Origin of the sequence: Escherichia sp. E14V7 (assembly GCF_004212225.1) — a bacterium.
In the GTDB taxonomy this organism is placed as follows: domain Bacteria; phylum Pseudomonadota; class Gammaproteobacteria; order Enterobacterales; family Enterobacteriaceae; genus Escherichia.
In genome coordinates this window covers 170,168-227,838 of the sequence record NZ_RHJJ01000014.1, presented here as the reverse complement: position 1 = coordinate 227,838, position 57,671 = coordinate 170,168, and the positions used below count along the sequence as shown (strand labels likewise).

Annotated in this window: 52 protein-coding genes and 1 pseudogene (1 of these 53 cut by a window edge); 35 read left to right on the top strand and 18 right to left on the bottom strand. The window is 50.1% G+C overall.

Going from position 1 to position 57,671, the window contains the following annotated elements; genetic code table 11:
* Positions 1 to 294, bottom strand: partial view of an AbrB family transcriptional regulator gene (locus D9741_RS17090; protein ID WP_130215010.1) — the beginning only. The gene continues 753 nt to the left of window position 1, outside the view; only the first 294 of its 1,047 coding nucleotides appear in the window; it begins with the start codon at positions 292 to 294; its stop codon lies beyond the left edge, outside the window.
* Positions 295 to 534: 240 nt separating this feature from the next.
* A complete protein-coding gene (gene tnpA, locus D9741_RS17085) occupies positions 535 to 951 on the bottom strand; it encodes an IS200/IS605 family transposase (protein ID WP_165383460.1) in 417 nt (138 codons plus the stop codon).
* Between the two features lie 22 nt (positions 952 to 973).
* Between tnpA and D9741_RS17080 the strand changes: the two are divergent.
* Positions 974 to 1,785, top strand: a pseudogene (locus D9741_RS17080) (transposase).
* A gap of 39 nt (positions 1,786 to 1,824) precedes the next feature.
* Here the strand turns inward: D9741_RS17080 and D9741_RS17070 are convergent.
* On the bottom strand, positions 1,825 to 2,538 hold the full coding sequence (locus D9741_RS17070; protein ID WP_130209844.1) for a FadR/GntR family transcriptional regulator: 714 nt from the start codon (positions 2,536 to 2,538) through the stop codon (positions 1,825 to 1,827).
* A 262-nt stretch (positions 2,539 to 2,800) separates the two neighbouring features.
* Between D9741_RS17070 and D9741_RS17065 the strand changes: the two genes are divergently transcribed.
* The 8 genes from D9741_RS17065 to D9741_RS17030 are packed head-to-tail and all read left to right on the top strand — an operon-like array spanning position 2,801 to position 9,617.
* Positions 2,801 to 3,487 carry an RraA family protein gene (locus D9741_RS17065; RefSeq protein WP_033546392.1) on the top strand — a complete coding sequence of 229 codons (687 nt, stop codon included), beginning with the start codon at positions 2,801 to 2,803 and terminating at the stop codon, positions 3,485 to 3,487.
* A gap of 12 nt (positions 3,488 to 3,499) precedes the next feature.
* Complete coding sequence (locus D9741_RS17060) at positions 3,500 to 4,513, top strand: zinc-binding alcohol dehydrogenase family protein (protein ID WP_130215006.1); 1,014 nt, start codon at positions 3,500 to 3,502, stop codon at positions 4,511 to 4,513.
* A gap of 11 nt (positions 4,514 to 4,524) precedes the next feature.
* Positions 4,525 to 5,280, top strand: a complete 756-nt coding sequence (locus tag D9741_RS17055) for an SDR family NAD(P)-dependent oxidoreductase (protein ID WP_130215004.1) — start codon at positions 4,525 to 4,527, stop codon at positions 5,278 to 5,280.
* Positions 5,281 to 5,294: 14 nt separating this feature from the next.
* Positions 5,295 to 5,606, top strand: coding sequence for a UxaA family hydrolase (locus tag D9741_RS17050; RefSeq protein ID WP_130215002.1), 312 nt, complete (start codon positions 5,295 to 5,297; stop codon positions 5,604 to 5,606).
* Positions 5,606 to 6,802 (top strand): UxaA family hydrolase, encoded by a 1,197-nt coding sequence (locus D9741_RS17045; protein WP_130215000.1) that lies wholly within the window; start codon positions 5,606 to 5,608, stop codon positions 6,800 to 6,802. Before D9741_RS17050 ends, D9741_RS17045 begins: the two co-directional genes overlap by 1 nt.
* A gap of 27 nt (positions 6,803 to 6,829) precedes the next feature.
* Positions 6,830 to 7,798, top strand: coding sequence for a C4-dicarboxylate TRAP transporter substrate-binding protein (locus tag D9741_RS17040; protein ID WP_130214998.1), 969 nt, complete (start codon positions 6,830 to 6,832; stop codon positions 7,796 to 7,798).
* A 59-nt stretch (positions 7,799 to 7,857) separates the two neighbouring features.
* On the top strand, positions 7,858 to 8,319 hold the full coding sequence (locus D9741_RS17035; RefSeq protein WP_130214996.1) for a TRAP transporter small permease: 462 nt from the start codon (positions 7,858 to 7,860) through the stop codon (positions 8,317 to 8,319).
* The gene (locus tag D9741_RS17030) at positions 8,319 to 9,617 is read left to right on the top strand and encodes a TRAP transporter large permease (protein ID WP_130214994.1); all 1,299 of its coding nucleotides are present in this window, start codon (positions 8,319 to 8,321) and stop codon (positions 9,615 to 9,617) included. The genes D9741_RS17035 and D9741_RS17030 overlap by 1 nt, the downstream gene beginning before the upstream one ends.
* Positions 9,618 to 9,842: 225 nt before the next feature.
* Here D9741_RS17030 and D9741_RS17025 read toward each other — a convergent pair whose 3' ends face one another.
* From D9741_RS17025 to D9741_RS17000, 6 genes are all read right to left on the bottom strand, one after another.
* The gene (locus D9741_RS17025; protein WP_130214992.1) at positions 9,843 to 10,904 is read right to left on the bottom strand and encodes a fimbrial protein; all 1,062 of its coding nucleotides are present in this window, start codon (positions 10,902 to 10,904) and stop codon (positions 9,843 to 9,845) included.
* Positions 10,901 to 11,635 carry a molecular chaperone gene (locus D9741_RS17020; protein ID WP_130214990.1) on the bottom strand — a complete coding sequence of 245 codons (735 nt, stop codon included), beginning with the start codon at positions 11,633 to 11,635 and terminating at the stop codon, positions 10,901 to 10,903. The genes D9741_RS17025 and D9741_RS17020 overlap by 4 nt, the downstream gene beginning before the upstream one ends.
* A 14-nt stretch (positions 11,636 to 11,649) precedes the next feature.
* Positions 11,650 to 14,109 carry a fimbria/pilus outer membrane usher protein gene (locus tag D9741_RS17015; RefSeq protein WP_165383458.1) on the bottom strand — a complete coding sequence of 820 codons (2,460 nt, stop codon included), beginning with the start codon at positions 14,107 to 14,109 and terminating at the stop codon, positions 11,650 to 11,652.
* A gap of 100 nt (positions 14,110 to 14,209) precedes the next feature.
* Complete coding sequence (locus D9741_RS17010) at positions 14,210 to 14,776, bottom strand: fimbrial protein (protein WP_130214986.1); 567 nt, start codon at positions 14,774 to 14,776, stop codon at positions 14,210 to 14,212.
* 389 nt (positions 14,777 to 15,165) lie between these two features.
* Positions 15,166 to 16,449, bottom strand: a complete 1,284-nt coding sequence (gene gltA / locus D9741_RS17005) for a citrate synthase (protein WP_130214984.1) — start codon at positions 16,447 to 16,449, stop codon at positions 15,166 to 15,168.
* 204 nt (positions 16,450 to 16,653) lie between these two features.
* On the bottom strand, positions 16,654 to 16,761 hold the full coding sequence (locus D9741_RS17000; RefSeq protein WP_123057984.1) for a hypothetical protein: 108 nt from the start codon (positions 16,759 to 16,761) through the stop codon (positions 16,654 to 16,656).
* Positions 16,762 to 17,141: 380 nt separating this feature from the next.
* Between D9741_RS17000 and sdhC the strand changes: the two genes are divergently transcribed.
* From sdhC to sucD, 8 genes are all read left to right on the top strand, one after another.
* The gene (sdhC, locus tag D9741_RS16995) at positions 17,142 to 17,546 is read left to right on the top strand and encodes a succinate dehydrogenase cytochrome b556 subunit (protein WP_165383457.1); all 405 of its coding nucleotides are present in this window, start codon (positions 17,142 to 17,144) and stop codon (positions 17,544 to 17,546) included.
* A complete protein-coding gene (gene sdhD / locus D9741_RS16990; RefSeq protein ID WP_064528887.1) occupies positions 17,540 to 17,887 on the top strand; it encodes a succinate dehydrogenase membrane anchor subunit in 348 nt (115 codons plus the stop codon). Before sdhC ends, sdhD begins: the two co-directional genes overlap by 7 nt.
* Positions 17,887 to 19,653: a succinate dehydrogenase flavoprotein subunit gene (gene sdhA / locus D9741_RS16985; RefSeq protein WP_130214982.1), complete on the top strand. Its 1,767-nt coding sequence runs from the start codon at positions 17,887 to 17,889 to the stop codon at positions 19,651 to 19,653. The genes sdhD and sdhA overlap by 1 nt, the downstream gene beginning before the upstream one ends.
* A 15-nt stretch (positions 19,654 to 19,668) precedes the next feature.
* The gene (gene sdhB, locus D9741_RS16980) at positions 19,669 to 20,385 is read left to right on the top strand and encodes a succinate dehydrogenase iron-sulfur subunit SdhB (protein ID WP_064528883.1); all 717 of its coding nucleotides are present in this window, start codon (positions 19,669 to 19,671) and stop codon (positions 20,383 to 20,385) included.
* A 266-nt stretch (positions 20,386 to 20,651) separates the two neighbouring features.
* On the top strand, positions 20,652 to 23,453 hold the full coding sequence (sucA, locus tag D9741_RS16975) for a 2-oxoglutarate dehydrogenase E1 component (protein ID WP_001181473.1): 2,802 nt from the start codon (positions 20,652 to 20,654) through the stop codon (positions 23,451 to 23,453).
* Between the two features lie 14 nt (positions 23,454 to 23,467).
* The gene (gene odhB / locus D9741_RS16970) at positions 23,468 to 24,685 is read left to right on the top strand and encodes a 2-oxoglutarate dehydrogenase complex dihydrolipoyllysine-residue succinyltransferase (protein WP_130214980.1); all 1,218 of its coding nucleotides are present in this window, start codon (positions 23,468 to 23,470) and stop codon (positions 24,683 to 24,685) included.
* A gap of 545 nt (positions 24,686 to 25,230) precedes the next feature.
* Positions 25,231 to 26,397: an ADP-forming succinate--CoA ligase subunit beta gene (gene sucC, locus D9741_RS16965; protein WP_001048602.1), complete on the top strand. Its 1,167-nt coding sequence runs from the start codon at positions 25,231 to 25,233 to the stop codon at positions 26,395 to 26,397.
* Positions 26,397 to 27,266 carry a succinate--CoA ligase subunit alpha gene (gene sucD / locus D9741_RS16960; protein WP_000025458.1) on the top strand — a complete coding sequence of 290 codons (870 nt, stop codon included), beginning with the start codon at positions 26,397 to 26,399 and terminating at the stop codon, positions 27,264 to 27,266. The genes sucC and sucD overlap by 1 nt, the downstream gene beginning before the upstream one ends.
* A gap of 97 nt (positions 27,267 to 27,363) precedes the next feature.
* Here the strand turns inward: sucD and D9741_RS16955 are convergent, their stop codons facing one another.
* Entirely contained in the window at positions 27,364 to 28,761 is a 1,398-nt protein-coding gene (locus D9741_RS16955) for an RtcB family protein (RefSeq protein WP_130214978.1), read from the bottom strand.
* A 763-nt stretch (positions 28,762 to 29,524) separates the two neighbouring features.
* On the opposite strand from D9741_RS16955, the gene hutU reads away from it, so the two are divergent.
* From hutU to D9741_RS16915, 7 genes are all read left to right on the top strand, one after another.
* Positions 29,525 to 31,222, top strand: coding sequence for a urocanate hydratase (hutU, locus tag D9741_RS16945; protein ID WP_130214975.1), 1,698 nt, complete (start codon positions 29,525 to 29,527; stop codon positions 31,220 to 31,222).
* 163 nt (positions 31,223 to 31,385) lie between these two features.
* On the top strand, positions 31,386 to 32,795 hold the full coding sequence (locus D9741_RS16940) for a cytosine permease (protein WP_130214974.1): 1,410 nt from the start codon (positions 31,386 to 31,388) through the stop codon (positions 32,793 to 32,795).
* Between the two features lie 10 nt (positions 32,796 to 32,805).
* Positions 32,806 to 33,387, top strand: coding sequence for a HutD family protein (locus tag D9741_RS16935; protein WP_240725554.1), 582 nt, complete (start codon positions 32,806 to 32,808; stop codon positions 33,385 to 33,387).
* Positions 33,384 to 34,595 carry an imidazolonepropionase gene (gene hutI / locus D9741_RS16930; RefSeq protein WP_130214970.1) on the top strand — a complete coding sequence of 404 codons (1,212 nt, stop codon included), beginning with the start codon at positions 33,384 to 33,386 and terminating at the stop codon, positions 34,593 to 34,595. Before D9741_RS16935 ends, hutI begins: the two co-directional genes overlap by 4 nt.
* On the top strand, positions 34,595 to 35,545 hold the full coding sequence (gene hutG, locus D9741_RS16925) for a formimidoylglutamase (protein WP_130214968.1): 951 nt from the start codon (positions 34,595 to 34,597) through the stop codon (positions 35,543 to 35,545). The genes hutI and hutG overlap by 1 nt, the downstream gene beginning before the upstream one ends.
* A 50-nt stretch (positions 35,546 to 35,595) precedes the next feature.
* On the top strand, positions 35,596 to 37,266 hold the full coding sequence (locus tag D9741_RS16920; RefSeq protein WP_130214966.1) for an aromatic amino acid ammonia-lyase: 1,671 nt from the start codon (positions 35,596 to 35,598) through the stop codon (positions 37,264 to 37,266).
* Between the two features lie 270 nt (positions 37,267 to 37,536).
* On the top strand, positions 37,537 to 38,442 hold the full coding sequence (locus D9741_RS16915) for a LysR family transcriptional regulator (RefSeq protein WP_130209888.1): 906 nt from the start codon (positions 37,537 to 37,539) through the stop codon (positions 38,440 to 38,442).
* Positions 38,443 to 38,475: 33 nt separating this feature from the next.
* Here the strand turns inward: D9741_RS16915 and cobO are convergent, their stop codons facing one another.
* The 8 genes from cobO to glmS all read right to left on the bottom strand — a co-directional run bounded on the left by cobO (position 38,476) and on the right by glmS (position 47,240).
* Positions 38,476 to 39,078: a cob(I)yrinic acid a,c-diamide adenosyltransferase gene (cobO, locus tag D9741_RS16910; RefSeq protein WP_130214964.1), complete on the bottom strand. Its 603-nt coding sequence runs from the start codon at positions 39,076 to 39,078 to the stop codon at positions 38,476 to 38,478.
* Positions 39,079 to 39,087: 9 nt separating this feature from the next.
* Positions 39,088 to 40,740: a class I fumarate hydratase gene (locus D9741_RS16905; RefSeq protein WP_130214962.1), complete on the bottom strand. Its 1,653-nt coding sequence runs from the start codon at positions 40,738 to 40,740 to the stop codon at positions 39,088 to 39,090.
* Positions 40,741 to 41,009: 269 nt separating this feature from the next.
* Entirely contained in the window at positions 41,010 to 41,327 is a 318-nt protein-coding gene (locus D9741_RS16900; RefSeq protein WP_130214960.1) for a DUF4387 domain-containing protein, read from the bottom strand.
* Positions 41,324 to 42,694 carry an acyclic terpene utilization AtuA family protein gene (locus tag D9741_RS16895; protein WP_130214958.1) on the bottom strand — a complete coding sequence of 457 codons (1,371 nt, stop codon included), beginning with the start codon at positions 42,692 to 42,694 and terminating at the stop codon, positions 41,324 to 41,326. Before D9741_RS16895 ends, D9741_RS16900 begins: the two co-directional genes overlap by 4 nt.
* A 3-nt stretch (positions 42,695 to 42,697) precedes the next feature.
* Positions 42,698 to 43,939: a methylaspartate ammonia-lyase gene (locus D9741_RS16890; protein ID WP_130209898.1), complete on the bottom strand. Its 1,242-nt coding sequence runs from the start codon at positions 43,937 to 43,939 to the stop codon at positions 42,698 to 42,700.
* The gene (locus D9741_RS16885) at positions 43,939 to 45,384 is read right to left on the bottom strand and encodes a methylaspartate mutase subunit E (protein WP_130214956.1); all 1,446 of its coding nucleotides are present in this window, start codon (positions 45,382 to 45,384) and stop codon (positions 43,939 to 43,941) included. The genes D9741_RS16890 and D9741_RS16885 overlap by 1 nt, the downstream gene beginning before the upstream one ends.
* A gap of 18 nt (positions 45,385 to 45,402) precedes the next feature.
* Entirely contained in the window at positions 45,403 to 46,791 is a 1,389-nt protein-coding gene (glmL, locus tag D9741_RS16880) for a methylaspartate mutase accessory protein GlmL (protein ID WP_130214954.1), read from the bottom strand.
* Positions 46,791 to 47,240, bottom strand: a complete 450-nt coding sequence (gene glmS, locus D9741_RS16875) for a methylaspartate mutase subunit S (protein ID WP_130214952.1) — start codon at positions 47,238 to 47,240, stop codon at positions 46,791 to 46,793. The genes glmL and glmS overlap by 1 nt, the downstream gene beginning before the upstream one ends.
* Positions 47,241 to 48,620: 1,380 nt before the next feature.
* On the opposite strand from glmS, the gene cydA reads away from it, so the two are divergent.
* From cydA to cpoB, 11 genes are all read left to right on the top strand, one after another.
* Entirely contained in the window at positions 48,621 to 50,189 is a 1,569-nt protein-coding gene (gene cydA, locus D9741_RS16870; RefSeq protein ID WP_010331061.1) for a cytochrome ubiquinol oxidase subunit I, read from the top strand.
* 15 nt (positions 50,190 to 50,204) lie between these two features.
* Positions 50,205 to 51,344: a cytochrome d ubiquinol oxidase subunit II gene (gene cydB, locus D9741_RS16865; RefSeq protein ID WP_000568264.1), complete on the top strand. Its 1,140-nt coding sequence runs from the start codon at positions 50,205 to 50,207 to the stop codon at positions 51,342 to 51,344.
* Between the two features lie 14 nt (positions 51,345 to 51,358).
* Positions 51,359 to 51,472, top strand: a complete 114-nt coding sequence (cydX, locus tag D9741_RS16860; protein ID WP_000270283.1) for a cytochrome bd-I oxidase subunit CydX — start codon at positions 51,359 to 51,361, stop codon at positions 51,470 to 51,472.
* Positions 51,472 to 51,765, top strand: a complete 294-nt coding sequence (gene ybgE, locus D9741_RS16855; protein WP_063096546.1) for a cyd operon protein YbgE — start codon at positions 51,472 to 51,474, stop codon at positions 51,763 to 51,765. Before cydX ends, ybgE begins: the two co-directional genes overlap by 1 nt.
* 149 nt (positions 51,766 to 51,914) lie before the next feature.
* Positions 51,915 to 52,319 carry a tol-pal system-associated acyl-CoA thioesterase gene (gene ybgC / locus D9741_RS16850; protein WP_001098372.1) on the top strand — a complete coding sequence of 135 codons (405 nt, stop codon included), beginning with the start codon at positions 51,915 to 51,917 and terminating at the stop codon, positions 52,317 to 52,319.
* Complete coding sequence (gene tolQ / locus D9741_RS16845) at positions 52,316 to 53,008, top strand: Tol-Pal system protein TolQ (protein ID WP_000131310.1); 693 nt, start codon at positions 52,316 to 52,318, stop codon at positions 53,006 to 53,008. The genes ybgC and tolQ overlap by 4 nt, the downstream gene beginning before the upstream one ends.
* 3 nt (positions 53,009 to 53,011) lie before the next feature.
* Positions 53,012 to 53,440: a colicin uptake protein TolR gene (tolR, locus tag D9741_RS16840; protein ID WP_130214950.1), complete on the top strand. Its 429-nt coding sequence runs from the start codon at positions 53,012 to 53,014 to the stop codon at positions 53,438 to 53,440.
* A 63-nt stretch (positions 53,441 to 53,503) separates the two neighbouring features.
* The gene (tolA, locus tag D9741_RS16835; protein WP_130214948.1) at positions 53,504 to 54,796 is read left to right on the top strand and encodes a cell envelope integrity protein TolA; all 1,293 of its coding nucleotides are present in this window, start codon (positions 53,504 to 53,506) and stop codon (positions 54,794 to 54,796) included.
* 132 nt (positions 54,797 to 54,928) lie between these two features.
* Positions 54,929 to 56,221 carry a Tol-Pal system beta propeller repeat protein TolB gene (tolB, locus tag D9741_RS16830; RefSeq protein WP_010352214.1) on the top strand — a complete coding sequence of 431 codons (1,293 nt, stop codon included), beginning with the start codon at positions 54,929 to 54,931 and terminating at the stop codon, positions 56,219 to 56,221.
* A gap of 34 nt (positions 56,222 to 56,255) precedes the next feature.
* On the top strand, positions 56,256 to 56,777 hold the full coding sequence (pal, locus tag D9741_RS16825; protein WP_001295306.1) for a peptidoglycan-associated lipoprotein Pal: 522 nt from the start codon (positions 56,256 to 56,258) through the stop codon (positions 56,775 to 56,777).
* Positions 56,778 to 56,786: 9 nt separating this feature from the next.
* Positions 56,787 to 57,578, top strand: a complete 792-nt coding sequence (gene cpoB, locus D9741_RS16820) for a cell division protein CpoB (protein WP_130214946.1) — start codon at positions 56,787 to 56,789, stop codon at positions 57,576 to 57,578.
* The last annotated feature ends 93 nt before the right edge of the window (positions 57,579 to 57,671 follow it).

The window sequence follows — 57,671 nt, the reverse complement described above, 5'->3', positions numbered from 1 at the left end:
CACGATAGCACTGGAAAGCAGCGTCACCAGCAAAATAGCTAACACAATCGGCCAGTTAACCGCCAGCGTGGTCAGGATCGAACCGGTCAGGTTTTGCGCAATCATGCAGCCAAGAATGGCCTGCGCAGCGAGAAAAGCGGAGCGGGGGAGTTGCAGGGTAACCCCGCGCATACTGAAGATGATCCCGGCGATCATTGGTCCAAGCAGGAGTGCCGCCGGGAGATGTAAAGCGAGGAAGCCAATAGAAAGGAGAAGTGACAGAACACATAACATTCCCCACTGTAGCACTGGCATCCGTCACTCCCTGTTTAACTTACCTTTGGTGTATCGATACAGCATAAAGAATGCGCCTTAACGAAAAAATAGCGGTAATCAAGAAAAAGACAGATTTTGGCTAAAGGGCGTATTAAGTACCGTTGTCTCCCTCTCGTTTGTAAAAGAGGGAAGAGTAAACGATTGAACTGAAATAAGTCTTATCCAGTGCGCCGTAAAACCCCGTTCTTCAGGGCGGGGATATAAGGCGCGGTTTTCCACCTAACCAGGTGTTTGCTGTTGTTCAATGTATTGGCGGATGACGGATATTGGCGCACCTCCGCAGCTACTGGCAAAATAACTGGGACTCCACAAAACGCCTTTGTGGTAATACCTGACTGCAATATCTGGTCGATCTCGTCGCAGTAATCTACTCGATACGCCTTTGAGGCTGTTTACCAGACTGGATATCGCCAGCTTGGGTGGATAGTTAATTAACAAATGGACGTGATCTTGTTCGCCATCCATTTCAACCAGTTCAGCTTCAAAATCAGCACATACATTTGAAAAGTAAGTGCGTAGTTTTTCTGTCGCGTCATAGTCAAAAATCTGACGTCGGTATTTAGTAACGAAGATCAGGTGAACATGCTTCAGGAAAACACAATGCCTTCCGCGTCGGATATCGGTTTCTTTTTTCATGGGCCAAAGTATGATTTGGCCCATGAAACGACTACAAGCATTCAAATTCCAGTTAAGACCAGGTGGTCAACAGGAGCGTGAAATGAGGTGCTTCGCAGGCGCATGTCGTTTCGTTTTCAATCGTGCTCTGGCACGTCAGAATGAGAATCATGAGGCCGGTAATAAATACATCCCTTACGCGAAAATGGCTTCCTGGCTGGTTGAGTGGAAAAATGCAACTGAAACACAATGGCTTAAAGATGCTCCAGCACAGCCATTGCAACAGTCACTGAAAGACCTTGAGCGAGCCTACAAAAATTTCTTCCAGAAGCGTGCGGCTTTTCCCCGATTCAAAAAGCGGGGACAGAATGATGCATTCCGCTACCCACAGGGCGTTAAGCTCGATCAGGAAAACAGCCGTATTTTTCTGCCGAAACTTGGCTGGATGCGCTACCGGAATAGCCGTCAGGTCACGGGTGTTGTGAAAAATGTCACTGTCAGCCAGTCCTGCGGTAAGTGGTACATCAGTATTCAGACAGAAAGTGAAGTATCCACTCCTGTTCACCCTTCAGTATCAATGGTCGGACTGGATGCTGGCGTGGCGGTCAGATACTGGCTGTTCCGCCAGCGTACACAAGCCAGCGTTGCGCGTGCTGTGGTCATACAGCGAAAGAAAATCGCCTGTCACAAAGTAAATTCAGATGCCAGGTATGTGGATATACAGCGAACGCCGATGTAAACGGCGCTCGTAACATTTTAGCGGCGGGGCACGCCGTTCTTGCCTGTGGAGGGATGGTGCAGTCAGGCCGCCCGTTGAAGCAGGAACCCACCGAAATGATTCAGGCGACAGGCTGAACGTAGCAGGGATCCTCGTCATTCAGGGCGTGGAGGATGTCAAGGCGAGGAATTATTGATCAGTGCACTGACCGGGCTGTCGAAGTGTGATTTCATGGCCTGAGTCGCCGTTTCGACATCTCTGGCACACACAGCGTCGCAGATTTTCTGGTGTAGTGTGATGATGTGATTGCCATACTCTTTTTGATCGCTTTGGGCGTTTAACCCCTCCTGGATGGATTGCCGCAACTGCTGATGTAATGCCTGCAATAACATCATAAAAAGCGGATTTTTTGAGGCAACGGCGAGTAACTGATGGAAGCGGATATCATGGGTGATAAAGCTTTCGACATCATCGAACTGTTCGCGGATTTTTGCCATTTCAGCCCGTAGGTTAGCAAAATCTTCCTCTTCGCCATTACGGGCAGCCGCTTCCACAACGCCCAACTCCAGCCAGCGGCGTACTTGCAAAATTTGCTCTGTTGTCACTTGTTCGGTCGCCAGGGCAAATCCAAACACCACGCGCAGCACTTCATCATCAAATTTTTTGATTCGTGGCACTTTACCGCTGTGCGTTTCCAGAATCCCCAGGGCGGCAAGTGAACGATAGGCCTCACGCACAATACCCCGACTGACACCCAATTTCTGAATCAACTGAACTTCACTGGGAACTGGCATCCCCGGTGTCAATTTTTGTTCGGCGATCAGATTAAGAATATGATTTTTGACCTGTGACGATAACGTTACGCTGGTCAATAACGCACTCTCACTCATTTTCACTCCTGTTGTACTTTTTCCTGGTCGGTAAAATCCAGAATACCGGGACTGTATCCTTCATATTTTCCTCCAGAACCCTTGATTATCAATAGACTACTGCGCCTGTGCGCCCGCCATGCAGTGCGAATCAAAGACATATTGTGTGAAAGAGTGGCGAAGAAATAGTAAATACACAACTTTTTCGTGACGCCCTTCGCAGTATTGTGCGCTTTTTCTTCTTACCCTGTAAACCTGTTAAACAGGCTTACAGGTAAATGTGATGTGGAAGAGTGATAACGAACTTTTTGCGTTGATGAAAACCCGGCTATTTACCGCCGTGGTTGGCGATATTCTCGACACGCTGGGCTATATGCACCAGTTTGTTTCTCCGGCAATCAAGCCGCTGGATGTGAATATGGTGGTGGCAGGCCGGGCAATGCCGGTGCTGGAGTCGGACGTTTACGAAACCAAATCGACGTCGGGTAAGACGGCGATTGGCGAAAAACCGTTTGGCATCATGTTTGAAGCGCTGGATGCCCTCAAAGAGAACGATGTTTACATCACTACGGGCAGCTCTCTGCGCTATGCGTTGTGGGGCGGGTTGATGTCTACCCGAGCCATGCATCTGAAAGCAGCAGGTGCGGTACTCGATGGTTACGCCCGTGACTCTGCTGAAATTCTTGAACTGAAATTTCCCACCTTTTGTCATGGCACTTACGCACAGGATCAAGGTCCGCGCGGCAAGGTCATCGACTTCGGCGTACCCATTGAATTTCACGGTGTGCGGGTGAATCCGGGCGATATCGTGTTTGGCGATCGTGACGGATTACTGATTATTCCCCAGGTCGTTGAGAAAGAAGTTATTACCCAGGCTCTGGAAAAAGTGGCAACTGAAAGTGAAGTGCGCAAAGCCATCAGTGATGGCATGAGCACGGTACAGGCCTTTGAAACCTTCGGCGTAATGTAAGGAGAGCAACGAATGAAGGCATTAACCATTGAGCAGGGAAGTCAGGCGCGATTTGTTGATATCCCCGAACCTGTCTGCGGTAAAGGAGAAGTGCTAATCAATGTTGAGCGTGTCGGACTGTGTGGTTCTGACCTCAATACCTGGCGGGGGCTGAATCCGCTGGTTAATTATCCCTGTATTCCGGGGCATGAAATTGGCGGCACGGTGCTGGCAACTGGCGATATGGCGGGAGCGATCAAGCCGGGTGACCGGGTGGTCGTTCTGCCTTGCACTGAATGTGGTGTGTGCAGCTCCTGTCTGAGCGGTCGTCCTAACGCTTGTAAGAACAACCAGACTCTCGGTGTGCAACGTCAGGGTGGGATGGCGCAACAACTGACGATGCCTGCACATAAAGTCATTGTCTGTAATGCCTTAAGTGTTGATGAGTTAGCGCTGGTAGAACCGCTGGCCGTGGGGCTACATGCGGCCAGACGTGCGCAAATTAATGTGGGTGAATGGGTCGCAGTTATCGGTTGTGGGGTAATTGGCCTTGGCGCTATCGCCGCGGCATCCGCCATGGGCGCACGCGTAATTGCTATCGATATTGATGATCGCAAGCAGAACATTGCCCAGTCGTGCGGTGCGCAACGTTTTCTTAATTCGCAGCAATGTGACGTGGCGGCAGAACTGGCGCTGTTAAATGACAGTCGCGGCCCGGAAGTGGTGATTGAAGCGGTGGGGAATCAACAAACCATTGAACAGGCTACAGGGCTGGTGGCGTTTAGCGGTCGTGTGGTTTATGTCGGTTACGCCAAACAGCCAGTGAGTTATCAGAGTGCGCAGTTCCTGATGAAAGAACTGGATATCCGTGGTTCGCGCAATGCCACCGTGGCGGATTTTCGTGCCGTGCTGGCATTGATGGAGTCCGGGCGTTATCCGGTCAGCAATCTGGTGAGCGCTCACTACCCGCTGGAACAGGCCGATCACGCTTTTAGCGACTGGGTAAGTGATCCCGGCGCGTATACCAAAATCCTCATTGACCTTTAAGGAGACACTTCATGAATGCTTTTTCTTTACATAACAAAACCGCGCTGATTACAGGGGCGGCCAGTGGACTGGGGCTGGCAATGGCCAAATGCATGATAGTCAGCGGGGCGAAGGTCATTATTGCTGACCTGAACGGCGAACTGGCGCAAGCGACCGCCGGAACATTAGGTTCGCAGGCCAGTTGGATACAAATGGATGTCGGGGATACCGCAGCCGCGCAGGAAAAAGTTGATGCGCTTGTTAGCGAACACGGGGCTATCGATATCCTGGTCAATAACGCAGGCAATCACTGCAAAAAACCGATTGAAGAGATGAGCGTCAGTGATTTTGAGTCAGTGCTCGACGTTCACGTGGTCGGTGCATTTGCGTTAACCAAAGCCCTTGTGCCGCATATGAAACAACGCGGTCAAGGTTGTGTGCTGTTTACCGCCTCTATGACCTCATTTCTTGGGCAGCCTCTGGTTACTGGCTACAGCGCTGCGAAGTCAGCCTATCTCGGCATGATTCGCGGTATGACCACGGAGCTTGCCGGACACGGGATTCGCGTCAATGGTATTGCGCCTGGTTGGATCGATACACCAATGTTGCGTAAGGCCATTGAAGGCGATGACGAACGCCGTAACAAAATCCTGGGTCGTACACCGATGAAAAAATTCGGCAAGCCAGAAGATATCGGTTGGGCTGCGGTTTATTTGGCTTCGGACGCAGCGGCGTTTGTCAGTGGTCAGGTGCTGGTGGTCGATGGCGGTGCATTAATCGGCTTCTGATGTACGGAGGAATTATGCGCAAACGTGCGTTAAAGCTTCATGCCAGAGATAACTGCGTGGTCGCGCTGAATGACATCGCCAGTGGCGATGTTGTCTGGTGGGATGGGGGGGAAATGGTGGCCTGTAGTTCCGTCACGCTGGGTCACAAACTGGCCTGCGAAGCGCTGAACAATGGTGATTCGATTCTGAAATACGGCGCCATTATCGGACATGCCACTCGCGATATTGCCATGGGTGAACATGTGCATTCCCATAATCTTGCCAGCAATGCCATCGCCATTTTTCATCATGATGATGCCGGCTATCAGCCAGAGGAAAAAGCATAATGGAAGGTTATGTACGGCAAAATGGCCGACCGGGTATTCGTAATACTGTGCAGGTAATCTTTATGGTGGAGTGTGCCAGCCACGTCGCTAAAAAGATTGCCGAGGGATTTCCTTGTCACGATGTGCAGTATTTTGGTTTTTCAGGTTGTTATCCCAGCGATTACGGCTATCGGCTGGTGAAAAATCTGGCGACGCATAGCAACGTAGGTGGTGTACTGATTATTTCGCTGGGATGCGAGAATTTCGATCGCCGTCGGCTGGAGCAAGAAGTTCGCGAAAGCGGGCGACCGTGTCATACGCTGGTGATTCAGGAAAATAAAGGCACGACCAACACCATTACTCTGGGTAAGCAGTTGGTCGCTGAAATGCTGGAACAGCTTACGGATACACCGCGTTGTATTCTGAACTGGAGCGACCTGGTGGTTGGTACTATCTGCGGTGGTTCCGATGGCACCAGTGGTATCACGGGTAATCCGGCAGTAGGACGCGCCTTTGACCAGTTGCTGGAGAAAGGGGCTACCTGCATTTTTGAAGAAAGCGGTGAGTTGCTTGGTTGTGAGCAGCATATGATGTCGCGTGCGGGTAGCCCGCAGGCACGTGATGCCATCGAAATGGCAATGACAAAAGCAGAGCGTTATTACAGTTTGATGGGGCTGGGGAGTTTTTCTAACGGTAATGCTGAAGGCGGCTTAACCACTCAGGAAGAAAAATCCCTTGGGGCTTATACCAAGTCGGGCGATGCGCTGATTGCTGGCGTTATTTTACCGACGCAACAAACGCCCTTTCCTGGGCTTTGGTTGATGGACGTGGTGCCTGATGGTGAGCCTCGTTTTGGTTATCCGAATATTAACGATTCCTCAGAAGCACTGGAACTTATCGCCTCTGGCTGTCATATGGTGTTATTTACCACAGGTCGCGGTTCAGTTATTGGTTCAGTGATCGCACCCATTATTAAAGTGTGTAATAACCCACAGACGTGGGAGCATTTATCTGACGATATGGACGTTAATGCCGGTCGTGTAATTAGCGAAGGCGCAACGCTCGACGATATTGCAGACGATATTATGCAGGTGATTGAACATGTCGCCAACGGTCAATATTGTGCCGCAGAACGACTGGAACATCAGGAGTTTGTTTTAACGTATAAAGCATTTGATTACAGCAAAAGTGCAGTCTGTCGGGCAGATCCCCGTTAATCGATAAAGCTCTTACAGGTAATAATAATGAAAAAATTACTGACGCCCTTTTTATTTCTTTTCGCTTTATTAAGTCCGATGCTGAATGCCGCGCCGGTCACTATCAAAATCGCCTATGAAAGTAACCCCGGCGAGCCAGCGGATACAGTAGTGAAGCACTGGGCAGAACTTGTGAAGAAAAAAAGCAATGGAGATATTGTTTTCGAACTTTATCCAAGTTCACAATTAGGTTCTAAACAAGATATTACAGAGCAAGCGTTGATGGGGATGAATATTATCACCATCAGTGATGTTGGTTTTTTAACTGACTATGATGCAGACCTGGGAATATTATTTGGGCCTTATTTAACTGAAGATCCGCAGAAACTGTTTGCGATTTATGCCAGCGACTGGTTTAAACAGAAAGAACAAAAGCTGCGGGAAAAAGGTGTGCATATTGTCATGAGCAACTATCTGTACGGTACCCGGCAGATCATTGCTAAAAAACCAATTCGTACACCGGAAGACCTGAAAGGGATGAAGATCCGCGTGCCGAATAACGTCATGCAGATTAAAGCCATTGAAGCAATGGGCGCAACCCCAACGCCAATGCCGCTGGGCGACGTTTATCCGGCGCTGACTCAGGGGATGATCGATGGTGTGGAAAACCCGGTTTCTGTTCTGTATGGGCAAAAACTGCATGAGCAGGCGAAATATCTGTCAATGGTGAACTATCTGACCAATACATCATTATGGTTGGGTGGCGAAGCGTTTTTCAGTACCCTGACACCTGCGCAGTTAGATATTATTCACCAGACAGCGTATGAAGCTGGTTTATATAGCCAGAAAATTACCACCGAGCAGGATGCGGCAATGTTGAAAACCATGCAGGAGCAGGGCGTAGAAATTATCTATCCTGACGTGGCTCCTTTCAAAGAAAAAGCCTTAAAAGTGTACCAACAATTCCCGGAATGGACCCCTGGTTTATATGACACCATTCAGCAACAGCTGAAATAACTTCATGGCATAAGGACAGGTCGGTGTTTCGGCACCGACCGTTAAGAGCAGAGGTGTTTATGCGTCTTTTCGGGAAAGTGATTGAAGTTTCTGCGGTATTAACACTCTTTTTATTGGTAATAATGACCATTGCTGCGGTAATAATGCGTTACTGTTTTAATATGCCATTGCAGTGGACAGAGGAAGTTTCCGGTTTATTAATGGTTTGGGTAGTCATGTTTGGTGCGGTTGTTGCTGAACGAGATAATACCCATTTATCAATTCCATTTTTAGCTGATGCGCTGACACCACGCTGGCAACGTATTTTAACGTTATTTGTCTCTCTGGTATCTATTATTTTACTGATTGTGATGGCCTGGTCAGCATGGAAATTAGCTGCCGGAACAGCATTTAAAACCACGCAAATATTAAAAATATCCTGGTTTTGGATCGATATTGCGGTCACGGTTGGTGCAATCGGTATCGCCTGTTTTACTGCCTTACACCTGATCAAGAAAACGCCACGCAAGGAAGGTGAATAATGACCGCATTGAGTGAATTACTGGCGGGAAGCTGGCTGATGATCATTCCGCTGATGTTCATCTGTTTATTTATCAATATGCCGGTATGGCTGGCGATGTTTTGCGGCATTCTGACCTACTTCCTTTGCTATTCAAACGTGCCGTTAATGGTGGCAATTCAGCGTTTGATTGCCACGACGCAAACCCCTTCGCTGTTAGCTATTCCATTTTTTATCTTATTAGGCACGTTAATGAGCTATACCGGTATTGCCGCACGTATTTTGCAAATTGCCAACGTGTTGATTGGCAGAATGCGCGGTGGTCTGGGTGGGGCTAATATTCTGGTCAGTACCATGATGGGCGGCGTCAGCGCCTCAAACCTGGCGGATGCCGCGATGTTATCGCGCATGATGGTGCCGGAAATGGAACAGAAAGGCTATTCCCGTGGCTTTGCGGCGGCGATAACGGCAAGTGGCTCGCTGATTACACCAATCATTCCACCGGGTATTGCGCTGATCCTGTATGGACTGGTGGCGGATGTCTCCATCGGTTCCATGTTTATGGCCGGGATCCTGCCCGGTCTGTTGTGTTCCGCTATGTTGATCGTCACCGTATGGCTGGTGGCTATTCGTCGCGGATTAAAACCTTCCAGCGAACACTGGCCAAAACCGAAAGAAGTGTCAGTGGCGCTGGTGCAGGCCTGGCCTGCACTGTTTTTAATCGTTGCGGTTATCGGCGGCATTCGGGCAAATATCTTCACGCCAACAGAAGCCGGAGCTGTAGCAGTATTATTGGTGATATTTATTGGTTTTGTCATTTATCGCGAACTGAAAATCAGCCATGTATTTACTGCACTCTCTGAGACGGCGCGTTCCACGGCATCGGTCATGTTAATCATTATGGCGAGTGCGGCGCTGGGCTGGATATTTTCCCTTGAGCGGGCCGGTATAACAGTTGCGGAGTTTGTGACCTCTCTGACCGATAATAAATACGTCTTTTTATTGATTATTAATCTATTGCTGCTGGTGCTTGGCATGTTCCTTGAAGGCAGTGCCATCTTGCTGATATTAGTGCCGTTGCTCAAACCAGTAGTGGCGCATTTTGGCATTGATCCGGTGCATTTTGGCATCATTATGATCCTCAACTTATCGTTAGGAACGTTATCACCACCTGTCGGAACGGTGATGCTGCTGGTGTGTAATACCGTACAGGTTTCTGTCGGGCAATTTATGCGAGAAGGGGTGCCACTACTGATCAGTCTTATTTTACTTCTGTTGGTCATTACCTATATTCCGGCAATATCTTTACTGCTGGTTTGAACAATAAATGTAATACCCTTTGATTGAGTATGACCCCCGTGATTTTTTCGGGGGTATTTTACCAGGAGGCTTTTGCATTATTTTTTCTATGGTCAACCGATGGGGTGTTTTTTTAAATAATTTAGAGTATATGCTGGTTAGAAAACGTTCTGACCAGAAGGCCAGAACGTTGATAACAATATAACGACAGTGATACACACAACGTTCTATCCGCGTGAATAGAATTTAGTTGTAGTTAATTTTGAACAGCACCACGGTATCAAAGGGGCCGGGATCAATGGGTGTGCCGCTTATGGATGACAGCTCTGCCGTATAGGTTTTTTCATAGACCAGCATGTCGCTGGTAAAGTCGGCGTATTCAGAATATTTATTGAATGTATAGGGTGAAGAATTTTCATCCAGCACACGCAGTCGTAGCCCATTACCCACGAGCAGCGCCTGATCGCCTTCCACCAGTGTTTCTTCGGTATAAAACGAAGAACTGACTTTGAAGCCATCAGTGCACTCAGCATTTTGGGTTTTGGTCGTTTTGATAGAGAACGTTTTTGTCATATTGTGACGGCGAATATCCAGCACGTTAAATTTACCAAAATCGATGACCTGATTATTGGGGGTAATGGCGAAGTCGACACTGCAGTCAAGAACGCGAATATTTTCCAGCCCATAGATGTGATATTTCAGGTTCTTAGCCGAGGGATCTTCATTGACGCTGCCAGCGCCATCAAATTGTACGACAGTGTAATCGCTAAGGGTGCTTTGATAATCGTGTGGCGGCATTTCGCGTAGTTTGACGTACAGGCGCATACGCGCCATGAACGTTCGCGATTTACGGATATTTGCAGGATCACCAGAGCAAATTTTATTTTGCCATCCCATTGCGATTATTTGCTCTGGCGTATACATGTCAATTTTTTTACTGTCGATACATTGGTTAGTATCGATACGGCTTTTTCCGAGGCTGGCGTCATAATCAGAGCCGTTATAGGTTACACCGAGCTGATAGTAACGATCCTGCATGCCGGGGTAGGGGTTTACCCACGCGTATACATGCTCACTTTCGAAATCACCGTTGGTATTGTTATCACAATAGACGGGGATTTTAATATCATCGGATTCCCAGATTTTATCTCCCGGTTTGGCGTTAGCCGGGACGGCGAATGGCATAATCGTTTCTGATTTTTCCACTGCGCCGCCTGAGGCGCCAAAATAACAGTCCAGCGCCAACGCGTTTTTTAAGGGCAGAAATAACAAGCAGGCAATGAGTAACAGTCCTTTGCTTATACTCATTGTTTATCCTCCACCACGCGCTGCATTTTGCATTGCCCCTGACAGTTGAGCGTCGTCATACGTAACGCGCCATAGTCATCCATATAGCCAAGATAAAACTGGTTGCCGTTATAGTTACCCGTACTGGCGATTGCCGAAGCAAAAGGCGCTATGAGCGTACTTTTAAAGCCGGGCAGAATGCCTTTTTTATCGCGGCCAAGATAGGCGATGGTCAGGTAATAAGGGGTCGGGTTTTTCAGGGTAAGCTGATTATTCTGCTGGCTGACCTGTAACTGTAATTCCACATGCTCGCCCGATTTTTTGCGTAATCCGGCGGGCCGCCAGAACAACTTTATACGGCTCTGGATAGCAACCTGAAGAATGGCATGACCGGTTGCTTTTTCCGGGGCTGGGGGGATCTCGCGCAGATTATAGTAAAACAGCGACTCACGATCGGTCGGCAATTGGCTAGTGGAAGATTGCTTGACAATACGCGCCTGCGATGTCGCTTTCGCTTCCAGACGTTGGATTGGCGGCAAGGCTACGAGGAAATCATCGCTTTTATCCCCTTTGTCATTTTCTATCCATGAGTATGCGAGATAGGGAAGTTTATCGCTGCGATTTTCTATCCGCAGGCTGGTCGCTTTATCATTGGCGTTAAACACGATACGAGTGCGATCGGGCTGTAAGGCGGCATGGCTGCATAAGCTCACGATCAGCAGAATAAGGGGCATTCCTTTAAAAATTGTCATTGTCTTTTCCTTAATTAATGACAGGGGAGAATCAGACGTTTACTCATATCTTCCAGGTGCTGAGGAAGCTGAATTAAACAACGCTGTTTATCACCCCAAAGTATTGTGAATCGCTGACTTTCACCCACACCACTTAACCAGGCGTGGCCATCTTCCCCCACCATTCCGACGCTGATTCCGCTTCCTTCTTGCCGGATATCGGCGCCGAGTGGCGGGAAATGACCGCTGGAGTCGCGGATGATGACGTTGACATCTTTTCCAGAACGTGAAGCCAGCGCTTTATAGCCGATCGCGCCTTCCGTCCAGGTTTCTTTGACCACGTTTTCGGATACCGTGACGCCGTCGGGCAAGTCGTTCATATTGACCGCGACAGTCGAGGGTTGGTAACTGGAGACAAACGGTACGACCGCAATGCCAAAACGGTTGGTGTAGTCGAGATTACCCTGAATCGGAATGTCGGCTACACCGTCTGTACTAACCATAAGACGAGGTTCGTTGGTGGAGCTACGGCGATGAAACGCAGCGCCATAGCGTGTAGCAGTAAAGGAGCCACTCCAGCTGGTGCTGGCAGAGCTGTAATCATTAGCGGCGTACGTGCCAGACAGATCCCACTCGCCCGCAGAACTAAGATGCTGATAATTGCCGCTAACCTGTGCGCCATTGTCAGGTCGGTCAGATTGCAGCCCGGTCGATATTCCCCAACTGTTACGGTCATCCAGGGTATCGTTCCACGACATGCGGTGCGAGGTGCTATTTTTACTGTCCTGCATGTCATAACCAATGCGGCCACCGTTACCAATAGGCAATGAAATGGACAGGTAAATCTGGTTATCACGAGCTTTGTCTTCGTAATGTGTGGTGTTAAATGAGGTTGAGACGGAAATATCTTTCCAGTCACCGATATCAACGTTGAAGCCAGCGGTAATATTGGCGGTGGTGGAGGACTCCGCATTCCACCAGGTTTGACGCAAGACGTTGACGTACAGGTTGAGATTCAGCGGTGTAATGGGTTGCCCGGCGGAAAGGCTGATTGTCTTTTTTTCATCCTGAGCATCAGCGTCATTGTATTTATGATCGATATAATTGGCGTAGCTATGGAAATGGCGATCGGAGAAACGATACGCCGCTATCGAAAGAAGACTGTCGGTGGCATCTATCCGTTTACTGTAGTTGAAGCGATAACTGTAACCTTTCTCGTCCGGTTGATTATCAAAACGACTTTTAGCCCAGGTGACGTCGAAGGAGAGCGCCCCCAGCCACAGCATATTTTGCCCGATACCCAGCGCGCCAGAATGATAATCGTCCCCGGCGAGAATCAACCCGCCATACAGTGAAGTATTGGAGAGCATCCCCCAGGAAACTTCATTACTTAAAAACGTTTCGTTTTCAGTATGATGAGACAAAGAAGGACGCGGACGACCCGCTGCAAGTTTATAACGTACCTGCCCCTGGCGGGTCAGAAAAGGCGTTGATGCTGCGGATACCTGGAAATTATTAACCCGGCCATCTTCCTCCGTCACTTTGACATCCAGTGTGCCTTGAACTGACTGATTCAGGTCATCAATGATAAACGGGCCAGGCGGGACTTTTTTCTGATAAATTACGCGTCCGGTATGACTTATGGTGACGGTGGCGTTAGTTTGCGCCACGCCGCTAATTTGCGGTGCGTATCCGCGTAATTCCCAGGGAAGCATTCGGTCATCGCTGGTCAGGGCTGCACCGGTATACGAAAAACCGTCAAAAATATTGGAGCTGAGATCGGTTTCGCCAAGGGTTAATCTGGAGCTTATTTGTGGTAGCGGGCGAAACAGATAGGTTCGGGAAATAGCCCCGGATCGATCGTGCACATCACCATTGTCGGATTGGTTGAGCTGGTAATCGCTACGCAACCGCCATGCTCCGGCGTTAATACCCGTTGTACCGTAAGCATTCAGATTGGTATTACTGCTCCCTTCCTGCGGGCGATAAGTGCTGGCAAACAGGTTGTAGTCCAGCAAGATACCCGAAACTCCGGCATCCCATGTTTCAGGCGGCGCCCAGTTGTCGGAATGCCATGCCAGCCAGGCTTGTGGAATCGTGATGTTAAGTTGTTGGTTGGTCTGATCAAACGTAAAGTTGATTTCCGGCAGGCTGCTAAAATCAAAACACTGATTAACCTGCGGCAATGTCTGGCGGATTTTTTCTTTAAGGCCAAATTTACTCAACAGGGAATCATTGATACAAGGAATTGTTTTGTCGTTGGCTTTTTGCCAGCGAATAGTTTGCCCGCTGCTGATTTGAATATTATTAACAACGACGCTAACAAAATAATCACCGGGAACGATAGCGCCTTTTTCATTGAGCAGAGAAATATCAACGCTATCGCGCATCGATTTATCAAGGACGTTAAGGTTAAACTCCACTGCCAATGCAGAGGGGATAGCCATCGTCAGGCAGGATAAAACAGAAAGTCGGTAAATATTCACGGCATCCATACCTGATAAATATTTGAAGAAAGGCGGCTAACTTGCCGCCGTAATACGTATAACCACACACGCTGTCATATGTACAGATTAATCAATGACGACGCGGTGATTATTTATAATCCAGCACATAGGTCGCGTTGGCAGTGACTTCACCCGCCGTCACGGGAATACCGTTATCAATCTGCTCCATCCAGGCGAAGAAGTTCAGAGTTTGTTCTGTGGCTGTTGGTTCCAGCCCAATATCTGGACTTTCTGAACCCAGAGTGATGTTGGACTGGTCTTTGTTCATTAAGCGCACGCCAACACCTGTGGCCTCACCAGCACTGGTGTTACTGAGCATCGGGGAGGCTCCCATTGTTTTCGCTGAACTGTCAAAGGTTACCGAGACTTTTGATACTGCGGTACCTGAACCGTTATCGGAACTTGGCAGGTCACAGTTAACTAAATGAATATCGACAGGCGTTAATGCACTGTGATGATCCTGGTTGATGCGGTTCTTGGTCACCTCACCAAGATTTACTTGTTTATCAATGTCTTCTTGCTTAATTTCACAAGGCGCTTCAATAACTTCACCTTTAAAGTGAATTTCACCAGAGCCTTCATTTGCAGCATAAACAGGGGCTGAAATTAACAGAGATACGGCCAGCGCCGCCAGTGTTTTTTGTCCTTTAAACATAACGGAGTCCTTAGAGGAAATAGAAAAAGTATAGCGATACCAGAATAACTTACTTGAATATCAAATGTTTTTAGTTTTATTTAAAAACATTGTTAACTGTATTAAATACAAGGCTAATTAATTGATGCGGTGAATTAATTGTTTAATGAAAAGGATGCGGGTTTATTAGAGATTTCCATCATTTTCATGAAGTTAAAAATGTTGCTGTCTGGAAGGGGTAATAAAAAATCATTAAACTGCTCATAAAATGAGTAGTGTTATTTTTTTTACAATATCTATGTTGGTCCGATAATGGATTTTATCTTTACAAATTTTTGTGTTTAGGCAAATAAAAATAACCCGCCATAGAAAAGACGGGTTAGAAGGATTTACTGTCAGGCAATCAATGGTTAACGCTTGATGTCGCTTTTAAAGTCGCGTTTTTCGTAACCAGTGTAAAGCTGACGCGGACGGGCAATTTTCATTCCTTCGCTGTGCATTTCGCTCCAGTGAGCAATCCAGCCAACGGTACGTGCCATCGCAAAGATGACCGTGAACATGGAAGACGGAATACCCATCGCTTTCAGGATGATACCCGAGTAGAAATCGACGTTCGGGTACAGTTTCTTCTCGATAAAGTACGGGTCGTTCAGAGCGATGTTTTCCAGCTCCATGGCCACTTCCAGCAGGTCATCTTTGGTACCCAGCTCTTTCAGCACTTCATGGCAGGTTTCACGCATGACAGTGGCGCGCGGGTCGTAGTTTTTGTACACACGGTGACCGAAGCCCATCAGACGGAAAGAGTCATTTTTGTCTTTCGCACGACGAACAAATTCCGGAATGTGTTTAACCGAGCTGATTTCTTCCAGCATTTTCAGTGCAGCTTCGTTGGCGCCGCCGTGTGCTGGTCCCCACAGAGAGGCAATACCTGCCGCGATACAAGCAAACGGGTTCGCGCCCGAAGAACCTGCGGTACGTACGGTAGAAGTAGAGGCGTTCTGTTCGTGGTCAGCGTGCAGGATCAGAATGCGGTCCATAGCACGTTCCAGAATTGGATTGACTTCATACGGTTCGCACGGCGTGGAGAACATCATATGCAGGAAGTTACCGGCGTAGGAGAGGTCATTACGCGGGTAAACAAATGGCTGCCCGATGGAATATTTGTAGCACATTGCTGCCATGGTCGGCATTTTCGACAACAGGCGGAACGCGGCGATTTCACGATGGCGCGGGTTATTGACGTCCAGAGAGTCATGATAAAACGCCGCCAGCGCACCGGTAATACCGCACATTACCGCCATCGGATGCGAGTCGCGACGGAAAGCGTGGAACAGACGGGTGATCTGTTCGTGGATCATGGTATGACGAGTTACTGTAGTTTTGAATTCGTCATACTGTTCCTGGGTTGGTTTTTCACCATTCAACAGGATGTAGCAAACTTCCAGGTAGTTAGAATCGGTTGCCAGCTGATCGATCGGGAAGCCACGATGCAGCAAAATACCTTCATCACCATCAATAAAAGTAATTTTAGATTCGCAGGATGCGGTTGAAGTGAAACCAGGGTCAAAGGTGAATACGCCTTTTGAGCCAAGCGTACGGATATCGATAACATCTTGACCTAGCGTGCCTTTCAGCACATCCAGTTCAACAGCTGTGTTCCCATTGAGGGTGAGTTTTGCTTTTGTATCAGCCATTTAAGGTCTCCTTAGCGCCTTATTGCATAAGACTGCCGGAACTTAAATTTGCCTTCGCACATCAACCTGGCTTTACCCGTTTGTTATTTGGCTCGCCGCTCTGTGGGAGAGAGGAAACCTGGGTACAGAGCTCTGGGCGCTTGCAGGTAAAGAATTCATTGATGACGAATAAACGGCGAATCAAGCACTTAGCAATCCGAATTATTAAACCTGTCTATCACTAATAACTGTCTCGAATGTATTGGTCAATACTTCCACACTGTTACATAAGTTAATCTTCGGTGAAATAGTGACCCCATAACTTTTACGCATTATATGCTTTTCCTGGTAATGTTTGTAACAACTTTGTTGAATGATTGTCAAATACGATGGTTAAAAATTAAATAAATGTTGTTATCGTGACCCAGATCACTGTTCTGGATAAAACCAGACAAACTATATGTAGGTTAATTGTAATGATTTTGTGAACAGCCTATACTGCCGCCAGGTCTCCGGAACACCCTGCAATCCCGAGCCACCCAGCGTTGTAACGTGTCGTTTTCGCATCTGGAAGCAGTGTTTTGCATGACGCGCAGTTATAGAAAGGACGCTGTCTGACCCGCAAGCAGACCGGAGGAAGGAAATCCCGACGTCTCCAGGTAACAGAAAGTTATCCTCTGTACCCGTAGTCCCCAGGGAATAATAAGAACAGCATGTGGGCGTTATTCATGATAAGAAATGTGAAAAAACAAAGACCTGTTAATCTGGACCTACAGACCATCCGGTTCCCCATCACGGCGATAGCGTCCATTCTTCATCGCGTTTCCGGTGTGATTACGTTTGTTGCAGTGGTCATCCTGCTGTGGCTTCTGGGTACCAGCCTCTCTTCCCCTGAAGGTTTCGAGCAAGCTTCCGCCATTATGGGCAGCTTCTTCGTGAAATTTATCATGTGGGGCATCCTTACCGCTCTGGCATATCACGTCGTCGTAGGTATTCGCCACATGATGATGGATTTTGGCTATCTGGAAGAAACATTCGAAGCGGGTAAACGCTCTGCCAAAGTCTCTTTTGTCATCACTGTCGTGCTTTCAATTCTTGCAGGAGTCCTCGTATGGTAAGCAACGCTTCCGCATTAGGACGCAATGGCGTACATGATTTCATCCTCGTTCGCGCTACTGCTATCGTCCTGACGCTTTACATCATTTATATGGTCGGTTTTTTTGCTATCAGTGGCGAACTGACATATGACGTCTGGATTGGTTTCTTTGCCTCTGCGTTCACTAAAGTCTTCACTCTGCTGGCACTGTTTTCCATTTTGATCCATGCCTGGATCGGCATGTGGCAGGTGTTGACCGACTACGTTAAACCATTGGCCGTGCGCCTGATTCTGCAACTGGTAATTGTCGTTGCTCTGGTGGTTTACGTGATTTATGGATTCGTTGTGGTGTGGGGTGTGTGATGAAATTGCCAGTCAGAGAATTTGATGCAGTTGTGATTGGTGCCGGCGGCGCAGGTATGCGCGCGGCGCTACAAATTTCCCAGAGCGGCCAGACCTGTGCGCTGCTATCTAAAGTTTTCCCGACCCGTTCCCATACCGTGTCTGCGCAGGGCGGCATTACCGTTGCGCTGGGTAATACCCATGAAGATAACTGGGAATGGCATATGTACGACACCGTAAAAGGGTCGGACTATATCGGTGACCAGGACGCGATTGAATATATGTGTAAAACCGGGCCGGAAGCGATTCTGGAGCTGGAACACATGGGCCTGCCGTTCTCGCGCCTTGATGATGGTCGTATCTATCAACGTCCGTTTGGCGGCCAGTCGAAAAACTTCGGCGGCGAGCAGGCGGCACGTACTGCGGCGGCTGCCGACCGTACCGGTCACGCACTGCTGCACACGCTTTATCAGCAGAACCTGAAAAACCACACCACTATTTTCTCCGAATGGTATGCGCTGGATCTGGTGAAAAACGCCGATGGCGCGGTGGTGGGTTGTACCGCACTGTGCATCGAAACTGGTGAAGTGGTTTACTTTAAAGCTCGCGCGACTGTGCTGGCGACTGGCGGGGCAGGGCGTATTTATCAGTCCACCACCAACGCCCACATTAACACTGGCGACGGTGTCGGCATGGCTATCCGTGCAGGCGTACCGGTACAGGATATGGAAATGTGGCAGTTCCACCCAACCGGTATTGCTGGTGCGGGCGTACTGGTCACCGAAGGTTGCCGTGGTGAAGGCGGTTATCTGCTGAACAAACATGGCGAACGCTTTATGGAGCGTTATGCGCCGAACGCCAAAGACCTGGCGGGCCGTGACGTGGTGGCGCGTTCCATCATGATCGAAATCCGTGAAGGTCGCGGTTGTGATGGTCCGTGGGGGCCACACGCAAAACTGAAACTCGACCACCTGGGTAAAGAAGTTCTTGAATCCCGTCTGCCGGGCATCCTTGAACTCTCCCGCACCTTCGCTCACGTTGATCCGGTGAAAGAGCCGATTCCGGTAATCCCAACCTGTCACTACATGATGGGCGGTATTCCGACCAAAGTGACCGGTCAGGCGCTGACCGTGAACGAGAAAGGCGAAGATGTGGTGATCCCTGGGCTGTTCGCGGTAGGTGAAATTGCCTGCGTATCCGTACACGGCGCAAACCGTCTGGGCGGCAACTCGCTGCTGGACCTGGTGGTATTTGGTCGTGCGGCAGGTCTGCATCTGCAAGAGTCTATTGCCGAGCAGGGCGTACTGCGCGATGCCAGCGAGTCTGATGTTGAAGCTTCTCTCGATCGCCTGAACCGCTGGAACAACAACCGTAACGGTGAAGATCCGGTGGCGATTCGTAAAGCTCTGCAAGAATGTATGCAGCATAACTTCTCGGTCTTCCGTGAAGGTGATGCGATGGCGAAAGGGCTTGAGCAGTTGAAAGTGATCCGCGAGCGTCTGAAAAATGCCCGTCTGGATGACACTTCAAGTGAGTTCAACACCCAGCGCGTTGAGTGCCTGGAATTGGATAACCTGATGGAAACGGCGTATGCAACGGCTGTTTCTGCCAACTTCCGTACCGAAAGCCGTGGCGCGCATAGCCGCTTCGACTTCCCGGATCGCGATGATGAAAACTGGCTGTGCCACTCCCTGTATCTGCCAGAGTCGGAATCCATGACGCGCCGAAGCGTCAACATGGAACCGAAACTGCGCCCGGCATTCCCGCCGAAGATTCGTACTTACTAATGCGGAGACAGGAAAATGAGACTCGAGTTTTCAATTTATCGCTATAACCCGGATGTTGATGATGCTCCGCGTATGCAGGATTACACCCTGGAAGCGGATGAAGGTCGCGACATGATGCTGCTGGATGCGCTTATCCAGTTGAAAGAGAAAGATCCCAGCCTGTCGTTCCGTCGCTCCTGTCGTGAAGGGGTATGTGGTTCCGACGGTCTGAACATGAACGGTAAGAATGGTCTGGCCTGTATTACCCCAATTTCGGCACTCAACCAGCCGGGTAAGAAAATTGTAATTCGCCCGTTACCTGGTTTACCGGTTGTCCGCGATTTGGTGGTAGACATGGGACAATTCTATGCGCAATATGAGAAAATCAAACCTTACCTGTTGAATAATGGGCAAAATCCGCCAGCTCGTGAGCATTTACAGATGCCAGAGCAGCGCGAAAAACTCGACGGGCTGTATGAATGTATTCTCTGCGCATGTTGTTCAACCTCTTGTCCGTCTTTCTGGTGGAATCCCGATAAGTTTATCGGCCCGGCAGGCTTGTTAGCGGCATATCGTTTCCTGATCGATAGCCGTGATACCGAGACTGACGAGCGCCTCGACGGTTTGAGTGATGCATTCAGTGTATTCCGCTGTCACAGCATCATGAACTGCGTCAGTGTATGTCCGAAAGGGCTGAACCCGACGCGCGCCATCGGCCATATCAAGTCGATGTTATTGCAGCGTAATGCATAAACCCCGGGCCTGATAAGACGCGCAAGCGTCGCATCAGGCAACCAGTGCCGGATGCGGCGTGAACGCCTTATCCGGCCTACAAAAGAAATGCAGGAAATCTTTAAAAACTGCCCCTGACACTAAGACAGTTTTTAAAGGTTCCTTAGCGGACGCAGAAAACACGACAAGTCCGCAACAAGTGAACCCCGGCACGCACATCTGATATGAAATGTGCGTGGTAGTATCCACGGCGAAGTAAGCATAAAAAAGATGCTTAAGGGATCACGATGCAGAACAGCGCTTTGAAAGCCTGGTTGGACTCTTCTTACCTCTCTGGCGCAAACCAGAGCTGGATAGAACAGCTCTATGAAGACTTCTTAACCGATCCTGACTCGGTTGACGCTAACTGGCGTTCGACGTTCCAGCAGTTACCTGGTACGGGAGTCAAACCGGATCAATTCCACTCTCAAACGCGTGAATATTTCCGCCGCCTGGCGAAAGACGCTTCACGTTACTCTTCAACGATCTCCGACCCTGACACCAATGTGAAGCAGGTTAAAGTCCTGCAGCTCATTAACGCATACCGCTTCCGTGGTCACCAGCATGCGAATCTCGATCCGCTGGGACTGTGGCAGCAAGATAAAGTGGCCGATCTGGATCCGTCTTTCCACGATCTGACCGAAGCAGACTTCCAGGAGACCTTCAACGTCGGTTCATTTGCCAGCGGCAAAGAAACCATGAAACTCGGCGAGTTGCTGGAAGCTCTCAAGCAAACCTACTGCGGCCCGATTGGCGCCGAGTATATGCACATTACCAGCACCGAAGAAAAACGCTGGATCCAACAGCGTATCGAGTCTGGTCGCGCGACTTTCAATAGCGAAGAGAAAAAACGCTTCTTAAGCGAACTGACCGCTGCTGAAGGCCTTGAACGTTACCTCGGCGCAAAATTCCCTGGCGCAAAACGCTTCTCGCTGGAAGGCGGTGACGCGTTAATCCCGATGCTTAAAGAGATGATCCGCCACGCTGGCAACAGCGGCACCCGCGAAGTGGTTCTCGGGATGGCGCACCGTGGTCGTCTGAACGTGTTGGTGAACGTGCTGGGTAAAAAACCGCAAGACTTGTTTGACGAGTTTGCAGGTAAACATAAAGAACACCTCGGCACGGGCGACGTGAAATACCATATGGGCTTCTCGTCTGACTTCCAGACCGATGGCGGCCTGGTGCACCTGGCGCTAGCGTTTAACCCATCTCACCTTGAGATTGTAAGCCCGGTAGTTATCGGCTCTGTTCGCGCTCGTCTGGACAGACTTGATGAGCCAAGCAGCAACAAAGTGCTGCCAATCACCATCCACGGTGACGCCGCAGTAACCGGGCAGGGCGTGGTTCAGGAAACCCTGAACATGTCGAAAGCGCGTGGTTATGAAGTTGGCGGTACGGTACGTATCGTTATCAACAACCAGGTTGGCTTCACCACCTCTAACCCGCTGGATGCCCGTTCTACGCCGTACTGTACTGATATCGGTAAGATGGTTCAGGCACCGATTTTCCACGTTAACGCGGACGATCCGGAAGCCGTTGCCTTTGTGACCCGTCTGGCGCTCGATTTCCGTAACACCTTTAAACGTGATGTCTTCATCGACCTGGTGTGCTACCGCCGTCACGGCCACAACGAAGCCGACGAGCCGAGCGCAACCCAGCCGCTGATGTATCAGAAAATCAAAAAACATCCGACACCGCGCAAAATCTACGCTGACAAGCTGGAGCAGGAAAAAGTGGCGACGCTGGAAGATGCCACCGAGATGGTTAACCTGTACCGCGATGCGCTGGATGCTGGCGATTGCGTAGTGGCAGAGTGGCGTCCGATGAACATGCACTCTTTCACCTGGTCGCCGTACCTCAACCACGAATGGGACGAAGAGTACCCGAACAAAGTTGAGATGAAGCGCCTGCAGGAGCTGGCGAAACGCATCAGCACGGTGCCGGAAGCAGTTGAAATGCAGTCTCGCGTTGCCAAGATTTATGGCGATCGCCAGGCAATGGCAGCCGGTGAGAAACTGTTCGACTGGGGCGGCGCGGAAAACCTCGCTTACGCCACGCTGGTTGACGAAGGCATTCCGGTTCGCCTGTCGGGTGAAGACTCCGGTCGCGGTACCTTCTTCCACCGCCACGCGGTGATCCACAACCAGTCTAACGGTTCCACTTACACGCCGCTGCAACATATCCATAACGGCCAGGGCGCGTTCCGTGTCTGGGACTCCGTACTGTCTGAAGAAGCCGTGCTGGCGTTTGAATACGGTTATGCCACCGCAGAACCACGCACTCTGACTATCTGGGAAGCACAGTTCGGTGACTTCGCCAACGGTGCGCAGGTGGTTATCGACCAGTTCATCTCCTCTGGCGAACAGAAATGGGGCCGGATGTGTGGTCTGGTGATGTTGCTGCCGCACGGTTACGAAGGGCAGGGGCCAGAGCACTCCTCCGCGCGTCTGGAACGTTATCTGCAACTTTGTGCTGAGCAAAACATGCAGGTTTGCGTACCGTCTACCCCGGCACAGGTTTACCACATGCTGCGTCGTCAGGCGCTGCGCGGGATGCGTCGTCCGCTGGTCGTGATGTCGCCGAAATCCCTGCTGCGTCATCCGCTGGCGGTTTCCAGCCTCGAAGAACTGGCGAACGGCACCTTCCTGCCAGCCATCGGTGAAATCGACGAGCTTGATCCGAAGGGCGTGAAGCGCGTAGTGATGTGTTCTGGTAAGGTTTATTACGACCTGCTGGAACAACGTCGTAAGAACAATCAACACGATGTCGCCATTGTGCGTATCGAGCAACTCTACCCGTTCCCGCATAAAGCGATGCAGGAAGTGTTGCAGCAGTTTGCTCACGTCAAGGATTTTGTCTGGTGCCAGGAAGAGCCGCTCAACCAGGGCGCATGGTACTGCAGCCAGCATCATTTCCGTGAAGTGATTCCGTTTGGGGCTTCTCTGCGTTATGCAGGCCGCCCGGCCTCCGCCTCTCCGGCGGTAGGGTATATGTCCGTTCACCAGAAACAGCAACAAGATCTGGTTAATGACGCGCTGAACGTCGAATAAATAAAGGATACACAATGAGTAGCGTAGATATTCTGGTCCCTGACCTGCCTGAATCCGTAGCCGATGCCACCGTCGCAACCTGGCATAAAAAACCCGGCGACGCAGTCGTACGTGATGAAGTGCTGGTAGAAATCGAAACTGACAAAGTGGTACTGGAAGTACCGGCATCAGCAGACGGCATTCTGGATGCGGTTCTGGAAGATGAAGGTACAACGGTAACGTCTCGTCAGATCCTTGGTCGCCTGCGTGAAGGCAACAGCGCCGGTAAAGAAACCAGCGCCAAATCTGAAGAGAAAGCGTCCACTCCGGCACAACGCCAACAGGCGTCTCTGGAAGAGCAAAACAACGATGCGTTAAGCCCGGCGATCCGTCGCCTGCTGGCTGAACACAATCTTGACGCCAGCGCCATTAAAGGCACCGGTGTGGGTGGTCGTCTGACCCGTGAAGATGTGGAAAAACATCTGGCGAAAGCCCCGGCGAAAGAGTCTGCACCGGCAGCGGCTGCTCCGGCGGCGCAACCGGTTCTGGCTGCACGTAGCGAAAAACGTGTCCCGATGACTCGCCTGCGTAAGCGTGTGGCAGAGCGTCTGCTGGAAGCGAAAAATTCCACCGCCATGCTGACCACGTTCAACGAAGTCAACATGAAGCCGATTATGGATCTGCGTAAGCAGTACGGTGAAGCGTTTGAAAAACGTCACGGCATCCGTCTGGGCTTTATGTCCTTCTACGTGAAAGCGGTGGTTGAAGCCCTGAAACGTTACCCGGAAGTGAATGCGTCTATCGACGGCGATGACGTGGTTTACCACAACTATTTCGACGTCAGCATGGCGGTTTCTACGCCGCGCGGCCTGGTGACGCCGGTACTGCGTGATGTCGATACCCTCGGCATGGCAGACATCGAGAAGAAAATCAAAGAGCTGGCTGTTAAAGGCCGTGACGGCAAGCTGACGGTTGAAGATCTGACCGGTGGTAACTTCACCATCACCAACGGTGGTGTGTTCGGTTCCCTGATGTCTACGCCGATCATCAACCCGCCGCAGAGCGCAATTCTGGGTATGCACGCTATCAAAGATCGTCCGATGGCGGTGAATGGTCAGGTTGAGATCCTGCCGATGATGTATCTGGCGCTGTCTTACGATCACCGTCTGATCGATGGTCGCGAATCCGTGGGCTTCCTGGTAACGATCAAAGAGTTGCTGGAAGATCCGACGCGTCTGCTGCTGGACGTGTAGTAGTTTAAGTTTCACCTGCACTGTAGACCGGATAAGACATTATCGCCTTCTCCGGCAATTGAAGCCTGATGCGACGCTTAACGCGTCTTATCAGGCCTACGGGACCACCTGGGTAGGTCGGATAAGGCGCAAGCGCTGCATCCGACAAGCGATGCCTGATGCGACGCTTGCGCGTCTTATCAGGCCTACGGGGAGCACCAATGTAGGTCGGATAAGGCGCTCGCGCCGCATCCGACAAGCGATGCCTGATGCGACGCTTAACGCGTCTTATCAGGCCTACGGGGATCACCGATGTAGGTCGGATAAGGCGCTCGCGCCGCCTCCGACAAGCGATGCCTGATGCGACGCTTGCGCGTCTTATCAGGCCTACGGGGATCACCGATGTAGGTCGGATAAGGCGCTCGCGCCGCATCCGACAAGCGATGCCTGATGCGACGCTTACGCGTCTTATCAGGCCTACGGGTGACCGACAATGCCCGGAAGCGATACGTAATATTCGGTCTACGGTTTAAAAGATAACGATTACTGAAGGATGGACAGAACACATGAACTTACATGAATATCAGGCAAAACAACTTTTTGCCCGCTATGGCTTACCAGCACCGGTGGGTTATGCCTGTACTACTCCGCGCGAAGCAGAAGAAGCCGCTTCAAAAATCGGTGCCGGTCCGTGGGTAGTGAAATGTCAGGTTCACGCTGGTGGCCGCGGTAAAGCGGGCGGTGTGAAAGTTGTAAACAGCAAAGAAGACATCCGTGCTTTTGCAGAAAACTGGCTGGGCAAGCGTCTGGTAACGTATCAAACAGATGCCAATGGCCAACCGGTTAACCAGATTCTGGTTGAAGCGGCGACCGATATCGCTAAAGAGCTGTATCTCGGTGCCGTTGTAGACCGTAGTTCCCGTCGCGTGGTCTTTATGGCCTCCACCGAAGGCGGCGTGGAAATCGAAAAAGTGGCGGAAGAAACTCCGCACTTGATCCACAAAGTTGCGCTTGATCCGCTGACTGGCCCGATGCCGTATCAGGGACGCGAGCTGGCGTTCAAACTGGGTCTGGAAGGTAAACTGGTTCAGCAGTTCACCAAAATCTTCATGGGGCTGGCGACCATTTTCCTGGAGCGCGACCTGGCGCTGATCGAAATCAACCCGCTGGTCATCACCAAACAGGGCGATCTGATCTGCCTCGACGGCAAACTGGGCGCTGACGGCAACGCACTGTTCCGCCAGCCTGATCTGCGCGAAATGCGTGACCAGTCGCAGGAAGATCCGCGTGAAGCACAGGCTGCACAATGGGAACTGAACTACGTTGCGCTGGACGGCAACATCGGTTGTATGGTTAACGGCGCAGGTCTGGCGATGGGTACGATGGACATCGTTAAACTGCACGGCGGCGAACCGGCTAACTTCCTTGACGTGGGCGGCGGTGCAACCAAAGAACGTGTAACCGAAGCGTTCAAAATCATCCTCTCTGACGACAAAGTGAAAGCCGTTCTGGTTAACATCTTCGGCGGTATCGTTCGTTGCGACCTGATCGCTGACGGTATCATCGGCGCGGTAGCGGAAGTGGGTGTTAACGTACCGGTCGTGGTACGTCTGGAAGGTAACAACGCCGAACTCGGCGCGAAGAAACTGGCTGACAGCGGCCTGAATATTATTGCAGCAAAAGGTCTGACGGATGCAGCTCAGCAGGTTGTTGCCGCAGTGGAGGGGAAATAATGTCCATTTTAATTGATAAAAACACCAAGGTTATCTGCCAGGGCTTTACCGGTAGCCAGGGGACTTTCCACTCTGAACAGGCCATTGCATATGGCACTAAAATGGTTGGCGGCGTAACTCCAGGTAAAGGCGGCACAACCCACCTCGGCCTGCCGGTGTTCAACACCGTGCGTGAAGCTGTTGCTGCTACTGGCGCTACCGCTTCTGTTATCTACGTACCAGCACCGTTCTGCAAAGACTCCATTCTGGAAGCTATCGATGCAGGCATCAAACTGATTATCACCATCACTGAAGGCATCCCGACGCTGGATATGCTGACTGTGAAAGTGAAACTGGATGAAGCAGGCGTTCGTATGATCGGCCCGAACTGCCCGGGCGTAATCACTCCGGGTGAATGCAAAATCGGTATCCAGCCGGGTCATATTCACAAACCGGGTAAAGTGGGTATCGTTTCCCGTTCCGGTACACTGACCTATGAAGCGGTTAAACAGACCACGGATTACGGTTTCGGTCAGTCGACCTGTGTCGGTATCGGCGGTGACCCGATCCCTGGCTCTAACTTTATCGACATTCTCGAAATGTTCGAAAAAGATCCGCAGACCGAAGCGATCGTGATGATCGGTGAGATCGGCGGTAGCGCTGAAGAAGAAGCGGCTGCGTACATCAAAGAGCACGTTACCAAGCCAGTTGTGGGTTACATCGCTGGTGTGACTGCGCCGAAAGGCAAACGTATGGGCCACGCCGGTGCCATCATTGCCGGTGGGAAAGGGACGGCGGATGAGAAATTCGCTGCTCTGGAAGCCGCAGGCGTGAAAACCGTTCGCAGCCTGGCGGATATCGGTGAAGCACTGAAAACTGTTCTGAAATAAATATCTGTAATAAGAAATAGCCCTCGCCGCTTCCCTCTACAGGAATGGCGAAGGGCTGTCGGTTTCGACATGGTTGGCCATCGTATGATGGCCTTTTTTATGCCTTAAACGTTAACCACGGTCGAAATCTGACCGCATGTTGAATTAATCCGGCTGCTTGTTGGGCTTCGATAACCGGACCAATATCTTTATAAGCAGCTGGCGCTTCTTCAAGACGTCGTTCTTCGCGCAATGTGACGCATTGCCACGGCAGCGCTGACTCTTCAGTCGCGCGTGAGCGCATGGTCTGCCGACGCTGGCTGCGTCCTGCTCCGTGACTGCATGACCACAGCCACTGCGGGTTGCCGCAACCGACCGCAAGCCACGAATAATCGCCCATTGATCCGGGGATTAACGCCAGATCGCCCACGCGTGCCGGCGTTGCGCCTTTGCGATGAATATTCATTTCATGCTCGCGAAGGATGATGTTATGCGGCACATCCACCACCAGATGTGAATCATCCTGATGGAATAAATCGGCAAAACATACGCGAACCATTTCCGCAATGGTCACGCGATTTAACCACGCGTAACGCGCCGCCATTCCCATAGCCTGCAGGTATTCCTCCGCCAGCTCACCGCCCAGAGCATATAATCCGCTTTGTGGATGTTTATGCCCGGCGGGCCAGGCTGCACGGGCGCGATCCATCCAGCGTCGTCCGACGTAAAAGCCGACATCTCGCGATCCGCTATGGATCATCACCACGATATCGCCCATTTTCAGCCCTTGTTGCCAGGCCACATGGCGATCGACCACGCTATCAACCACCTGAAGTTCAATAAAATGATTACCTGAACCCGGCGTACCAAGACAAGGATCGCGGAGTAATGCGCGGTCCGTTGCCAGCAGGGCGGGTGGGGCATAACGCGAATGACTGTTATGCTCGTTCAGCCCAATGCAGCGATCAATCTCTTGCATCATCCGGGGGATATTCGTGCGTGTCCAGAGACCCGCTGATGGCAAGGCCGACACACAATTTGCCGGTCCGCCATCAAAAAGCGCGGTGAACGCTCGTGCGGATAACGGAACATCGCGCTCATTTTGCAGTAGCACTTGTGTTAACCGCTGAGTGATGACGTCTTTATGCGCTTCGGCTTGCTCAAGTGTTAATCCAGTCGTCAGCAGTCGCATGCCACAAGAAATATCGGTGCCGATGGCGGCGGGAATGACTAAATCCGGCGTTGAGGCCACCACTGCGCCAACGGGGACGCCATTGCCGGGGTGAAAATCTGGCGTCGCGCACGTCTGGCGTACATAACCTGGATGATCTGGTAGCTTCACTTCTGCAAAATCAAGAAGTTGTGTCACTGCTTTTTCTTCTAGCGGCAGTTCGTCCGGCAGCAGTACGTGGGCTCTGGCTCCTGATGGACGAGATAATGAAACAATATTGTTGGCGCGGGAAAGTTGGATCCCTTTGCGCAGAAAGGCTTTATCAAGCCTCGAAAGATGATGCATAACGCTGTCCTGAAATATAGACGTTAATCAACCCCCTGTATTGCGAGGGTAATTTTGTCTTTCCGGTCAGCAGCCAGCAAAAGGGAAAGAAAACGCGCGTAGTGTATTCAGCAATGACGATAAATACAAGATAAAAATACAGATTGCCAAAGAGGGTTGTTGTTATAAAGGTGGTGAATTATCGACACCCGATTGTAAAATATGAAAGATGATAACTCCCAGAATATATATTTTAAGAGTTATTTTTACGCCTGTTCTTACGGCGGTAACTATCCATTGCTTGCCGTTTTTTAATTATCAAAGTGGGATAAAAACAAATGAATTATTGATGATAATACAACATGTTTTTATGACGAATAATGAAGATCTTATTTTAAATATCATCGTGTTATGCGCACTGTGTGGTGTCGGATTACCTGGTGTTATGCTAATGTCTGGTTGTTATTAACGCATTTCTCCGGATAATTAAATTACAGACATCTTGCAATCTCATCATATTCATATGTTCAAATGAGAAAATATTTTGCCAACAATATCACTTTTTCCAAAAGTTAAATTAAGCATATTGAAATCGCATACAAAGCGTTGGCAGTTTTTTTGAATTTACATTCAGGGTGAATATTCCATAACAAATGAAATTCACCAAATGAATTGATAATGCGAAATTATAAACGGAGATTATATAAACCGTTTCTGTATTCCTTCGCTCATTTTTTCTGGGCGATGACAGCATTTAATTTTATCCAGTAACAGGAGAAGATTCATGAGTAAGCCTTCAGACCCTCGTATTGATACCAGTCGCGTCATCCATGCGCCACAAGGAACTCAACTGCATTGCAAAAACTGGCAGATCGAAGCTGCCTATCGGATGTTGCAGAACAACCTTGATCCCGACGTAGCCGAAAATCCACAGCATCTGGTGGTATACGGTGGCATTGGCCGCGCGGCGCGTAACTGGGAATGTTTCGACCAGATCCTCGAATCGCTCAAAAATCTCGAGCCTGATGAGTCGCTGTTGGTACAGTCCGGTAAACCCGTGGGCGTGTTTAAAACTCATACTGACGCGCCCCGCGTGCTGATTGCCAACTCTAACCTGGTGCCGCAATGGGCCAACTGGGATCACTTCAATGAACTGGATCGCAAAGGTCTGTTCATGTACGGCCAGATGACCGCTGGCTCGTGGATCTACATCGGTAGTCAGGGCATTGTGCAGGGAACGTTCGAAACTTTTGTCGAAGCAGGTCGCCAGCACTACAACAATTCGCTAAGTGGAAAATGGATCCTGACCGCGGGGCTCGGTGGTATGGGCGGTGCACAACCGCTGGCGGCGACTCTGGCGGGAGCTTGTTCATTAAATATCGAGTGCCAGCAAAGTAGCATCGACTTCCGTCTGCGTACCCGTTATGTCGATAAACAAGCGAAAGATCTTGATGATGCACTGGCGCTGATTAAATACCACACCGAACGCAAAGAAGCCGTTTCTATCGCGCTGCTAGGCAATGCGGCGGAAATTGTTCCTGAGCTGGTGAAACGTGCGCATCAGGGAGCGATCAAACCGGATCTGGTGACCGACCAGACCTCCGCTCACGATCTGGTCTATGGTTACCTGCCAATGGGCTGGAGCGTAGAACAATGGCGTGCTGCACAGCAGGATCCACAACAGCACGCCAGACTGCAAAAAGAAGCGGCACAGAGTTGCGTGGCGCATGTTCAGGGGATGCTGGACTTCCAGGCGATGGGGATCCCGGTTGTCGATTATGGTAACAACATCCGCCAGGTGGCTTTCAACGAAGGTCTGCAAAATGCCTTCGATTTCCCGGGCTTCGTTCCTGCTTACATTCGTCCCATGTTTTGTGAAGGCAAAGGCCCGTTCCGTTGGGTGGCGTTGTCTGGTGACCCGGAAGATATCTATAAAACCGATGCCAAAATTAAAGAACTATTCCCCAATAACGTACTGACCCATCGCTGGCTGGATATGGCGCGTGAGCGTATCGCCTTCCAGGGGCTTCCTTCACGTATTTGCTGGCTGGGGCTTGGTGAGCGTCACCTGGCGGGGCTGGCATTCAACGAAATGGTGCGCAACGGTGAACTAAAAGCACCGATTGTGATTGGTCGCGATCATCTTGATACCGGTTCTGTCGCCAGCCCGAACCGCGAAACTGAAAGCATGCTCGATGGCAGTGACGCGGTTTCTGACTGGCCGTTGCTCAATGGTCTGCTCAATACCGCAGGTGGAGCAACGTGGGTGTCTCTGCATCATGGCGGCGGCGTCGGGATGGGGTATTCACAACACGCCGGGATGGTTATTGTTGCCGATGGTAGCGAAGAAGCCGAAAAACGTCTGGCGCGTGTGCTGGTGAATGATTGTGCTTCCGGGGTTATGCGTCATGCGGATGCGGGTTATGAGGCGGCAATTGAATGTGCCAAAAATTATGGTCTGAAATTGCCGATGATTCGCTAAATATTAACGTTGTTATTTAATATTTGCGCTAATACAGGCGGGAAGTCATCCGCCTGTATAACAATAATTATCAAAAATATTCATTACATCGTCGAGAGAAATATCTCTCGACCCTCTATTGCTGTTTCAAAAAATGACCTCTCATTTTGCAGGAGACTTTTTCATGGAATCAAGCAGCCCTATCCGCAGTAAAAAACCAGTATTAGAATCAAATACGATTAACGCCGTTCCTGAGTCCGCTCGCCACGGCGCGCCCTCCAGCCAGTTTACTTTATGGCTAAGTGCTAACTTACAAATTACCGCCGTGGTGGACGGCGCGTTAGCGATTATTTTTGGCTCTGAAGCCATGTCAGCAATTATTGGTTTATTAATCGGTAATATTATCGGCGGCGCGGTTATGGCATTGCACTCGTCACAGGGGGCAAAGCTGGGATTACCACAGATGATCTCCAGTCGTATCCGCTTTGGCGTCAAAGGAGCGGCGCTACCGTTACTGATGGTGATTATTATGTATCTCGGATTTGCCGCGACGGGTACGGTATTATCCGGTCAGGCGATTAACCGGATATTTGGTTTTGAGTCAGCATCGACCGGAATTATTATTTTCGGCATGCTTACCGCGATGATCGCATTGGTCGGTTATAAACTTATTCACGTCGTTGGCCGTGTTGCAGGGATATTAAGTATTCTGGGGTTTATTTACCTGGCCACTCAACTTAGCGGTCACTACGATGTGGCTGCGGCATTTGGTCAAAAGCCATTTAGCTTATCGGTGTTCTTATTAACGATTGCACTCTCAGCCGGATGGCAATTAACGTTTGCACCATACGCCTCTGATTATTCCCGCTATTTACCCTCTGATACACCAGCAAAATCAATCTTCTTTGCCACCTTTCTGGGAACCACGCTTGGCGCGCAATGTGCCATGACTTTTGGCGTTCTTGTTGCTGCTTGCGGTGCTAACTTCCTGAAAGATCAGGTTGGTTTTATGGGCGATTTAGCCGGACCAACGTTTGCCATTCTGATTTATACGGTAATTGTTTGCGGCAAACTGACGGTTAACTGTTTGAATGCCTACGGCGGCTTTATGTCGATTCTGGCGACCGTCAGCGCCTTTAACAATCGCAGCCAGGTTTCACAGCGTGTTCGTGCTGCCTACGTTGTGGGCTTCGTGCTGTTGTCGATGGTCGTCGCGCTGGCGGCAAGCGCAGACTTTTTGAATAATTTCAAAAACTTCGTTCTGCTGCTGTTGACGGTATTTGTGCCGTGGAGCGCCATCAATCTCATCGACTACTACTTCATCTCACAAGGTAAAACCGATATTCCGGCACTTTATACCCCGGAGGGACGCTATGGAGCGTATAACAAAACCGCGTTGGTTTGCTACGGAATTGGTGTGCTGGTGCAGATCCCCTTCCTGAATCAAAAACTGTATCAGGGACCCATTTCTGTACTGATGGGCGGGGCGGATATTTCCTGGATTATCGGCTTGTTAATGACTGCCGTTATTTATTACCCGTGGGCAAAACGTACTACCAGCGTTCCTGCACAGACTATTTATCCCGAGTCGTAAAATGGAACCAATGCTGATATCTGCAATGGATAAGCCCTTGCAACCGTGGCGCAACGGCGGGGGTTTTACGCGACAACTGCATGCCTGGCCTGATGATGAAAACTGGCTGTTACGCATCAGTATGGCCAATGTCAGCCAGGACGGCCCTTTTTCGGCGTGGCCTGGCGTGGTACGTGGCCTCGCCATTCTCGATGGGGAAGGGGTGAGGCTGACGTTTGCCGATTCGATAATCAACCTGCAACGTCACGATCCCGCCTTAATTTTTCACGGAGAAGCCATGCCAGATTGCCAGCTGCTGGGCGGTGCAGTTCGCGATCTCAATGTCATGGCGCGGGAAGGCGATACGGGGATGTTGCGGGTGCAAAGTGCCGTTGACTGGCTTCCTCCGTCACTTGCGCAAGCGGGCCTGTTCACGCTGTGTGAAGGGGAGTGGATAAGCGGCGAGAAAAGGGTGTTTGTCGCGGCAAATATGTTGTTATGGCTGGTTGCGCCTGATGGCAAGCCCTGGCGTTTCGTACCACGGAAAAAAGTCTCCGTCGGTGAGCTGGCGGGCTGGTGGCTTTATTATCTACGAGGGGAAAAATCCTTATGAGTGCATTAACGCTCTGGCGAAATACCACGCTGGCGACGCTTTCCGCTAACGATTGGGGAGTGATTGAAAATGGTGCATTAATCAGCCGTGGCGACACTATTGTCTGGCTTGGCAAGGCCACGCAGATCCCTCGCGAACTGACGGCTGACATTACAGAGGAACACGACCTGCGGGGTAAGTTGCTGACCCCAGGTCTGGTAGATTGCCATACGCATCTGGTGTATGGCGGCCAGCGGGCGAGTGAGTTTGAGATGCGGCTGCAAGGCGTGGCTTATGAAGATATCGCCAGAGCGGGCGGCGGGATCTTATCTACCGTCAATGCCACGCGGGCGGCCAGCGAAACACAACTGTTTGAACTGGCGGCGCAGCGACTACAAAACTGGTTGCGTGAAGGCGTCAGTACGCTGGAAATAAAATCCGGTTATGGCTTGACGCTGGAAGATGAAGCGCGCTGTTTGCGCGTTATCCGCCGCTTACAGGAATCTACAGGATTACGTATTCAGTCTACGTTTCTTGGGGCGCACAGCTTGCCGCCAGAGTTTGCCGGGCGCAGTGATGATTACATTACGGCGCTTTGCGACTGGATGGGCGTCTTACATGAACAGGGGCTTATTGATGCGGTTGACGCTTTTTGTGAAAACATCGCCTTTAGCCCAGACCAGGTACGGCGCGTTTTCAGTAAAGCACAACACTATGGATTGCCTGTAAAACTGCATGCCGAACAGCTTTCTGACCAGCAAGGCGCTGCGCTGGCGGCGGCGTTTTCTGCACTCTCCTGCGATCATCTGGAATACCTTAGCGAGTCGGGTATCGCCGCCATGAAAGCAGCTGGAACAGTGGCGGTACTGCTCCCCGGTGCTTATTACTTCCTGCGCGAAACCCATCTGCCGCCGATTGCCGCTTTGCGGGCAGCGGGCGTGCCGATTGCTATCTCCACGGACCATAACCCCGGAACGTCTCCCAATATGTCATTGCCATTGATGATCAATATGGCCTGTACGCTGTTTCGCATGACGCCGCTGGAAGCCGTTCAGGGCGTTATGTGTAATGCGGCAAAGGCACTTGGACTTATTGACCGGGGTGAACTTGCACCGGGATTACGGGCGGATATGGCGGTCTGGGATCTTAACCATCCACGTGAACTGGCTTACAGGTTTGGGCATCAGCCTTGCCAGGGGCTTATTGTCGGCGGAAAAAGGAGTTGGTAATGAAGCAAACATTATTGCCGTGGAGTGGGCGTGTTGACTCGCAGGAAATCGGCATCAGCACTCGCTGGCATCAGCATGTGCAACCGTTTAGTGAACAAAGCCACGGCGGTTGTACGCTGATTGGTTTTGCCGTTGATGACGGGGTGCAACGTAATGGTGGGCGAGCGGGTGCAGCAGGCGGACCGGGCGCGTTGCGCAGCATGTTGGGAAATATGCCGGTGCTCTGTGAAGGCGCTATTTTCGATATGGGCGATGTACAAAGCGAGGACCACGCGCTGGAATCCGCACAAAATCGTCTGGCGGCCAACGTAGCTACAGCCATTGCGCGCGGCAGTTTACCGGTGGTTCTGGGTGGCGGTCATGAAGTGGCGTGGGGAACATTTCAGGGGATTATGCAGTCGCGTCCTGATATTCGGCGGTTACTGATTGTGAACCTTGACGCGCATTTTGATTTACGGATGGCGGAAAAAGCCAATTCAGGTACGCCGTTTCGTCAGATGCAAGAGTGGAACGCGCAGCATGGCAAACCGTTTAATTATCGCGTGCTGGGAATAAGTCGTTTTGCCAATACTCAGGCGTTATTTGATCGCGCTGATTGTCTCGGTGTGCGTTATTGGCTGGACGAATCTCTGCAATTTGAACGTGGTTTGCATGAGGTCGCTAATGCGCTCTCGGCAGATATTCAGGCGTGTGACGCCATTTATTTAACGATTTGTCTCGATGTTTTACCCGGTTATCAGGCGCCAGGCGTTTCTGCGCCATCACCGTTAGGCGTGCCGTTAAATATTACTGAAGCCGTTGTGAATTTAATCGCCGGTAGCGAGAAGTTGATTGCGGCGGATATTGCCGAACTTAACCCGGACCTGGACCGCGATAATTTAACCGCGAAAGTAGCCGCTCGCCTGGTGACCAGTATTGTCCGGCGGGGGAAAACAGATAGAACAAATTAAAACGTTGTCGCAGTAACCCGTTGTTAAACTCATCATGATAAGGAAACACAATGAAAGGATTGATACGAAGAGTCACTGTCACCGTTGTGCTCTGGAGCGTTTGCTCCATCGCGATGGCGAAATCAACCATTACTCTGGATGGCGAACATCTTTCCATTGACCAGGCCTGGTCAATTGCGTTAGGTGATAACGACGTCAAAATCGCGCCGAAAGCTCTGGACAGAATGGAAAAAAGTTATGATCTGGTGATGACCGCCGCACATTCTGGAACACCCGTTTATGGTTTAACCGTAGGTGTGGGGCTAAATAAAGACCAGCCGATATTTGATGCCAAAGGAAATTTAACGCCTGAGGTGATTGACGCGTCGAAAAAATTTAATGCTGCCGCGCTGCGCGCCCATTCTGCGGGCGTTGGTCCGATGTTACCGGATTATCTGGCACGCCTTTCAATGGTATTACGTTTAAATACTATGCTGCATGGGCAAACCGGCGCGCAGCCTTATATTGCCGAGTTGTATGCCGAATTTATTAACCGCGGCGTTACACCGTTAATTCCGGCGCGGGGAAGCATCGGCGCAGCGGATATTATGCTCGCTTCGCACGTTGGTCTGGTGATGATGGGGGAATGGAAAGCCCGAGTAAATGGCGTGCAAATGAGCGGTGGTGACGCGCTGGCGAAAGTGGGGCTTAAGCCACTGGTGCCACAGGGTAAAGATATGCTGGCGATTTTGTCGAACAACAGCGTCGGGACAGCCTACGCTATCGAAGCAGTTCGTTCGGCACGTCAGTTGCTGAATGTCAGCCCGGTGGTTTTCGCTATGAGTCTGGAAGCGTTGAATGGTAACGTCGCACCAGTACTGCCGCAGTCAATTGCCGTGCGTCCTTTCCCGCAGTTGGCTGACTCTGCAAAAGAGATTCGCGATGCGTTAAACGGTTCATATTTATGGCATAAAGATGACAAACGTGCATTGCAAGATCCGTTATCGTTCAGAACTACGGTATATACCATTGCTGAATCAGTACGCGCTTTGCATGATGCTGAAGAGATCATAACCGTACAAATCAACAGTTCCGATGACAACCCAGCAACAGTGCTGAATGCTGACAAGGCGTATCAGGACTCCAGTCAGGTCGCGCAATATTTTGTTAAAGATGGCGCAGTCAGCGGCGGGATCTTCCCGACGGCGAACTTCGAATCGTTACCTGTTGCGCTTGCCACTCAGCGTCTGACCGTGGCGCTGGTACATGTTTCGCATAACAGTATGCGTCGCTCGCTGCACCTGGAGGATGAGCACTTTACCGGTTTAACGCGCTTCCTGTCGGCGCCCGGTAATAAAGGTCACGGCTTCGGTTCGCTGCATATTCCGTTTGTCGCGCTGCATGCGGAAAACGTCGATCTCGCCAATCCTGTTTCTTTCGATATTCAACCGGTTGCCGGAGGTATAGAAGATACCGGCGCCAATAATGACCACGCGGCCAGAAGATTGAAACAGGTTGTCGATAATCTGAACGTGATTTATGGCATTGAACTGATGCATTCCGCACAGGCTCTCGATTTACGGTTGCAGGCCGATCCGCAACTGGCATTAGGAAAATCCACCAAAGCAATGTTTACCGAATACAGAAAAGTCGTGCCTTTTGTCGACCAGGATCGGGTCTTTACCCCAGATATTGCAGCTTCGCAAAAATTCTTAGAAGGATATGCTATAAATCAAAAATAAAATTTTTGTTGATTGTTTATCATAATATCAATAGATATGATAATTGCTATCAATTTAATAATCTTCACTTAACTTGAATCATAATAATCCGAAGGGCGCTTTGCTTTTCGGATTATTATTATCTGATTGAGACAATTGTCACGCCGGGCTTGCTGGGTTATAAATATCGATCATGATTTTTATAAAATATCTATTGCTGCTTTGGTTGCCATTACTTAGCAATAAGTAATGTTTTTTTGATAGTTTAAACTATTTTTAAGGGACGGCATTATGAGAGGAAAAATACCCAAAACGGAACTGTTGGTAACTTTTGAGGTAGTCGCACGCCATGAAAGTTATACCAGAGCGGCAGAGGAGTTAGCATTAACCCAAAGCGCAGTATTCAGGCAAGTTAGCGCACTGGAAGATTTTTTACATATATCATTATTTGCGCATTCTAAAAAAAGAATATTTCTTAATGATGCCGGAAAGCATTATCTGGGAATTGTTAAAGAAACATTGAATAAGCTTGAACGTGACACGAATACTATCATGACCTGGCAGCCTACGGTTCAGGTTATTGAGCTTGCTGTCAATCCTACTTTCAGTACGCACTGGTTGATCCCCAATTTACGTGAGTTCAATAAATTGTATCCCGATATTATTGTCAATATTCACTCATTAGCTAATAACGGGGATTTTCTTAATCGGGAATACGATGCCGTCATTATGCGCGAAAATTTCTGTGCGCCCTGGTCGGAGGTAGAATATCTCTTTGAGGAAGAGATCCTGCCGGTATGCAGCGGCAGTTTACTTTCACTTCCTGACCAAAAACTGTCTGTTGCAGAGCTATTAAGTGAGCTACCACTGCTGCATCAAAGCACCCGTATTACTGGCTGGGAAGAGTGGTTTGCATTGTCTGGCGTTAGTAGTCCGTTGGTGAATAACGGTCCACGTTTTGATTTACTTTCAATGCTGATTGCCGCCGTGCGATCTAATCTCGGTGTGGCGCTGTTGCCCCGGTTTGCAATTCAACACGATTTAGATAGCGGTGACATGGTGATTCCGTGTGATGTGCCTATTCGTACCGGCAATCGCTTTATTATGACGTGGCGGGAAGAGAAGGCTGATTATCCGCACTTGCAACTCTTTCGTGAGTGGTTGCTGGCAAAATCGGTCGTACCGGAGGAGATGTAAAACCTGCGCCTGGCGAGATGCCAGGCGCAGTCATTACCAGTCGATACCAGGCTGTGCCTGAATACCGTTATCAAAAGCATGCTTGACGGGGCGGATTTCGCTTACCGTATCCGCCATTTTTACTATCTCACTATGGCAGCCGCGTCCGGTGACAATGACGTTTTGCTGCGCCGGGCGATTTTGTAGCGAAGCGATCACTTCTTCGGTATCCAGATAATGGTAAGCCAGCATGTAGGTCAGCTCATCGAGCACCACTAAATCGTAACGGTCATCAGCCAGCATCCGCTTGCATTCAGACCAGACCTCTTTCGCCGCGTCGATATCCGCTTGCCGATTCTGTGTCTCCCAGGTAAAACCTGTTCCCATAATATGAAATTCAATGCCCAGTGGATGGAGAAGGTTATATTCGCCGTTGTCCCACTGTCCCTTGATGAACTGCGCAACGCCAACCGTTTTGCCATGACCTACGGCGCGCGTCACGGTACCAAAAGCGGCGGTGGATTTTCCTTTTCCGTTACCAGTGAAAACAATCAATATTCCTTTTTTCTCCGTCGCCGCCGCGATGCGTGTGTCGACCTGTTCTTTCAGTTTCTGCTGGCGCTGAATATGTCGTTCAGTTGAAATCCGCGCTTCCATTCACTTTCCTTAATGCCCGGCGGGGCAATTGGCGCAACGGTGTTGCTGCTCAAACTGACTAAAGAAATTATTGCCTTTATCATCCACCAGAATGAACGCGGGCAAGTTTTCAACCTCCATCATCCACACTGCTTCCATGCCCAACTCCGGATATTCCAGGCAATGCAGGCTTTTGACATATTCTTGTGCCAGTAACGCCGCCGCACCGCCGATACTTCCCAGATTAAAGCCGCCATGTTTGTGACAGGCATCGGTAACCTGCTGGCTGCGGTTGCCTTTCGATAACATCACCAGACTGCCGCCAGCCGCCTGGAAGGCGTCTACATAACCGTCCATTCGACCGCCCGTGGTGGGCCCAAGAGAACCACAGGCCATATTTTCCGGTGTTTTCGCGGGGCCAGCGTAATAGACGATATGATGTTTCAGGTAATCCGGCATCGGTTCGCCGTTATCCAGTCGTTCTTTTATTTTGGCGTGGGCGATATCACGCGCCACTACGATGGGGCCGCTTAACGACACACGGGTGCCGATCGGTAATGTGGCGAGATCCTGCATTACCTCACGCAATGGACGAGTGAGATCAATCTGTACGTTATGCGTGTGATTGTCTTTCCGCATTGAGGCTGGAATATATTGTCCCGGATTATGTTCGAGTTTTTCCAGCCAGATGCCGTGCTTGTTAATTTTGGCTTTAATATTACGATCGGCGGAACAGGAGAGTGCCATAGCGATTGGGCAGGAGCCGCCGTGGCGCGGTAGACGAATAACACGAATATCATGAGCGAAATATTTGCCACCAAACTGAGCACCAATACCAAATTGTTGGCTGGCGTCGAGCAAGGTTTTTTCCAGCTCAACATCGCGGAAGGCTTGTCCCTGCTCGTTTCCGCTGGTGGGCAGATTATCGTAGTATTTTGTCGACGCTAGTTTGGCAACTTTTAGCGCCTGATCGGCAGAAAGTCCCCCGACGACAAAGGCGATGTGGTAGGGCGGACAGGCGGCAGTTCCCAGCGATTTCATTTTTTCGATTAAAAACGCAGTCAGTTTTTCTGGTTGCAGGAGAGATTTAGTTTCCTGGTAAAGCGCAGCTTTATTGGCAGAGCCACCCCCTTTATTGACACACAGAAAATGGTACTCGTCGCCGGGGACGGCGCTGATATCAATCTGAGCCGGAAGATTGGTTTGTGTATTGACTTCGGTATACATATCCAGTGGCGCATTTTGTGAAAAGCGCAGATTATTTTCCTGGAAAGTGGTGTAAATACCTTTGCTTAAGGCTTCGGCGTCATTGCCCCCGGTCCAGATGTGTTGCCCTTTACTGGCGACAATGGTGGCGGTGCCGGTGTCCTGGCAGTTGGGTAATATCCCTTTTGCCGAGACTTCGGCATTGCGCAGTAGCTGCAAGGCCACATATCTGTCATTACTGCTGGCCTGCGGATCGTTCAGAATGCTGGCGACTTGTTGCAGGTGAACGGGACGTAAGAAAAAAGAGGCTTCATAAAATGCCTCCCGGGCAAGCAACGTTAATGCTTCCGGAGCGATTTTTATCACTTCTTCGCCGTCTATTTCCGTTACTGTAATATATTGATCGCTGATTAATTTATATTCCGTTGCGTCTTTATATTGTAAAAACGGTTCTTGCCAGATAAATGGTTTGGACATGATGTGTTCTCACATTGTGGTTATTTTTACCGAATGATAAGGCAGGCTTTTTTCCAGCAGAGATTCGGTATTGACTTAAGTGTTTTTTGTTTAATTACGTGTGATTGTTGTATGGTTTTTAGGAGAACGTAGGCCACCAGTTATTTCTGTTGTGATAATGCTGGCAGCTTCGTAATCAATTTTATTGATATGTTTAGATAAATGTACCTGACATAAAGAAATCTGTGCAGGTACATTTATGGGATTGATAATCTAAACAGTATTAATTATTAAATGTCAAAATGAATGCTTAATAAAGGTGCGTGCTGCTGCGCACCATAAACATCATTATCGCCCACATTCCCGGAGATAATATCTCGTGGCATGACGATTTTTACTGCATTAGAAGGATCAAACCAGACAATACGATGAATAAAATCAGGTTCAACATGATATAAGCGCGCAATCAGCTCTGGAGTTAATTGCCCTGATGATTTAACTCGCTCATAGTTTTCTTTCGTTTTAAATAAAATATCTAAAACCAGTTCGTAGGGTCCGGCATTTTTCGAACGAATGACTTGCGCCAGTGAGACAATTGACTGTTTCATGCCTGAACTCCTTCTGGCGTCACCTGTTCAATATGGAAATCAAAGCGCAGTGCGTCGTTGGCTTCAATCAGGTGATAGATAGAAAACTCGTATACGGGTCCGCTCTGGATATCAGAAGGGGAGAACGGGAACGCCAGGTTGCCCGCAGTAGCGATGCGATTTTCATAACCGTAGTGCAGCATAGTGGAGCGCACCAGTGAACAAACACTGTTGGCGATTTCTTGCGTCGGCGCGACCACATCCAGGACGATCCCCAGTTCATGTCCGGCAGTTTCCATGGGCTCGTGGTCGCCCATGACACCATTTTTACCGTACAGGTGGAATGTCATTCGAATGCTGTCGTCGGTCAGCGACAGGTTGCGCGTTACGCTGGCTTTGACATCTTCAATGATTTTGTCGATCCCGGCGATCATTATTGGGTCGCGAGTGCCTGCGATGGTCAGGCAGCGGAAGCCCACCTGCCGCGCACCTTCCAGTTTCAGGGCATATGGCGTTTCTTCATGCTTAGAACCGCTGACATAAACTTCACCGTCGTTCACGGCTTTGAAGGTGCAGTCTTTCAGATTCAGAACACCACCTGGTCCCGGCAGGAAGTACGGGTCCGATTTCTCATACAGCGTATGCGCGGCTGCGGATGTTTCGGTGAATTTACGCTGCGGATTGAACGTCTTCAGCGTGAAGCCATTATCGTCGATGATGCCCATCGCACAGTCAGAGCCGGAGCCTGGCGTCGCGGCAATTGCTGCACATTCGAGAATTTTCCCACAGTGCAGCGCCAGCCCTTCGTCAAAGCCTTGCATGATGGGGAGCGCGGCAAAGCAGGCCGGATCATAAGCCCGGCCGCCCAGCACCACCTGTGCGCCTTCTTTCAGCGCCCGCTGGAAGGGCTCGATGCCCATTTGCGCGACGATGTAGGTACTTTCGTCAATCGCGTCGTGCGTTAACGGCGGGACAAAATCCAGCGCCGTGATTTTGCCGTTATCCAGTGCCTGGTGGACGATGGCTTTGTCAACGTCCGCCGGGATCAGCGCCATCGAAAACGAAAGTTTTTCCTCTTGCGCTATCTCGTGAATAATTTGACGACACCACTCCAAATGCGGGGCTGCGCCAGAACCACCGGCCGTCCCGATCACCACTGGAATATTATTTTGCACGCCTGCGGTTATCATATAGCGCAGGTCGCGTTTAACTCCCGCGCGGTCGGTAAAGGGCTTACCCGCCCCCAGATAGTGCGGGCCAGGATCGGAAGATCCGGCATCAACGGCGATCAGATCGGGAGATTCCGCCATCGCTTTGCGGAAGCTCTCTTCAGGGAAGCCGTAACCGAGGATCGCAGTAGGTGATAAGACTTTAAAAGAACGAGCCATCTGTTAATCCTTAGCCAGCATCAGCGCGATAGTACGATTCATTTCGTTGAACACGATGTCGAGGCCTTCGTCAAACCCCATCCCCGGTTTTACCAGCATCCGCATGGGACGCGCGGCAAGAGCTACGTGGACACAAGTTCGGGCGCTGACATCGGTTTCGTTACAGGTGCCACCCTGATAAGCTTCCATTCCGTGGCTGTTGCAGTACAGAACAGCATCGACGATGTTGTGAATACTGCCCAGATCAGGCGTTTTGATTTGCACCATGTGGCAACTGGCTGCATCAGTGAAATCAACGATATCCTGGTAGGTGTTACACCATTCGTCGGCGACAATTTTCACGCCGGAACCGAGGCGCGTCAGCTCTTTGGTGATGGCAGTCAACAGGCGAATTTGGTCAGGTTTGTTACCGGCATCGACCGGACCTTCAATGTACAGCGGCAGACCTTGTGTTTCTTCTTCCAGGCTGGCGATGTATTGCGCGCAGCGAACGGGATCCATGTCGAAGATCAAACCGATGGTGCCGTATACATCAATATGTAGGGTAGGGTGGTAGCGAGCGCTGGTGCGTTTGCTCAGAATGCGATCTGACAGCCAGCGGATATATTCGCGCAGTTTTTCGCCCTTAAAGCCCAGCTTCTCTTCGACGTTATTAATCAGCGCATGGGGCAGTACGTCGATCCCTTTAAGGATCATCTTATCGACGGCGATATACCGATCGTCGCCGCTCTGGCCAAATAAAGGAATGGATTTTGCCACGCGCGGTAACTGCCATTCATCGCAAACTACTTCAGTTTTCAGACGGCCCGTTGCCAGCGCGGTAGCGTCAAGCAACGCCTGCGATAATCCATAGCGCACGGCGGTATGCAGCAAGTTGCCGTCAATACGCAGCTTGTCGAAAAAACGGGCATTCGGCACAAACGCATCCACATCGCGGCCTTCCAGTAACGGTTTGATATGGTCATTAAGGAACGGAATAAAATGCTCGGCGAGGAACAGCGGATCGCGACCGCCTGCCCCGGAGTACTGTACCGCAGCACAGTCACCAACCGCGACCGCGCCATTTTCCAGAATCAACTGAACTGAAACGCACTCCCCAGCCTGACGTACTGCGCTAAAACCAGACGTAACCGGCTCCCCGGTATAAAAAAATCCGTCGTGGCCCGCTCCGTTTTTTATCGCCTGCTGGTCATCGAAATAGAATGAGGAGTAGCCAGCGGTGAACAGGGCCTGTTTTATTTTCATTATGGTCTTCCTATTAATTTACTGTGGGATACAGCATTGATGTCATCAACAACCATCTGGAATGTCGGTTGGCGTCCTTCAAAGCGTGCGCGTTCGGCAACGTAATCGTGGTGAAGGTCGAGAATGTCTTTTGGCAACGGAACGGCGCCGGCTTCCAGCACGCGTATCGCGCCGGTGTTGTCGCGAACCGGAAGAATTTTGCCCGCGTTGCAGGCGGCTGGCGCAAACGGCACATCCAGTACGCCCGCTTCAAATGCCTGCACCGTACCGCGCGCGATATCCCCGTTCCCCAGTTCGAACACTTTATTCAGCACGGCGCGAACTTCACTCTTAATCAGCTCAACTTCCAGTTCCACCGCAGGACACGGTGGGAATTTCTGATCGCTAACCATATTGAGCATTTGGCGGGAGGCTTTCAGTCCCTGCACGTTGGCGGCAGCGGTAGGGATGCCCCAGGCTTCATGCGGACTCTTGGTGATTACTTTGGTTGCGCCCGACATTCCGGCAACCGCCGCGCCCCAGGAGATAATCGCGAACGCTTTTGACTCGTCTTCCGGAAAACCGCCCATCCACTGGTGGAACACCGTACTTAATTCGTACTCTGCATAGCCATGATTCTGGAAGTATTCGTGAGCGAGTTCCCGCAGAGACTGGATCGCCGCAATATCTTGCGTCAGGCTTCCGACCTGACCATAACCGACGGTGATAGATTTCACGCCCTGTTCCAGTGCCAGCAAGCCTTCGATTATCGCAATAGAGTGCGAGATAAACGGTGGAATCAAGGTACCTGTAAGCGGGCCAAACGGTTCGCGGTTGATGCGAATTCCGTGCTCTTCATACAGCCCCATTAAACGGTCGCAGTACTGCCAGTCGCGGATCGATTTTTCCAGCGTTACGCGTTTGGCGTACGGAATATTGTAGGAAATGCCGCCGCCTTCATAGCTGGTGAAGCCGCTGGCCATTGAGATTTCAGCCAGCAGCCGCGCATCTGGTGTGCCATGGCGGATCTGTAGCGGTTTTTGCAAGGTTTCGGTCAGACGACGGCATGCGGCGACGCCGTGGTTAACCACCGGTAAACCGTTCAGTTTAGAGGTTCCGGCTTCGATGGATTTTTTAATCCCTACCGCGGCTTCTTCGTAACGATTCAGACGGGTATAGGCATCGATGGTGCTCGGCAGCAAATCGCACTCATCTTGCAGTGTTTTCAGTAGTTCGATGTGCTCGTCCATCAACGCCACGCCTGCGCGCGGTTGGCTAAGCGTTTTACCTTCCAGGTCTGCTTTCAGTAGGGCAAGGGAGAAGCGTTTGTGATCAGGAATAGTTTGTTGATATTTAACGCCATCTTCGAAGTTTTCAACATCCTTGCCAGTTTCCCAGGTTTTCAGTACCTGTTGCCGCTCGGTCATGAATTCGTCATGGGTTAATTTCTTATTTCGAAGTTCCATTGATTGCTACCTTAATTGTTATAGGGTTAAGCATTGAATACTGGTACGCGCGGCGGCCTGCGGATCGACTCTGGCGACGTTTGCCAGCAGTGGAAATAGCCCCCGTGAATCGCGGTAATATTCGAATTCGGTCGGTAAGAGAATGCGTTTGCCGTCGTCGTTTAACTCGCGGTATTTCAACCAACGATGAATATCAAACTGGCTGGCGCGCGACAGCCATCCACCGGAACCAACGACTTTGCGCACGGTGGTCAGGTCGCGTCCCATCTGTAAATCGACATTGCCGACGCAGGTGCAGACCTCTTTTTTGGTGCCGGCATGACGTTCAGTGGCGTAACCTACGCACAGTCCGGCCAGCACAGTATCGAAATATTTTTCTTCTGCGTTAGTGGGTAAATGGTCGGGATGTGCAACCAAATGACGGAGATAATGATAAAAAGCGTCCTGCTGCGTGGGGTGCTGAGAAAAGATCACATTAACTAAGTCTTTTGCGCTTTCACCAACCGCCATTGCTGAGACGCGCATTCCCAGATCGCCTTCAACGGTCCGTTTTACGAAGGGTTCCGGTACGCCGTGTAAAACGGTGTCGGGTGAGAGATTATTGGCACAGGCAGAATACATATCGGTAGTTGCGCCGCCCATGTCGATCAGCATGAACTCTTTCCAACTGCTATCGACATTACTGATTGCCTTAACCAGTTCAAAAACTGTCCACGGCGTTGGCATCGGCTCTTCGCCCGTTTCATCAACAATGACATCCAGCCCTTTTCCTTTAACAATGCGTTTGAGGAAAATGTCGCAGATGGCCTGTCGCGCGGCGAAAGGGGAGGGATTTTCAAGGTCAGGCAGGACGTTATCGACGATAGTCAGATCTTTATGCCCGAGGATGTCCTGTATATTGTCCTGAATGTCCCTGTTTCCGGCATAAATAATGGCGCACTCGAGTTTTGATTCCGCCAGCACACGGGCGTTATTTAGCCCGTAACTCTCTTCTCCGCCGTCGGTGCCGCCAGTGAATAAGAGGATATCGGGTGGTGACTCTTCCAGCGCCTGAATATCACGGCGGTTCAACTTGTAGGAGTAATGCTGCGCTATTTTAGCGCCAGCAGAGTGAGCGGTTACTTTCGCGGATTCCAGGGTAATAGAAGGCACTAATCCCATTGCGGCAACCGCCAGTCCACCTTTGGCTGAAGAGGAGTACTTCAATGCGACTTCGCCGCTTTTTAACAGAGGGAGGGCGTTATCTACGTTTAACACCTGATTCAGACTTGAGAAAAAACCATCGGCCAGATGATGCGTGGTGGTTGGGGTCAGAACGTGGTTAACCAGCGTTAACGCGTCCCCCTCCCGGGTAAAGAGGGCAGCTTTGGTCCACGTCGATCCAATATCGACAGAGACGATTTGCATCAGATGGCCTCTTCGAAAATACGTGTTTCAACACCATGACGCTGGTTGATATCGTTGGCCATCAGTTGGCAGACATCTTCTAAGTCATGGCTGGGGGCGAAGACGCGGTCAAAACCCATCTCTTTGAATTTGATTTGCACGTCAGCGAAGTCATGTTTACCCACCACCAGGTTACCGCCTACATAGAGCAGAATGTCGCCCAGCCCACGTTCGATGCAGCGTTCACGCATACCCAGACAGTCGATATCCCCATGCCCATAGATAGAGGAAACCACTATCGCGTCAGCGCCAGTTTCAATGGCAGCATCAATATATTCATCCTGGCTGACCATTACGCCCAGGTTTATGACTCTGAAGTCATGAGAAGTAAAAACGCGATCCAGAACTTTATTGCCAACTGCATGGCAGTCGGCACCAATAACGCCAAGCACTAGTGTTGCTTTCTTCATGGGTAATCCTTTGTAAGACAGAGAGTAAAATAAGTTACACACGTCGTATTTATGGCCGTTTCTGTGGCACATGATTAATAACACTGGAGTGTCTGTGTCCTGTCGTCAGGTTGCAATTGATCTATTTTCAAAATATCTTTCGAAAAATGCTTGTTTATGTGGTTAGTTTAAATATGACGTTTATTTCAATAGGTTACGTATATGGTTGTTATTGATTTTAATTTTTCAAATTATATTGATTTAATGTATTGATATATTTGTGATCAACATCTGATTTGCATTTTTTTTAAGAGGGGCTGGTTATAAAAGTAGTTCATAAAGTTTTGTGCGCATTATTAATGCAATTTACTGCCGTCTTAACATGAAATTGTAACAGTAATGTTTAAAGTAACAAATGGTTAATAACTCATTTGGGGTTGTACTATTCATTGGACCTAATTAATCACTTCTACTCAAATGATTATTCTTGAGCAGTGGAACGTATTACTTAGAGTGGGCGGGTGTTCAATAACGTCCAGATATAATACCGTTTCATTGTCTCGTCTTGCTGCTGGGGTAATAAAGATAATTTACATATACCAACGCAGGATAAACTTAGTTATTGAATCTCATGTTGTTTGATGTTGGCTCACTGAGCCGTTCATTGAATATAAAAAGGGGAAAAATACTTATATCAGATGCAATTTAGCTTAAAAGCTCTCTTTCCCCTCCTCCTGCATTCTACAAATCCATCCTTCAACGTGATTATTAGCAAAGCAACAATAACATTCCGGGGTAAAGATGGGTGCTCATAAAGACAACAATCAATTAACTTTGATAAAAATATGTTATGTAAAATGACAACAAATTGGCTAATCTACTCAATTAGTCTTATAAAAAGTGGGTAAGGCGGTTCTGTTAAATAAAATACTGGTTTTTTATCTATGCATTTCCATAGTGGTAATTTTACTGTGCTATTTGGTTACAATAAATTAACAATAAAATTACCAATGATCTATAGATTATACATGATTAACATATCTGGTTGATTTTGATATAAATCAATTTTTAATTCTTGAAAAAAATCTGCAAAACGCGATAAATTGTCGTAGATCAAATTGGTGGGATAGTGACAATTTCACTATAAATTGATCACTGTCGAAAAATGCAAATTTGCTCAATAAAAACCTGTTTATTGTAAGGATTTTGCGGCGTAATATAATTACGGGATCAATTTGGTTTATTCATTAACATATTTGTAACTTTTTTATCATTGTCTTTCCTCTTTTGATGAAATGGCAACGATAGGGGCGAGCAAATAATTTTGTATTGGGGCATGCGTGTGACCCTTTCTAACGGGGTTCACTCTCGGAGTCTTCATGCGATGAGCAAGGAGTCATGATGTTAGATATAGTCGAACTGTCGCGCTTACAGTTTGCCTTGACCGCGATGTACCACTTCCTTTTTGTGCCGCTGACGCTCGGTATGGCGTTCCTGCTGGCCATTATGGAAACGGTCTACGTCCTTTCCGGCAAACAGATTTATAAAGATATGACCAAGTTCTGGGGCAAGTTGTTTGGTATCAACTTTGCTCTGGGTGTGGCAACCGGTCTGACCATGGAGTTCCAGTTCGGGACTAACTGGTCTTACTATTCCCACTATGTAGGGGATATCTTCGGTGCTCCGCTGGCAATCGAAGGTCTGATGGCCTTCTTCCTCGAATCCACCTTTGTAGGTCTGTTCTTCTTCGGTTGGGATCGTCTGGGTAAAGTTCAGCATATGTGTGTCACCTGGCTGGTGGCGCTCGGTTCAAACCTGTCCGCACTGTGGATTCTGGTTGCGAACGGCTGGATGCAAAACCCAATCGCGTCCGATTTCAATTTCGAAACCATGCGTATGGAGATGGTGAGCTTCTCCGAACTGGTGCTTAACCCGGTTGCTCAGGTGAAATTCGTTCACACTGTAGCCTCTGGTTATGTGACTGGCGCGATGTTCATCCTCGGTATCAGCGCATGGTATATGCTGAAAGGCCGTGACTTCGCCTTCGCTAAACGCTCCTTTGCTATCGCTGCAAGCTTCGGTATGGCTGCCGTTCTGTCTGTTATTGTTCTGGGTGATGAATCCGGTTACGAAATGGGCGACGTGCAGAAAACCAAACTGGCTGCAATTGAAGCCGAGTGGGAAACGCAACCTGCGCCTGCTGCCTTTACTCTGTTCGGTATTCCTGATCAGGATGAGCAGACGAACAAATTTGCGATCCAGATCCCTTACGCGCTGGGCATCATTGCAACGCGTTCCGTGGATACGCCAGTGATCGGCCTGAAAGAGCTGATGGTTCAGCATGAAGAACGCATCCGCAACGGGATGAAAGCGTACTCTCTGCTCGAACAACTGCGTTCTGGTTCTACCGACCAGGCGGTTCGTGACCAGTTCAATAGCATGAAGAAAGACCTCGGTTACGGTCTGCTGCTGAAACGCTATACACCAAACGTGGCGGATGCGACTGAAGCTCAGATTCAACAGGCAACCAAAGACTCCATTCCGCGTGTAGCGCCGCTGTACTTCGCGTTCCGCATCATGGTGGCGTGTGGCTTCCTGCTGCTGGCAATCATTGCGCTCTCCTTCTGGAGTGTCATCCGCAACCGCATTGGCGAGAAAAAATGGCTGCTGCGCGCCGCGCTGTACGGTATTCCGCTGCCGTGGATTGCTGTAGAAGCGGGCTGGTTCGTGGCTGAATATGGCCGCCAACCGTGGGCTATCGGTGAAGTGCTGCCGACAGCTGTGGCGAACTCGTCACTGACCGCAGGCGATCTCATCTTCTCGATGGTGCTGATTTGCGGCCTGTATACCCTGTTCCTGGTGGCAGAATTGTTCTTAATGTTCAAGTTTGCACGCCTCGGCCCAAGCAGCCTGAAAACCGGTCGCTATCACTTTGAGCAGTCCTCCACGACTACTCAGCCGGCACGCTAAGACAGGAGTCGTCAAATGATCGATTATGAAGTATTGCGTTTTATCTGGTGGCTGCTGGTTGGCATTCTGCTGATTGGTTTTGCAGTCACTGACGGTTTCGACATGGGGGTGGGCATGCTCACCCGTTTCCTCGGTCGTAACGACACCGAGCGTCGAATTATGATTAACTCCATCGCACCACACTGGGACGGTAACCAGGTATGGCTGATCACCGCAGGCGGCGCACTGTTTGCTGCCTGGCCGATGGTCTATGCTGCTGCGTTTTCTGGCTTCTATGTGGCGATGATCCTCGTGCTGGCGTCTTTGTTCTTCCGTCCGGTCGGTTTTGATTACCGCTCCAAGATTGAAGAAACCCGCTGGCGTAACATGTGGGACTGGGGCATCTTCATTGGTAGCTTCGTTCCGCCGCTGGTGATTGGTGTGGCGTTCGGTAACCTGTTGCAGGGCGTACCGTTCAACGTTGATGAATATCTGCGTCTGTACTACACCGGTAACTTCTTCCAGCTGCTTAACCCGTTCGGCCTGCTGGCAGGTGTGGTGAGCGTAGGGATGATCATTACCCAGGGCGCAACCTATCTGCAGATGCGTACCGTGGGCGAGCTGCACCTGCGTACCCGTGCAACGGCTCAGGTGGCGGCTCTGGTGACACTGGTCTGCTTCGCACTGGCTGGCGTATGGGTGATGTACGGTATCGATGGTTATGTCGTGAAATCGACAATGGACCATTACGCTGCCTCTAACCCGCTGAATAAAGAAGTGGTTCGTGAAGCTGGCGCATGGCTGGTTAACTTCAACAACACGCCGATTCTGTGGGCTATTCCGGCGCTGGGTGTGGTTCTGCCACTGCTGACCATCCTGACTGCACGTATGGATAAAGCCGCGTGGGCGTTTGTGTTCTCCTCCCTGACGCTGGCCTGCATCATCCTGACTGCCGGTATTGCAATGTTCCCGTTTGTGATGCCGTCCAGCACCATGATGAATGCAAGTCTGACAATGTGGGATGCAACTTCCAGCCAGCTGACGCTTAACGTCATGACCTGGGTTGCGGTGGTTCTGGTTCCGATCATTCTGCTCTACACCGCCTGGTGTTACTGGAAAATGTTCGGACGTATCACCAAAGAAGATATTGAACGTAACACCCACTCTCTGTACTAAGTAAGGAGCTAAAAATGTGGTATTTCGCATGGATTCTGGGAACGCTTCTTGCCTGTTCGTTTGGGGTAATCACCGCGCTGGCGCTTGAGCACGTCGAATCAGGTAAAGCCGGTCAAGAAGACAGCTGATGAGTAAGGTTATCGCAACTTTGTATGCGGTAATGGACAAGCGCCCCCTGCGGGCGCTTTCCTTCGTGATGGCGCTTCTGTTAGCAGGATGTATGTTTTGGGACCCATCACGTTTTGCCGCGAAGACCAGTGAACTGGAAATCTGGCATGGTTTATTGCTGATGTGGGCCGTCTGTGCTGGCGTAATTCACGGCGTGGGTTTTCGTCCGCAGAAGGTTCTCTGGCAAGGGATTTTTTGCCCACTGCTTGCCGATATCGTTCTCATTGTCGGGCTGATTTTCTTCTTCTTTTAAATCAGAATTCTCTTTAAAAATTTATGGACCTTCAACAGTCCATAAATTTTTACGCTCCCTTAACTTGCCCTCATTCCCAAACCTCAATCGCGCGCGTATAGTAGCAGCGTTTAAAAGTTCTAATTTTTGTTGCATTACTGGGATGTAAAGTGAATACAACGCTGTTTCGATGGCCGGTTCGCGTCTACTATGAAGATACCGATGCCGGTGGTGTGGTGTACCACGCCAGTTACATCGCTTTTTATGAAAGAGCACGCACAGAGATGCTGCGTCATCATCACTTCAGTCAACAGGCTTTGATGGCTGAACGCGTTGCCTTCGTGGTGCGTAAGATGACGGTGGAATATTACGCGCCTGCGCGGCTCGACGATATGCTCGAAATACAGACTGAAATAACATCAATGCGTGGCACCTCTTTGGTTTTCACGCAACGTATTGTCAACGCTGAGAATACTCTGCTGAATGAAGCCGAGGTTCTGATTGTTTGCGTTGACCCACTCAAAATGAAGCCTCGTGCGCTTCCCAAGTCTATTGTCGCGGAGTTTAAGCAGTGACTGACATGAATATCCTTGATTTGTTCCTGAAGGCGAGCCTTCTGGTTAAACTTATCATGTTGATTTTGATTGGTTTTTCAATCGCATCCTGGGCCATTATTATCCAGCGGACCCGTATTCTTAACGCCGCAGCTCGCGAAGCCGAAGCGTTTGAGGATAAATTCTGGTCTGGAATCGAACTTTCTCGCCTCTATCAGGAGAGCCAGGGAAAACGAGATAATCTCTCGGGGTCGGAACAAATCTTTTACAGTGGGTTCAAAGAATTTGTGCGCCTGCATCGTGCTAACAGCCATGCACCGGAAGCCGTAGTGGAAGGCGCGTCGCGCGCGATGCGTATTTCCATGAACCGTGAGCTGGAAAATCTGGAAACGCACATTCCGTTTCTCGGCACTGTGGGTTCCATCAGCCCGTATATCGGTCTGTTCGGTACAGTCTGGGGGATCATGCATGCCTTTATCGCTCTCGGCGCGGTGAAGCAGGCAACATTGCAAATGGTTGCGCCCGGTATCGCAGAAGCGTTGATTGCTACAGCAATCGGTCTGTTCGCCGCTATTCCGGCGGTTATGGCCTACAACCGCCTCAACCAGCGCGTAAACAAACTGGAACTGAATTACGACAACTTTATGGAAGAGTTTACCGCGATTCTGCACCGCCAGGCGTTTACCGTTAGCGAGAGCAACAAGGGGTAAGCCATGGCCAGAGCGCGTGGACGAGGTCGTCGCGATCTCAAGTCCGAAATCAACATTGTACCGTTGCTGGACGTACTGCTGGTGCTGTTGCTGATCTTTATGGCGACAGCGCCCATCATCACCCAGAGCGTGGAGGTCGATCTGCCAGACGCTACTGAATCACAGGCGGTGAGCAGTAACGATAATCCGCCTGTGATTGTTGAAGTGTCTGGTATTGGTCAGTACACCGTGGTGGTTGAGAAAGAGCGTCTGGAGCGTTTACCACCAGAGCAGGTGGTGGCGGAAGTATCCAGCCGTTTCAATGCCAACCCGAAAACGGTCTTTCTGATCGGTGGCGCAAAAGATGTGCCTTACGATGAAATAATTAAAGCGCTGAACTTGTTACACAGTGCGGGTGTGAAATCGGTTGGTTTAATGACGCAGCCTATTTAAGCATCTGCGTTTCCCTTGCTTTAAGAGAGCGGGTAACAGGCGAACAGTTTTTGGGAACCGAGAGTGTCAAAGGCAACCGAACAAAACGACAAGCTCAAACGGGCGATAATTATTTCAGCAGTGCTGCATGTCATCTTATTTGCAGTGCTGATCTGGAGTTCGTTCGATGAGAATATAGAAGCTTCAGCCGGAGGCGGCGGTGGTTCGTCCATCGACGCTGTAATGGTTGATTCAGGTGCGGTAGTTGAGCAGTACAAACGCATGCAAAGCCAGGAATCAAGCGCGAAGCGTTCTGAAGAGCAGCGCAAGATGAAGGAACAGCAGGCTGCTGAAGAACTGCGTGAGAAACAAGCGGCTGAACAGGAACGCCTGAAGCAGCTTGAGAAAGAACGGTTAGCTGCTCAGGAACAGAAGAAACAGGCTGAAGAAGCCGCTAAACAGGCCGAGTTAAAGCAGAAGCAAGCGGAAGAGGCAGCAGCGAAAGCGGCGGCAGATGCTAAAGCGAAGGCTGAAGCGGAAGCCAAAGCTGCCGAAGAAGCAGCGAAGAAAGCGGCTGCGGACGCGAAGAAAAAAGCAGAAGCAGAAGCCGCCAAAGCCGCAGCCGAAGCGCAGAAAAAAGCCGAGGCCGAAGCCGCCAAAGCTGCAGCGGCGCTGAAGAAGAAAGCGGAAGCGGCAGAAGCTGCTGCAGCTGAAGCAAGAAAGAAAGCGGCAACTGAAGCTGCTGAAAAAGCGAAGGCAGACGCTGAGCAGAAAGCGGCTGCTGAAAAGGCGGCTGCAGATAAGAAAGCCGCCGCTGAAAAAGCCGCAGCCGACAAAAAAGCAGCAGAAAAAGCGGCTGCTGAAAAGGCAGCAGCTGATAAGAAAGCAGCTGCAGAAAAAGCCGCCGCAGACAAAAAAGCCGCAGCGGCAAAAGCAGCAGCAGAAAAAGCAGCAGCTGAAAAAGCGGCTGCAGCAAAAGCTGCCGCGGAGGCAGATGATATTTTCGGTGAGCTAAGCTCTGGTAAGAATGCACCGAAAACGGGGGGAGGGGCGAAAGGGAACAATGCTTCGCCTGCCGGGAGTGGTAATACTAAAAACAATGGCGCATCAGGCGCAGATATCAATAACTATGCCGGGCAGATTAAATCTGCTATCGAAAGTAAGTTCTATGATGCATCGTCCTATGCAGGTAAAACCTGTACGCTGCGCATAAAACTGGCACCAGATGGCATGTTACTGGATATCAAACCTGAAGGTGGCGATCCCGCTCTTTGTCAGGCTGCGTTGGCAGCAGCTAAACTTGCGAAGATCCCGAAACCACCAAGCCAGGCAGTATATGAAGTGTTCAAGAACGCACCATTGGACTTCAAACCGTAATCGCGATGTTGGTCGTCACGGCGGTCAACATCAGACATCGGTTGTCGTAGGGTTCTGGTAGTTTTGTGTATTTGAGTTTGTTAACATTCTGCTAAATTATCGTGGGCTATCTGTCCAGATAAGGGAGATATGATGAAGCAGGCATTACGAGTAGCATTTGGTTTTCTCATACTGTGGGCGTCAGTTCTGCATGCTGAAGTCCGCATTGTGATCGACAGTGGTGTAGATTCCGGTCGTCCTATTGGTGTCGTTCCATTCCAGTGGGCGGGTCCAGGTGCGGCACCTGAAGATATTGGCGGCATCGTTGCTGCTGACTTGCGTAACAGCGGTAAATTTAATCCGTTAGATCGCGCTCGTCTGCCTCAACAGCCAGGTAGCGCGCAGGAAGTTCAACCTGCTGCATGGTCTGCGCTGGGCATTGACGCTGTCGTTGTAGGTCAGGTCACTCCGAATCCGGACGGTTCTTACAATGTTGCTTATCAGCTGGTTGATACCGGCGGTGCACCGGGTACTGTGCTTGCTCAGAACTCATACAAAGTAAACAAACAATGGCTGCGTTACGCTGGCCATACCGCCAGTGATGAAGTGTTTGAAAAACTGACCGGCATTAAAGGTGCGTTCCGTACCCGTATTGCCTATGTTGTTCAGACCAATGGTGGCCAGTTCCCGTATGAGTTGCGCGTGTCTGACTATGATGGCTACAACCAGTTTGTGGTTCACCGTTCTCCGCAGCCGCTGATGTCTCCGGCGTGGTCACCGGACGGTTCTAAACTGGCATATGTTACCTTCGAAAGCGGTCGTTCCGCGCTGGTAATCCAGACGCTGGCTAACGGTGCAGTGCGTCAGGTTGCTTCCTTCCCGCGTCACAACGGTGCGCCTGCCTTCTCGCCAGACGGCAGCAAACTGGCTTTTGCGCTGTCGAAAACTGGTAGCCTGAATCTGTACGTAATGGATTTAGCCTCTGGTCAAATCCGTCAGGTGACAGATGGTCGCAGCAACAACACTGAACCGACCTGGTTCCCGGACAGTCAAAACCTGGCCTTCACCTCTGACCAGGCCGGTCGTCCGCAGGTTTATAAAGTGAATATCAATGGCGGTGCGCCGCAACGTATTACCTGGGAAGGTTCGCAGAACCAGGATGCGGATGTCAGCAGCGACGGTAAATTTATGGTAATGGTTAGCTCCAATGGTGGGCAGCAGCACATTGCCAAACAAGATCTGGTAACGGGAGGCGTACAAGTTCTGTCCTCAACGTTCCTGGATGAAACGCCAAGTCTGGCACCTAACGGCACTATGGTAATCTACAGCTCTTCTCAGGGGATGGGATCCGTGCTGAATTTGGTTTCTACAGATGGGCGTTTCAAAGCGCGTCTTCCGGCAACTGATGGACAGGTCAAATTCCCTGCCTGGTCGCCGTATCTGTGATAATAATTAATTGAATAGTAAAGGAATCATTGAAATGCAACTGAACAAAGTGCTGAAAGGGCTGATGATTGCTCTGCCTGTTATGGCAATTGCGGCATGTTCTTCCAACAAGAACGCCAGCAATGACGGCAGCGAAGGCATGCTGGGTGCCGGCACTGGTATGGATGCGAACGGCGGCAACGGCAACATGTCTTCCGAAGAGCAGGCTCGTCTGCAAATGCAACAGCTGCAGCAGAATAACATCGTTTACTTCGATCTGGACAAATACGATATCCGTTCTGACTTCGCTCAAATGCTGGATGCACACGCAAACTTCCTGCGTAGCAACCCGTCTTACAAAGTCACCGTAGAAGGTCACGCGGACGAACGTGGTACTCCGGAATACAACATCTCCCTGGGTGAACGTCGTGCGAACGCCGTTAAGATGTACCTGCAGGGTAAAGGCGTTTCTGCAGACCAGATCTCCATCGTTTCTTACGGTAAAGAAAAACCTGCAGTACTGGGTCATGACGAAGCGGCATACTCCAAAAACCGTCGTGCGGTACTGGTTTACTAAGAGAATTGCATGAGCAGTAACTTCAGACATCAACTATTGAGTCTGTCGTTACTGGTTGGTATAGCGGCCCCCTGGGCCGCTTTTGCTCAGGCACCAATCAGTAGTGTCGGCTCAGGCTCGGTCGAAGACCGCGTCACTCAACTTGAGCGTATTTCTAATGCTCACAGCCAGCTTTTAACCCAACTCCAGCAACAACTCTCTGATAATCAGTCCGATATTGATTCCCTGCGTGGTCAAATTCAGGAAAATCAGTATCAACTGAATCAGGTCGTGGAGCGGCAGAAGCAGATCTTGTTGCAGATCGATAGCCTTAGCAGCGGTGGTGCAGCGGCACAATCAGCCAGCGGCGATCAAAGCGGGGCGGCGGCGGCAACGACGCCAACAGCTGATGCAGGTACTGCGAATGCTGGCGCGCCGGTGAAAAGCGGCGATGCAAATACTGATTACAATGCAGCTATTGCGCTGGTACAGGATAAATCCCGCCAGGATGACGCGATGGTGGCATTTCAGAATTTCATCAAAAATTATCCTGATTCAACTTACCTGCCCAACGCCAATTATTGGCTGGGTCAGTTAAACTACAACAAGGGTAAGAAAGATGATGCGGCGTACTATTTTGCTTCGGTAGTGAAAAACTATCCGAAGTCACCGAAGGCTGCAGATGCGATGTTTAAAGTTGGCGTCATCATGCAGGACAAAGGTGACACTGCGAAAGCAAAAGCCGTGTACCAGCAGGTTATCAGTAAATACCCTGGTACTGATGGTGCTAAACAGGCCCAAAAACGTCTGAACGCCATGTAATGCATAACACGCGACCAGAAGTCGCATTATTTCTGGTCGTGTCGTGCGATTCATAAGCAGTTGAGTGATCTACATCGAAATTTTTGTTGCGCT

Bases quoted from the DNA above. Each gene is read 5' to 3' on its own strand.
- D9741_RS16890 (WP_130209898.1), bottom strand. From the start codon at position 43,939: ATGAAAATAAAACAGGCCCTGTTCACCGCTGGCTACTCCTCATTCTAT.
- hutU (WP_130214975.1), top strand. From the start codon at position 29,525: ATGAGTAAGCCTTCAGACCCTCGTATTGATACCAGTCGCGTCATCCAT.
- D9741_RS17045 (WP_130215000.1), top strand. From the start codon at position 5,606: ATGGAAGGTTATGTACGGCAAAATGGCCGACCGGGTATTCGTAATACT.
- D9741_RS17065 (WP_033546392.1), top strand. From the start codon at position 2,801: ATGTGGAAGAGTGATAACGAACTTTTTGCGTTGATGAAAACCCGGCTA.
- sucC (WP_001048602.1), top strand. From the start codon at position 25,231: ATGAACTTACATGAATATCAGGCAAAACAACTTTTTGCCCGCTATGGC.
- tolR (WP_130214950.1), top strand. From the start codon at position 53,012: ATGGCCAGAGCGCGTGGACGAGGTCGTCGCGATCTCAAGTCCGAAATC.
- D9741_RS16915 (WP_130209888.1), top strand. From the start codon at position 37,537: ATGAGAGGAAAAATACCCAAAACGGAACTGTTGGTAACTTTTGAGGTA.
- D9741_RS17030 (WP_130214994.1), top strand. From the start codon at position 8,319: ATGACCGCATTGAGTGAATTACTGGCGGGAAGCTGGCTGATGATCATT.
- cydA (WP_010331061.1), top strand. From the start codon at position 48,621: ATGTTAGATATAGTCGAACTGTCGCGCTTACAGTTTGCCTTGACCGCG.
- hutI (WP_130214970.1), top strand. From the start codon at position 33,384: ATGAGTGCATTAACGCTCTGGCGAAATACCACGCTGGCGACGCTTTCC.
- ybgE (WP_063096546.1), top strand. From the start codon at position 51,472: ATGAGTAAGGTTATCGCAACTTTGTATGCGGTAATGGACAAGCGCCCC.
- D9741_RS16895 (WP_130214958.1), bottom strand. From the start codon at position 42,694: ATGGCTCGTTCTTTTAAAGTCTTATCACCTACTGCGATCCTCGGTTAC.
- D9741_RS16955 (WP_130214978.1), bottom strand. From the start codon at position 28,761: ATGCATCATCTTTCGAGGCTTGATAAAGCCTTTCTGCGCAAAGGGATC.
- pal (WP_001295306.1), top strand. From the start codon at position 56,256: ATGCAACTGAACAAAGTGCTGAAAGGGCTGATGATTGCTCTGCCTGTT.
- D9741_RS17050 (WP_130215002.1), top strand. From the start codon at position 5,295: ATGCGCAAACGTGCGTTAAAGCTTCATGCCAGAGATAACTGCGTGGTC.
- gltA (WP_130214984.1), bottom strand. From the start codon at position 16,449: ATGGCTGATACAAAAGCAAAACTCACCCTCAATGGGAACACAGCTGTT.
- D9741_RS17015 (WP_165383458.1), bottom strand. From the start codon at position 14,109: ATGGATGCCGTGAATATTTACCGACTTTCTGTTTTATCCTGCCTGACG.
- D9741_RS17025 (WP_130214992.1), bottom strand. From the start codon at position 10,904: ATGAGTATAAGCAAAGGACTGTTACTCATTGCCTGCTTGTTATTTCTG.
- cydB (WP_000568264.1), top strand. From the start codon at position 50,205: ATGATCGATTATGAAGTATTGCGTTTTATCTGGTGGCTGCTGGTTGGC.
- cydX (WP_000270283.1), top strand. From the start codon at position 51,359: ATGTGGTATTTCGCATGGATTCTGGGAACGCTTCTTGCCTGTTCGTTT.
- D9741_RS17000 (WP_123057984.1), bottom strand. From the start codon at position 16,761: ATGCGTAAAAGTTATGGGGTCACTATTTCACCGAAGATTAACTTATGT.
- sucA (WP_001181473.1), top strand. From the start codon at position 20,652: ATGCAGAACAGCGCTTTGAAAGCCTGGTTGGACTCTTCTTACCTCTCT.
- cpoB (WP_130214946.1), top strand. From the start codon at position 56,787: ATGAGCAGTAACTTCAGACATCAACTATTGAGTCTGTCGTTACTGGTT.
- sdhC (WP_165383457.1), top strand. From the start codon at position 17,142: ATGTGGGCGTTATTCATGATAAGAAATGTGAAAAAACAAAGACCTGTT.
- glmS (WP_130214952.1), bottom strand. From the start codon at position 47,240: ATGAAGAAAGCAACACTAGTGCTTGGCGTTATTGGTGCCGACTGCCAT.
- D9741_RS17060 (WP_130215006.1), top strand. From the start codon at position 3,500: ATGAAGGCATTAACCATTGAGCAGGGAAGTCAGGCGCGATTTGTTGAT.
- odhB (WP_130214980.1), top strand. From the start codon at position 23,468: ATGAGTAGCGTAGATATTCTGGTCCCTGACCTGCCTGAATCCGTAGCC.
- D9741_RS17010 (WP_130214986.1), bottom strand. From the start codon at position 14,776: ATGTTTAAAGGACAAAAAACACTGGCGGCGCTGGCCGTATCTCTGTTA.
- D9741_RS16900 (WP_130214960.1), bottom strand. From the start codon at position 41,327: ATGAAACAGTCAATTGTCTCACTGGCGCAAGTCATTCGTTCGAAAAAT.
- D9741_RS16905 (WP_130214962.1), bottom strand. From the start codon at position 40,740: ATGTCCAAACCATTTATCTGGCAAGAACCGTTTTTACAATATAAAGAC.
- D9741_RS17070 (WP_130209844.1), bottom strand. From the start codon at position 2,538: ATGAGTGAGAGTGCGTTATTGACCAGCGTAACGTTATCGTCACAGGTC.
- cobO (WP_130214964.1), bottom strand. From the start codon at position 39,078: ATGGAAGCGCGGATTTCAACTGAACGACATATTCAGCGCCAGCAGAAA.
- D9741_RS17040 (WP_130214998.1), top strand. From the start codon at position 6,830: ATGAAAAAATTACTGACGCCCTTTTTATTTCTTTTCGCTTTATTAAGT.
- D9741_RS17035 (WP_130214996.1), top strand. From the start codon at position 7,858: ATGCGTCTTTTCGGGAAAGTGATTGAAGTTTCTGCGGTATTAACACTC.
- sdhA (WP_130214982.1), top strand. From the start codon at position 17,887: ATGAAATTGCCAGTCAGAGAATTTGATGCAGTTGTGATTGGTGCCGGC.
- sdhD (WP_064528887.1), top strand. From the start codon at position 17,540: ATGGTAAGCAACGCTTCCGCATTAGGACGCAATGGCGTACATGATTTC.
- D9741_RS17055 (WP_130215004.1), top strand. From the start codon at position 4,525: ATGAATGCTTTTTCTTTACATAACAAAACCGCGCTGATTACAGGGGCG.
- sucD (WP_000025458.1), top strand. From the start codon at position 26,397: ATGTCCATTTTAATTGATAAAAACACCAAGGTTATCTGCCAGGGCTTT.
- D9741_RS16935 (WP_240725554.1), top strand. From the start codon at position 32,806: ATGCTGATATCTGCAATGGATAAGCCCTTGCAACCGTGGCGCAACGGC.
- D9741_RS16885 (WP_130214956.1), bottom strand. From the start codon at position 45,384: ATGGAACTTCGAAATAAGAAATTAACCCATGACGAATTCATGACCGAG.
- tnpA (WP_165383460.1), bottom strand. From the start codon at position 951: ATGAAAAAAGAAACCGATATCCGACGCGGAAGGCATTGTGTTTTCCTG.
- hutG (WP_130214968.1), top strand. From the start codon at position 34,595: ATGAAGCAAACATTATTGCCGTGGAGTGGGCGTGTTGACTCGCAGGAA.
- D9741_RS16940 (WP_130214974.1), top strand. From the start codon at position 31,386: ATGGAATCAAGCAGCCCTATCCGCAGTAAAAAACCAGTATTAGAATCA.
- glmL (WP_130214954.1), bottom strand. From the start codon at position 46,791: ATGCAAATCGTCTCTGTCGATATTGGATCGACGTGGACCAAAGCTGCC.
- D9741_RS17020 (WP_130214990.1), bottom strand. From the start codon at position 11,635: ATGACAATTTTTAAAGGAATGCCCCTTATTCTGCTGATCGTGAGCTTA.
- tolB (WP_010352214.1), top strand. From the start codon at position 54,929: ATGAAGCAGGCATTACGAGTAGCATTTGGTTTTCTCATACTGTGGGCG.
- sdhB (WP_064528883.1), top strand. From the start codon at position 19,669: ATGAGACTCGAGTTTTCAATTTATCGCTATAACCCGGATGTTGATGAT.
- D9741_RS16920 (WP_130214966.1), top strand. From the start codon at position 35,596: ATGAAAGGATTGATACGAAGAGTCACTGTCACCGTTGTGCTCTGGAGC.